57 protein-coding genes, 1 tRNA gene and 1 pseudogene (1 of these 59 only partly in view) are annotated in these 54,690 nt (G+C 67.9%); 24 read left to right on the top strand and 35 right to left on the bottom strand.

The genetic code is table 11. The features are described from left to right. On the bottom strand, positions 1-657 hold the 5' end (the start) of the coding sequence (gene parE / locus FHU13_RS05920; RefSeq protein WP_183434946.1) for a DNA topoisomerase IV subunit B. 1,401 nt of this gene lie to the left of the window's left edge; 657 of the gene's 2,058 nt are visible here — the first part of the coding sequence; it begins with the start codon at positions 655-657; the stop codon falls past the left edge of the window. A gap of 352 nt (positions 658-1,009) precedes the next feature. Between parE and FHU13_RS05915 the strand changes: the two genes are divergently transcribed. Next, positions 1,010-1,201, top strand: a complete 192-nt coding sequence (locus FHU13_RS05915) for a hypothetical protein (RefSeq protein ID WP_183434945.1) — start codon at positions 1,010-1,012, stop codon at positions 1,199-1,201. Positions 1,202-1,225: 24 nt separating this feature from the next. Here FHU13_RS05915 and FHU13_RS05910 read toward each other — a convergent pair whose 3' ends face one another. From FHU13_RS05910 to FHU13_RS05895, 4 genes are all read right to left on the bottom strand, one after another. Beyond that, entirely contained in the window at positions 1,226-2,266 is a 1,041-nt protein-coding gene (locus FHU13_RS05910) for a threonine aldolase family protein (RefSeq protein WP_183434944.1), read from the bottom strand. A 138-nt stretch (positions 2,267-2,404) separates the two neighbouring features. Next, positions 2,405-4,171 (bottom strand): ABC transporter ATP-binding protein, encoded by a 1,767-nt coding sequence (locus FHU13_RS05905; protein WP_183434943.1) that lies wholly within the window; start codon positions 4,169-4,171, stop codon positions 2,405-2,407. A 204-nt stretch (positions 4,172-4,375) separates the two neighbouring features. Continuing rightward, positions 4,376-5,743, bottom strand: coding sequence for an MFS transporter (locus tag FHU13_RS05900; protein ID WP_183434942.1), 1,368 nt, complete (start codon positions 5,741-5,743; stop codon positions 4,376-4,378). Further along, entirely contained in the window at positions 5,740-6,360 is a 621-nt protein-coding gene (locus tag FHU13_RS05895) for a PRC-barrel domain-containing protein (protein WP_183434941.1), read from the bottom strand. Before FHU13_RS05895 ends, FHU13_RS05900 begins: the two co-directional genes overlap by 4 nt. Before the next feature lie 404 nt (positions 6,361-6,764). Here FHU13_RS05895 and FHU13_RS05890 point away from each other — a divergent pair, with 404 nt between their 5' ends. Next, positions 6,765-7,139: a hypothetical protein gene (locus tag FHU13_RS05890; RefSeq protein ID WP_183434940.1), complete on the top strand. Its 375-nt coding sequence runs from the start codon at positions 6,765-6,767 to the stop codon at positions 7,137-7,139. 51 nt (positions 7,140-7,190) lie between these two features. Here the strand turns inward: FHU13_RS05890 and FHU13_RS05885 are convergent, their stop codons facing one another. Next, a complete protein-coding gene (locus FHU13_RS05885; RefSeq protein ID WP_183434939.1) occupies positions 7,191-7,631 on the bottom strand; it encodes a PRC-barrel domain-containing protein in 441 nt (146 codons plus the stop codon). 343 nt (positions 7,632-7,974) lie between these two features. Between FHU13_RS05885 and FHU13_RS05880 the strand changes: the two genes are divergently transcribed. After that, complete coding sequence (locus FHU13_RS05880) at positions 7,975-8,307, top strand: SWIB/MDM2 domain-containing protein (protein ID WP_017486375.1); 333 nt, start codon at positions 7,975-7,977, stop codon at positions 8,305-8,307. Between the two features lie 88 nt (positions 8,308-8,395). Here the strand turns inward: FHU13_RS05880 and FHU13_RS05875 are convergent, their stop codons facing one another. Both FHU13_RS05875 and FHU13_RS05870 read right to left on the bottom strand, forming a co-directional pair. Next, the gene (locus FHU13_RS05875) at positions 8,396-9,187 is read right to left on the bottom strand and encodes an SDR family NAD(P)-dependent oxidoreductase (RefSeq protein WP_183434938.1); all 792 of its coding nucleotides are present in this window, start codon (positions 9,185-9,187) and stop codon (positions 8,396-8,398) included. 82 nt (positions 9,188-9,269) lie between these two features. Next, the gene (locus FHU13_RS05870) at positions 9,270-10,574 is read right to left on the bottom strand and encodes an MFS transporter (RefSeq protein WP_246714524.1); all 1,305 of its coding nucleotides are present in this window, start codon (positions 10,572-10,574) and stop codon (positions 9,270-9,272) included. A 284-nt stretch (positions 10,575-10,858) separates the two neighbouring features. On the opposite strand from FHU13_RS05870, the gene FHU13_RS05865 reads away from it, so the two are divergent. Further along, the gene (locus FHU13_RS05865; RefSeq protein WP_183434936.1) at positions 10,859-11,905 is read left to right on the top strand and encodes an alpha/beta hydrolase; all 1,047 of its coding nucleotides are present in this window, start codon (positions 10,859-10,861) and stop codon (positions 11,903-11,905) included. A 54-nt stretch (positions 11,906-11,959) separates the two neighbouring features. After that, complete coding sequence (locus tag FHU13_RS05860) at positions 11,960-12,826, top strand: NAD(P)-dependent oxidoreductase (protein WP_183434935.1); 867 nt, start codon at positions 11,960-11,962, stop codon at positions 12,824-12,826. 3 nt (positions 12,827-12,829) lie between these two features. Here the strand turns inward: FHU13_RS05860 and FHU13_RS05855 are convergent, their stop codons facing one another. After that, the gene (locus FHU13_RS05855; protein ID WP_183434934.1) at positions 12,830-13,537 is read right to left on the bottom strand and encodes a glutathione S-transferase N-terminal domain-containing protein; all 708 of its coding nucleotides are present in this window, start codon (positions 13,535-13,537) and stop codon (positions 12,830-12,832) included. A gap of 228 nt (positions 13,538-13,765) precedes the next feature. Between FHU13_RS05855 and FHU13_RS05850 the strand changes: the two genes are divergently transcribed. The 3 genes from FHU13_RS05850 (at position 13,766) to FHU13_RS05840 (ending at position 14,415) form a co-directional block, all read left to right on the top strand. Beyond that, a complete protein-coding gene (locus FHU13_RS05850; RefSeq protein WP_246714497.1) occupies positions 13,766-13,936 on the top strand; it encodes a hypothetical protein in 171 nt (56 codons plus the stop codon). A 63-nt stretch (positions 13,937-13,999) separates the two neighbouring features. Continuing rightward, positions 14,000-14,076 (top strand) — tRNA-Pro (locus FHU13_RS05845). Positions 14,077-14,103: 27 nt separating this feature from the next. Further along, positions 14,104-14,415, top strand: coding sequence for an ETC complex I subunit (locus FHU13_RS05840; protein ID WP_183434932.1), 312 nt, complete (start codon positions 14,104-14,106; stop codon positions 14,413-14,415). A 9-nt stretch (positions 14,416-14,424) separates the two neighbouring features. On the opposite strand, the gene FHU13_RS05835 is transcribed toward FHU13_RS05840, so the two are convergent. The 3 genes from FHU13_RS05835 to FHU13_RS05825 form a co-directional block, all read right to left on the bottom strand. After that, positions 14,425-14,886, bottom strand: a complete 462-nt coding sequence (locus FHU13_RS05835; protein WP_183434931.1) for a nucleoside deaminase — start codon at positions 14,884-14,886, stop codon at positions 14,425-14,427. Positions 14,887-14,900: 14 nt separating this feature from the next. Beyond that, entirely contained in the window at positions 14,901-15,965 is a 1,065-nt protein-coding gene (locus FHU13_RS05830) for a spore photoproduct lyase family protein (protein WP_183434930.1), read from the bottom strand. 190 nt (positions 15,966-16,155) lie between these two features. Beyond that, positions 16,156-16,938: an SHOCT domain-containing protein gene (locus FHU13_RS05825; protein WP_183434929.1), complete on the bottom strand. Its 783-nt coding sequence runs from the start codon at positions 16,936-16,938 to the stop codon at positions 16,156-16,158. A 232-nt stretch (positions 16,939-17,170) separates the two neighbouring features. On the opposite strand from FHU13_RS05825, the gene glgX reads away from it, so the two are divergent. From glgX to FHU13_RS05810, 3 genes are all read left to right on the top strand, one after another. After that, positions 17,171-19,441, top strand: coding sequence for a glycogen debranching protein GlgX (gene glgX / locus FHU13_RS05820; RefSeq protein ID WP_183434928.1), 2,271 nt, complete (start codon positions 17,171-17,173; stop codon positions 19,439-19,441). A 204-nt stretch (positions 19,442-19,645) separates the two neighbouring features. Then, positions 19,646-21,241, top strand: a complete 1,596-nt coding sequence (locus tag FHU13_RS05815) for a hybrid sensor histidine kinase/response regulator (RefSeq protein WP_183434927.1) — start codon at positions 19,646-19,648, stop codon at positions 21,239-21,241. 26 nt (positions 21,242-21,267) lie between these two features. Continuing rightward, positions 21,268-21,585 (top strand): plasmid stabilization protein, encoded by a 318-nt coding sequence (locus FHU13_RS05810; protein ID WP_183434926.1) that lies wholly within the window; start codon positions 21,268-21,270, stop codon positions 21,583-21,585. 50 nt (positions 21,586-21,635) lie between these two features. Here FHU13_RS05810 and FHU13_RS05805 read toward each other — a convergent pair whose 3' ends face one another. Continuing rightward, on the bottom strand, positions 21,636-22,850 hold the full coding sequence (locus tag FHU13_RS05805; protein ID WP_183434925.1) for an NADP-dependent isocitrate dehydrogenase: 1,215 nt from the start codon (positions 22,848-22,850) through the stop codon (positions 21,636-21,638). 428 nt (positions 22,851-23,278) lie between these two features. Here FHU13_RS05805 and FHU13_RS05800 point away from each other — a divergent pair, with 428 nt between their 5' ends. Then, entirely contained in the window at positions 23,279-23,827 is a 549-nt protein-coding gene (locus FHU13_RS05800) for a formaldehyde-activating enzyme (RefSeq protein ID WP_012455208.1), read from the top strand. 68 nt (positions 23,828-23,895) lie between these two features. Further along, positions 23,896-24,633 (top strand): RNA methyltransferase, encoded by a 738-nt coding sequence (locus FHU13_RS05795; RefSeq protein ID WP_183434924.1) that lies wholly within the window; start codon positions 23,896-23,898, stop codon positions 24,631-24,633. Positions 24,634-24,636: 3 nt separating this feature from the next. Here FHU13_RS05795 and FHU13_RS05790 read toward each other — a convergent pair whose 3' ends face one another. The 8 genes and pseudogenes from FHU13_RS05790 to FHU13_RS05755 form a co-directional block, all read right to left on the bottom strand. Then, on the bottom strand, positions 24,637-24,975 hold the full coding sequence (locus FHU13_RS05790) for a hypothetical protein (protein ID WP_183434923.1): 339 nt from the start codon (positions 24,973-24,975) through the stop codon (positions 24,637-24,639). A 29-nt stretch (positions 24,976-25,004) separates the two neighbouring features. After that, a complete protein-coding gene (locus FHU13_RS05785) occupies positions 25,005-26,018 on the bottom strand; it encodes an NAD(P)-dependent alcohol dehydrogenase (protein WP_183434922.1) in 1,014 nt (337 codons plus the stop codon). Between the two features lie 228 nt (positions 26,019-26,246). Then, positions 26,247-27,930: pseudogene (locus FHU13_RS05780) on the bottom strand (methyl-accepting chemotaxis protein). 503 nt (positions 27,931-28,433) lie between these two features. Further along, the gene (locus FHU13_RS05775) at positions 28,434-28,982 is read right to left on the bottom strand and encodes a murein L,D-transpeptidase family protein (RefSeq protein WP_183434921.1); all 549 of its coding nucleotides are present in this window, start codon (positions 28,980-28,982) and stop codon (positions 28,434-28,436) included. Positions 28,983-28,989: 7 nt separating this feature from the next. Further along, positions 28,990-30,285, bottom strand: a complete 1,296-nt coding sequence (locus tag FHU13_RS05770) for an O-acetylhomoserine aminocarboxypropyltransferase/cysteine synthase family protein (protein WP_183434920.1) — start codon at positions 30,283-30,285, stop codon at positions 28,990-28,992. 144 nt (positions 30,286-30,429) lie between these two features. Continuing rightward, positions 30,430-30,816, bottom strand: a complete 387-nt coding sequence (locus FHU13_RS05765; RefSeq protein WP_183434919.1) for a response regulator — start codon at positions 30,814-30,816, stop codon at positions 30,430-30,432. 113 nt (positions 30,817-30,929) lie between these two features. Next, a complete protein-coding gene (locus FHU13_RS05760; RefSeq protein WP_183434918.1) occupies positions 30,930-32,327 on the bottom strand; it encodes a heterodisulfide reductase-related iron-sulfur binding cluster in 1,398 nt (465 codons plus the stop codon). A 147-nt stretch (positions 32,328-32,474) separates the two neighbouring features. Then, positions 32,475-32,831 (bottom strand): DUF6460 domain-containing protein, encoded by a 357-nt coding sequence (locus FHU13_RS05755; RefSeq protein ID WP_183434917.1) that lies wholly within the window; start codon positions 32,829-32,831, stop codon positions 32,475-32,477. Positions 32,832-33,047: 216 nt separating this feature from the next. Between FHU13_RS05755 and FHU13_RS05750 the strand changes: the two genes are divergently transcribed. The 5 genes from FHU13_RS05750 (at position 33,048) to pdeM (ending at position 39,160) form a co-directional block, all read left to right on the top strand. Continuing rightward, complete coding sequence (locus FHU13_RS05750) at positions 33,048-33,998, top strand: alpha/beta hydrolase (RefSeq protein WP_183434916.1); 951 nt, start codon at positions 33,048-33,050, stop codon at positions 33,996-33,998. Between the two features lie 122 nt (positions 33,999-34,120). Then, the gene (locus FHU13_RS05745; RefSeq protein ID WP_183434915.1) at positions 34,121-34,993 is read left to right on the top strand and encodes a hypothetical protein; all 873 of its coding nucleotides are present in this window, start codon (positions 34,121-34,123) and stop codon (positions 34,991-34,993) included. Between the two features lie 140 nt (positions 34,994-35,133). Next, positions 35,134-35,763, top strand: a complete 630-nt coding sequence (locus tag FHU13_RS05740; protein WP_183434914.1) for a M15 family metallopeptidase — start codon at positions 35,134-35,136, stop codon at positions 35,761-35,763. 155 nt (positions 35,764-35,918) lie between these two features. Continuing rightward, positions 35,919-38,405 carry a ligase-associated DNA damage response DEXH box helicase gene (locus tag FHU13_RS05735; protein WP_312889552.1) on the top strand — a complete coding sequence of 829 codons (2,487 nt, stop codon included), beginning with the start codon at positions 35,919-35,921 and terminating at the stop codon, positions 38,403-38,405. Positions 38,406-38,446: 41 nt separating this feature from the next. Beyond that, positions 38,447-39,160, top strand: a complete 714-nt coding sequence (gene pdeM / locus FHU13_RS05730; RefSeq protein WP_183434913.1) for a ligase-associated DNA damage response endonuclease PdeM — start codon at positions 38,447-38,449, stop codon at positions 39,158-39,160. 18 nt (positions 39,161-39,178) lie between these two features. Here the strand turns inward: pdeM and FHU13_RS05725 are convergent, their stop codons facing one another. Beyond that, positions 39,179-39,616 carry a DUF3429 domain-containing protein gene (locus FHU13_RS05725; protein ID WP_183434912.1) on the bottom strand — a complete coding sequence of 146 codons (438 nt, stop codon included), beginning with the start codon at positions 39,614-39,616 and terminating at the stop codon, positions 39,179-39,181. Positions 39,617-39,884: 268 nt separating this feature from the next. On the opposite strand from FHU13_RS05725, the gene FHU13_RS05720 reads away from it, so the two are divergent. From FHU13_RS05720 to FHU13_RS05710, 3 genes are all read left to right on the top strand, one after another. Continuing rightward, the gene (locus tag FHU13_RS05720; RefSeq protein ID WP_183434911.1) at positions 39,885-41,210 is read left to right on the top strand and encodes a chloride channel protein; all 1,326 of its coding nucleotides are present in this window, start codon (positions 39,885-39,887) and stop codon (positions 41,208-41,210) included. Positions 41,211-41,285: 75 nt separating this feature from the next. After that, complete coding sequence (locus FHU13_RS05715; protein ID WP_017486406.1) at positions 41,286-41,465, top strand: DUF1328 domain-containing protein; 180 nt, start codon at positions 41,286-41,288, stop codon at positions 41,463-41,465. A 16-nt stretch (positions 41,466-41,481) separates the two neighbouring features. Continuing rightward, positions 41,482-42,342, top strand: a complete 861-nt coding sequence (locus FHU13_RS05710; RefSeq protein ID WP_183434910.1) for an SDR family oxidoreductase — start codon at positions 41,482-41,484, stop codon at positions 42,340-42,342. A gap of 27 nt (positions 42,343-42,369) precedes the next feature. On the opposite strand, the gene thiL is transcribed toward FHU13_RS05710, so the two are convergent. Genes thiL through ribH form a run of 3 tightly spaced genes read right to left on the bottom strand, consistent with a single transcriptional unit; the run spans position 42,370 to position 44,380 of the window. Next, entirely contained in the window at positions 42,370-43,347 is a 978-nt protein-coding gene (gene thiL, locus FHU13_RS05705; protein WP_183434909.1) for a thiamine-phosphate kinase, read from the bottom strand. Positions 43,348-43,352: 5 nt separating this feature from the next. Then, positions 43,353-43,874: a transcription antitermination factor NusB gene (gene nusB, locus FHU13_RS05700; RefSeq protein ID WP_183434908.1), complete on the bottom strand. Its 522-nt coding sequence runs from the start codon at positions 43,872-43,874 to the stop codon at positions 43,353-43,355. Then, positions 43,871-44,380: a 6,7-dimethyl-8-ribityllumazine synthase gene (ribH, locus tag FHU13_RS05695; RefSeq protein WP_183434907.1), complete on the bottom strand. Its 510-nt coding sequence runs from the start codon at positions 44,378-44,380 to the stop codon at positions 43,871-43,873. Before ribH ends, nusB begins: the two co-directional genes overlap by 4 nt. A 332-nt stretch (positions 44,381-44,712) precedes the next feature. On the opposite strand from ribH, the gene FHU13_RS05690 reads away from it, so the two are divergent. Beyond that, positions 44,713-46,239, top strand: a complete 1,527-nt coding sequence (locus tag FHU13_RS05690) for a UbiA family prenyltransferase (protein ID WP_183434906.1) — start codon at positions 44,713-44,715, stop codon at positions 46,237-46,239. Then, positions 46,236-46,664 carry a GtrA family protein gene (locus FHU13_RS05685; RefSeq protein WP_312889551.1) on the top strand — a complete coding sequence of 143 codons (429 nt, stop codon included), beginning with the start codon at positions 46,236-46,238 and terminating at the stop codon, positions 46,662-46,664. Before FHU13_RS05690 ends, FHU13_RS05685 begins: the two co-directional genes overlap by 4 nt. Here the strand turns inward: FHU13_RS05685 and FHU13_RS27555 are convergent, their stop codons facing one another. Together FHU13_RS27555 and FHU13_RS27550 are read right to left on the bottom strand one after the other, a co-directional pair. Further along, complete coding sequence (locus FHU13_RS27555) at positions 46,665-47,048, bottom strand: hypothetical protein (RefSeq protein ID WP_246714496.1); 384 nt, start codon at positions 47,046-47,048, stop codon at positions 46,665-46,667. Between the two features lie 60 nt (positions 47,049-47,108). Next, on the bottom strand, positions 47,109-47,516 hold the full coding sequence (locus FHU13_RS27550; protein WP_246714495.1) for a hypothetical protein: 408 nt from the start codon (positions 47,514-47,516) through the stop codon (positions 47,109-47,111). Between the two features lie 312 nt (positions 47,517-47,828). On the opposite strand from FHU13_RS27550, the gene FHU13_RS05675 reads away from it, so the two are divergent. Next, complete coding sequence (locus tag FHU13_RS05675) at positions 47,829-48,350, top strand: hypothetical protein (protein WP_183434905.1); 522 nt, start codon at positions 47,829-47,831, stop codon at positions 48,348-48,350. Positions 48,351-48,369: 19 nt separating this feature from the next. Here FHU13_RS05675 and FHU13_RS05670 read toward each other — a convergent pair whose 3' ends face one another. The 8 genes from FHU13_RS05670 to FHU13_RS05635 all read right to left on the bottom strand — a co-directional run bounded on the left by FHU13_RS05670 (position 48,370) and on the right by FHU13_RS05635 (position 54,664). Next, positions 48,370-49,008: a riboflavin synthase gene (locus FHU13_RS05670; RefSeq protein ID WP_183434904.1), complete on the bottom strand. Its 639-nt coding sequence runs from the start codon at positions 49,006-49,008 to the stop codon at positions 48,370-48,372. Position 49,009: 1 nt separating this feature from the next. Beyond that, complete coding sequence (gene ribD, locus FHU13_RS05665; protein ID WP_183435107.1) at positions 49,010-50,086, bottom strand: bifunctional diaminohydroxyphosphoribosylaminopyrimidine deaminase/5-amino-6-(5-phosphoribosylamino)uracil reductase RibD; 1,077 nt, start codon at positions 50,084-50,086, stop codon at positions 49,010-49,012. Between the two features lie 50 nt (positions 50,087-50,136). Beyond that, entirely contained in the window at positions 50,137-50,694 is a 558-nt protein-coding gene (gene nrdR, locus FHU13_RS05660) for a transcriptional regulator NrdR (protein ID WP_183434903.1), read from the bottom strand. A 63-nt stretch (positions 50,695-50,757) separates the two neighbouring features. Beyond that, entirely contained in the window at positions 50,758-51,252 is a 495-nt protein-coding gene (locus tag FHU13_RS05655; RefSeq protein ID WP_183435106.1) for an RrF2 family transcriptional regulator, read from the bottom strand. A 210-nt stretch (positions 51,253-51,462) separates the two neighbouring features. Next, positions 51,463-52,767 (bottom strand): serine hydroxymethyltransferase, encoded by a 1,305-nt coding sequence (gene glyA / locus FHU13_RS05650; RefSeq protein ID WP_183434902.1) that lies wholly within the window; start codon positions 52,765-52,767, stop codon positions 51,463-51,465. 367 nt (positions 52,768-53,134) lie between these two features. After that, a complete protein-coding gene (locus FHU13_RS05645; RefSeq protein ID WP_183435105.1) occupies positions 53,135-53,620 on the bottom strand; it encodes an ATP F0F1 synthase subunit B in 486 nt (161 codons plus the stop codon). A gap of 98 nt (positions 53,621-53,718) precedes the next feature. Then, positions 53,719-54,324 (bottom strand): F0F1 ATP synthase subunit B', encoded by a 606-nt coding sequence (locus FHU13_RS05640; RefSeq protein WP_210287464.1) that lies wholly within the window; start codon positions 54,322-54,324, stop codon positions 53,719-53,721. Positions 54,325-54,436: 112 nt separating this feature from the next. Then, the gene (locus FHU13_RS05635; RefSeq protein WP_012455237.1) at positions 54,437-54,664 is read right to left on the bottom strand and encodes a F0F1 ATP synthase subunit C; all 228 of its coding nucleotides are present in this window, start codon (positions 54,662-54,664) and stop codon (positions 54,437-54,439) included. Between the last annotated feature and the right edge of the window lie 26 nt (positions 54,665-54,690).

Here is a 54,690-nt window from a genome sequence, read left to right as displayed (position 1 = left end):
CAGCGAGCCAAAGATCTGCGCGTCGGGGTGGAAACGCACGCGCGTGCCGCGGCGGTTCTGCACCCGGCCGACCGTCTCCAGGCTTCCCTGCGCGTGACCGCGGGAAAACGTCTGGCGGTAGAGGGTCTGGTTGCGGGCGACCTCGACCTCCAGCACGTCCGAGAGCGCGTTGACGACGGAGATGCCGACGCCGTGCAGGCCGCCGGAGGTCTCGTAGACCTTCGAGTCGAACTTGCCGCCCGCGTGCAGCGTGGTCATGATGACCTCGAGCGCGGACTTGCCCGGGAATTTCGGGTGCGGATCGACGGGAATTCCGCGGCCATTGTCGGTGACGACGAGGGCGCCCGATTCTTCCAGCTCCACCTCGATGAAGCTCGCGTGGCCCGCGACTGCCTCGTCCATGGAATTGTCGATCACCTCGGCGAAGAGGTGGTGCAGCGCCCGCTCGTCGGTGCCGCCGATATACATGCCCGGCCGGCGCCGCACCGGCTCGAGCCCCTCCAGCACCTCGATGGTCGAGGCGTCGTAGCCGGCCTCCGCCGCTTCCGGAGCGGGTGCAGGCTGCGGTGCCACGGGGGTGAGACGTCGCCGCCGCTCGACTTCCGCAGCGGGCGGCTTGCTTCCCGGCCCGAACAGGTCGCGTGCCGGATCACTCACGCGACGGCTCCTCGAATCGGGTCGGAGACGGGCTGCATGGCTCTTCATACCCTCGTTGTAGCGGAACAAACAGGAAACAAAAAGTCTTCTGTTCGCTTCCGCCGGTCGCAGTATCACGACGACCCGTCACGTTCGAAGTCCGACCGTCCCAGGGCGGCCAGCGCGATGTCATCTCAGTGATGCGGGCGGATGGTTAAGAGTGCCTCACGACACCTGCGGTGGGCCGCAATCCTGCGGCCGAAGCGAGGCGGCGAAGCGTTAAGGGGCGCGGCGCAGAATGGCGGTGGGAACAGGAGATGGTTTCCGGACGTTAACTCAACAAGGTCAGCTTGACCGTAAGGGAGCCATGCCGATGACCCCCGCTGCAGCCCAAGCGCGTCACATCTCCCTCATGCGGCTCGAGCAGGCTGCCGGCCACGCCTTCGGCTACGCCGACGAGCCGGAGCCGGTCATTCCGCGTTCCTCGATGCTGCTCTCGTCATCAGGTTTCGCCATTGCGACCGTGGCGACAGCACTGGCTGCCACCATCACCTATCTCGTCTGATCCGTTGCTCCTGCAGAACCGCTTTCAAGCGGCCGCGGGCAGGGCGCAGAGGCGAATGTCGCGCGCCAGCGCATCCACTCGTGCGGGATCGGAATCCCAGGCGAACATGAAGCGGGACGCCCCGCCAATGAAGCCGTAGAACTGCCAGCCGCGGGCACGTAGCGCCTCTTGGACCGGTGCCGGCAGGTTCAGGAACACGCCGTTGGCCTCCACCGGAGCCGCGAGCGAGATGCCCGGCACATCGGCAATTTCCCGCACAAGGCGCTGGGCGCAGGCGTTGGCGTGGCGGGCATTGTCGAGCCACGCACCGCTCTCCAGCATGCCGACCCAGGGCGCCGAGAGGTAGCGCATCTTCGAGGCGAGCTGGCCCGCCTGCTTGCAGCGATAATCGAAATCTGCGGCGAGCCGCGGGTCGAAGAAGATCACCGCTTCGCCCACCGCCATGCCGTTTTTGGTGCCCCCGAAGCAGAGCACATCGACCCCGGCCTTCCAAGTCAGCGCGGCCGGCGACGCATCGAGCGAGGCGCAGGCATTGGCGAAGCGGGCGCCGTCCATGTGCAGGCGCAGGCTTGAAGCACGGCAGACCTCAGCGATCGCCGCGACCTCATCGAGAGCATAGACGCGCCCCGTCTCGGTCGATTGGGTCAGCGTCACCGCCCGCGGTTTCGGAAAATGGATGTCGCTGCGCTTGCCCGCGATCGTCCGCACGATCTCGGGAGTGAGCTTCCCGTCCTCGGTCGCGGCGGTGAGCAGCTTCGAGCCGTTGGAGAAGAACTCCGGCGCACCACACTCGTCAGTCTCGATATGCGCCGAGTCGGCGCAGATGACGCTGTGATAGGATTGGCACAGCGAGGCCAGGGCCAGCGAGTTGGCCGCCGTGCCGTTGAAGACGAAGAACACCTCGCAATCGGTCTCGAACAGGCGCCGGAAGCCGTCGGCGGCGGCCTGTGTCCAGGGATCGGCGCCGTAGGCAGGGGCATGGCCCGCATTAGCCGCTTGCATCGCCTCGAACGCCTCGGGGCAGATCCCGGCATAGTTGTCGCTGGCGAATTGCTGTTCGGCCACGGCGCGCTCCGGCTCTGTCTCATGAAAAGAGAAAGGCCGGGCGGTGGAAGAACCGTCCGGCCTCACGAAGGGATTGTCTCTCCGCCTCTCGATTTTTGCACCCCGTCCGCCGATCCGGCAGTCAGGACGCTCCATATGTCAGGCCGCGGCCAGCGACATCGACATCGATTCCTTCTTCATCAGCTCGCGATAGAACCCATCGAGATGGGTGAGCTTCTCCGGCGAGCCGTCCTGGATGATCTTGCCGCCCTCCAGCACGACGATCCGGTCGAAGTCCTTCAGCGTCGAGAGCCGGTGCGCGATGGCGATCACCGTGCGGCCCTTCATCAGGTTTGCGAGCGCGGCGCGGATCGCCTCCTCCGACTCGGCGTCGAGGGCCGAGGTCGCCTCGTCGAGCAGGAGGATCGGCGAGTCTTTCAGGATCGCGCGGGCAATGGCGATGCGCTGACGCTGGCCGCCCGAGAGCTTGACGCCGCGGTCGCCGACGATGGTGTCGAAGCCCTCCGGCAGGGCCTGGATGAAGTCGGTGCAGTGGGCGGCCTCGGCCGCCTTCCAGACCTCTTCGTCCGTCGCGTCGGGACGGCCGTAGCGGATGTTCTCGCGAAGCGACCGGTGGAACATCGAGACATCCTGCGGCACCACCGTGATCGCCTCGCGTAGCGACTCCTGCGTGACCCGGTTGATGTCCTGCCCGTTGATGAGGATGCGCCCGCCCTGCACCTCGTAGAAGCGCTGGATCAGCGAGAACAGGGTCGACTTGCCGCCGCCCGACTTGCCGACGAGCCCAACGGTCTGACCCGGCGGAATCAGCAGGTCGAAATCGGAGAACACGGTGCGCCCGTCGGGATAGCTGAAGGCCACGTGGTCGAAATGCATCTCCGCACCGGTCTGGCCGACGAGTTGCTCCGCCTCCGGGTGATCGACGAGTTCGTGCGGCTGCAGCAGGGTGTGCAGCGCCTCCGAGAGCCGGGCGGTGTGCTGGGTCGCGTCCACGAGCGCCACGGCAAGGTCGCGGGTCGCGGCGAGGATGCGAATGCCGAGCGTGCAGACCAGCACGACCTGACCGGTCGTGGCCTGACCGGCCTCCCACATCTTGATCGACCAGTAGAGGAGGCCGAGGATCGAGAGCACAGTGAGGATGGCGTGGGTGATGCGCAGCTTCTCGAGGTAGAGGAGCGAGGAGCGGCGTGCCCGCATCTCGGTGCCGATGGTGCCGTCGAAGCGCACGAATTCACGGTTGAACGCGGAGAAGGCACGCACCAGCGGCATGTTGCCGACAAGGTCGACCATCTCGCCGTCGACACTCGCGGCCTTCGCGGCGAAGTCGTGGTGCAGCGGCTTTCCGGCGGACGCCATCTTGAACATCAGCAGCACGACCGCGGCGAAGATGCCGGCGAGCACGAGCGCCATCGTCATGTTCACGGTGCCGATGTAGATGATCGACAGCGTGGCCGCCACGCAGGGCGGCATCACGTTGAACGTGAACATGTTCTCGACGGTGAAGATCGCGTTCGAGGTCGCGGTGATGCGCGAGGCCAGCGTGCCCGGTTGCCGGTCGGCGAAGAACGAGGGCGCGTGACCCGTCATGTGCCGGAAGAGGTCGCGGCGGATGTCGCCGGTCACCCCAACGAAGGTGAAGGCGCCCACCAAAGCCGCCACACGCCAGAGCATGTTGTCGGCGGCGATGAAAGCGATCAGCAGGGCAAGCGCCGACCAGACCTGACCGGTGCTCGGACCCTTGCCGAGGGCATCGACCACCCCCTTCAGCGCGTAATCGGTCGAAACCGAGAAGGTCACGGCACCGAGCACGGAGAACATGATCACGAGGTGCGGGATGATCCGGCGCTTGAGGTAGCGCCCGACAAAGGCCCCCGGTCTGTTGGCGTATTGGCAGAGATCTTCCATCGCGATCGTCAGTCCCGATTCGATCAGACCCGCTGGGCGCCGATTGTGGCTGGAGGGCGCACGAACCGCCCTTAAACCGCAACGCGAAGCGTCGCCTTATGTTTCAAGCGCGCGCAGCTTTCCGCCGGATAGCGGAGCGAAGATGAACCGAGCTTGAGCGGATGCGCGACGCACGACGACTCCAACCGCGTCGGCCCGCGCAGGTCAAGACGGTGCGCGTCCCTCGTCCCCGTCCCTCCGCCGCGTCTCAGGCATGATCAGCAGAACGAGAACGAGTCCTGCAGCACCGACGATGGCAAGACCTAAGAACGCCGGCCGGCTGCCGAGTTCATCGGCCATGAAGCCGGCCAGTGCTGTCGAGAGGGCAGCGCCGATGCCCATGCCGGTACCGACGGCGCCCAGCGCGGTGTTGAACCGGCCGGTGCCGCGGGTGACGTCGGAGACGATCAGCGGAACCATGACGCCGAGGACGGAGGCGGAGATGCCGTCGAAGATCTGGATCGCCACCATCCAGTAAGGGTCGGTCACGAAGGCGAAGAGCAGGCCGCGGACGGGAAGCGCCGCGAAGCCGATCACGAGGAGTGGCTTGCGTCCCCAACTCTGGGCCAGACGCCCGACGAGGGGGGCGGTGAGAGCGAGAACCGCCTGCGGGACCATGATGCAGGCGGCGACAAGTGCCGTGGCGGTCTCGCTGGCACGCAGCGTCATGACGCTGCCGACAAGCGGCAGCATCGCGGCATTGGCCAGGAAGAACAGCACCATGCAGGCGGCAAAGCACAGAAGCGCTCGGTTCTTCAGGAGCGCCGCGACGCCGCCCGCCTCCCGCGGCTCCGGTTCCTGGACCGCCATCCGGGGTTTGGCCGCTTCGATAGCGCGGCCGGAAGGAATGAACGAGAGCGAGACCAGCGCTGGAATCACGAGGATGCCGGCGAGATAGAACACCGCATTGTTCGACAGGTAGTAGCCGATCGCGCCCATGCCGGCGGCGCCGAGGGCATTGCCGACGGCCGAAAAGCTCGCGTTGCGCCCCAACCGCTCGCCGGCCCGGGCATGCCCGACGAGGCCGATGGAGATCGCGGCGATCGCCGGGGTCAGCACGCAGCTCGCCGCTGAGTGGATCGCCATGGCGAGCATGACGACGAGGTAGGTGGGAAATGCGGCGAGCATCACCGCGCTCGCTCCGACCCAGAAGGCCGAGAATCCGGCGGCGAAGCGCTTCGAGCGGGAGGCATCGACGAAGGCGCCACCGGGCATCTGCCCGAGCAGGCTCACGAGGCTACCGACCGTCAGCGCGAGGCCGATATCCGACTGCGTCCACTTTTGCTGTGTGAAGTAGACCGCGAGGAACGGCCCGAACCCGGTCTGCAGATTGGCGATGAAGAACGTGAACGCGTCGAGGCCGTAGGTGGCGCGTCGCGAAGGCTCGGTGGGGCTGGTCGCGGTCGCGGGCTCGCTCGGGCGACCCGCGCGGCGCGCCGGGCGAGCACCGGCCCGCTCGCGGAGGTCGGACCGATGCGTGTCGCGCTCGCGCGCCGGATATGCGCGCCGTTCCGTCACCGGGATTGCCGTCATTTGTCCGGCGTCTTCTCCTGCGGCCGGTCGGGGGCCTTCTCGGACGGGACGGCGGTTTTTTCGGCCGCGGCGGAGGCATCGCCTTCGGCCGGCTGAACGACCGCGCCCGGACTGGTGGCGCCGAGCACGACGATGGGCTCGCCGGCCTTGTACTCGGGCGAGACCCGGACTTGGTTGCGGTTGAGCTGGAGCGTGAGGCGGCCGACCTTGCCCTCGGTGGTGAACTTCAGGACGCGCCAATCCACCGCGATCTTGCGCGAGCCGACGCCGAGAAAGCCGCCGAAATCGATCACCGCAGCGCGGGGGCGGCCGTCGCGATCGATGATGACGTCGATGATCCGGCCAAGATCGTCGCCGTTCATGGCGCGCACGCTCTTGCCGAGCAGGCTCTCGTAATCTTGGGTATCGAGCACGACCGCCGGGGTGCCGCCGCCCTGGGACGGTGAGACTGCACCGTTGGCGGGAGCGGCCGGTACAGCCGGCGCCGCAGCGGGAGGCGAGACGGATGCGGGCGGCGGCGCCTCGCCCGAGGCGCTCGGCGAGCCGTCCGCGGCCATAGCCGCCGTGGCGAGAAGGACGATCGTCGGTGTCACGATCGGCCGGATCAGTCTGAGCACCCCTACACCTCTCGACAGTCTGGAAAGTCCGCATGCCGGCCGCGACAAGCCAACCGCTCACCGGACGGTATGGGGCGAGCGGACGCATCGTCCATGCCCGCCAACCGCGGCGAAGTTATGGATGGGCACGAAAAGTCGATCCAGCCGCCAGGCTGGCAACGGAACGGCCCGTCCTAGGCCGGTCATCCGCCGCTCCGCGACGTCGTTGCTCGTCCACCGCAAGCGGGTCGGCATGGGCAACCGCCATCTGGTTTTCGCCCAAACCCTGCCTTAGACGGATGCAGGGATCTTAACGTTGCCGACCCTTGGCCGTGCTTTTGGCTACGCTCCTGGCCGGGCTCCTGTTTGAGCCTGTGCCTTTCGAGTCCGTGTCCGGGGACGGCTGCTACGAGGACAAGACATCCATGTTTCACCCGTCGAGACTTTGCGCCGCGGCGCTTCTTGCGGCGAGCCTCGGCGGCTGCCAGGCCCTCGGCGGCGGCGGCGGTGTCATGCCGGAAACCGATCTCGGCCCCCCGCCCTCCGCCCGCGGCACCCTGCCCGGCCGCCCTCTGCGCAGCGCCCAGACCGACGATGAGGGCCGTCCTCTCGCGGCCGCGCCGACGCGCCCCCTGGAACTGCCGAAGAACATCCGCGGCCAGACCCGCACCGCCGACGAAGGCCCACGCCGGATCCGCCGGGAGGAGATCGACGGCGAGCCGACGACGCGGACCAGTTCCGGTGGTCTCGCGCCTCAGATGGGGTCGGGCGGCAGCGTCGGCCTCGGCGGCAAGTTCTAAGGCGCTCCGCTCTCAGATCAGGTATCGTGAACCACATCCGGCACCGACGGTTCAGACCGTCGGTGCCCTTCGGCCACCCCAGTGGTCGTCGAGTCGTCCGCCGAAACGCGGATCGGAGAACGGGTCGTCACCGGGCCCCTGCGTCGGTGCGCCCTCGAGATCGGCGGGGTCGATGTCGACCACGTATCCGCCGAGTTCGACCGAGTAGGTCAGCGCGTTCCACGGCAGCGGATGGTAGGCCTCGCCGAAGCCGAGAAAGCCGCCGAAGGACAGCACCGCGTAGGCGACCTGTCCCGACACCTTGTCGACCATGAAGTTGTGAACGCTGCCGAGGTGACGACCGGTGGCGTCGTAGACCGGCGTTCCCTCGACCTTGTCGGAGGCGATCAGCCGGGGGGTCTCGTCGGTCGCCACGCCCTCGCCGGAAGCGGGGTCCAGTTCGAGCGTTCCCGGCTTTCGATAGGCCCGCTCTTCGGGCAGATCCGTCGGCATTCACGTCTCCAGCATGTCTCTGACCGTCCCGACAGGCTCGCGGGCAAGCTCACGATCTGGGGTCCTGCTTGAATGCGATGCGTCGAGCGCGGTTCCCATCCGGAGCGGAGACAGGCGGCGGGATCACCCGAGACCCGCCTGAGCGGGACGAAAAACCCCTCAGGCGGTGGATTAGGCCACGGAAAGGTCCGCTGATCTGTGGATGGACACCGCAGCGGTGCCGTTCTCCACTTGGAACGGGCGCGGCACCGCTTAGTTGTTGCTCCTCAGTGCCCCGTGCCCTTGGGGATGCCCCTCGGGCTCGTGGCACGGAATCTGCCGGTCCGCAGGACGGAGGGAAACCATGGCTACCAAGACGACGGAGAAGAAGGCGGCTGCGCCCAAGAGTGCCCCGAAAAAGGAGACCGCCACCAAGGCTGCCTCCGGCACCAAGCCCAACGCGCTTCAGCAGCCCCTGAAGCCGTCTCCCGAACTCGCCGCCATCGTCGGCGACAAGCCCCTGCCGCGCGGCGAGGTCGTCAGCAAGGTGTGGGAGCACATCAAGAAGCACAACCTCCAGAACCCGGAGAACAAGCGCGAGATCGTCGCCGACGACAAGCTCAAGAAGATCTTCGGCAAGGACAAGTGCTCGATGTTCGAGATGAACAAGCATCTCGCCGCACACCTGAAGTCCTGAGCTGAGAGAGCCGTTCGCGGACCGTCCCTCGGAGTACGGAACCGGTCAGACCGGTCCGTACGTCCGGCGGGCCCGGGAGCGGTGGATCTCAGGCGATGCTGCGCAGCACACCGCCATCAACCCGCAGGGCCGCCCCCGTGGTGGCGCTGGCGGCGGGCGTGCAGAGATAGGCCACCATATTGGCCACTTCCTCCGGCCGCGCGAGGCGCTTCAGGAGCGAGGTCGGCCGGTTTTCGGCGATGAAGGCTCGGCCCTTGGTCTCGAGGTCACCTTCGCCCCCGCCCATCGATTCCAGAAAATCCGCCACGCCCTCGGTCATGGTGGGGCCGGGCAGGACGCTGTTGACGGTGACGCCGCTGCCGCCAACCGTCTCGGCGAGGCCGCGGGAGACGGCGAGCTGCGCCGTCTTCGTCATGCCGTAATGGACCATCTCCGGCGGGATGTTCACACCCGACTCGCTGGCGATGAAGACAATCCGGCCCCAGCCGCGCTCGACCATGCCGGGGCCGTAGGCTCTCGCGAGTCGGATGCCGCTCATCACGTTCACCTCGAAGAAGCGGCGCCACTCGGCATCCGCGATCTCGAAGAACGGCTTCGGCTCGAAGATGCCGGCATTGTTGACGAGGATGTCGACCTTCGGAAGGGCGGCGACGAGCTCGGCCGCACCGTCCTCGGTGCCGACATCGCCGATGCCGGCGATGAACTCACCTCCGGTGACCTCGTTACGCAGGCGCACGATGGCCGCGTCCACCCGTTCAGCGGTACGGCCGTTGACGGCGACGTAGGCTCCGAGCCGGCCGAGTTCGCGGGCGACCGCGTAGCCGATGCCGCCGGTGGAGCCGGTGACGAGGGCGCTCCGTCCCTTCAGGTCGATGTCCATCATCCGCCTCCGCTCGCCGCGATCATCCCTGTCGAAGCGACAACGCGTGAGCGCGGGCTTGGTGCTGATCAGCGGTGCACGGTCACGGACCCGTCCTCCGCAAGCCGCTCGCCACCGCACCGATCAGCGCCAGGGCGACGGCGCACCAGAGGGTGAGGGCGAAGGCGCCCACAGGACCGCCGGAGATCAGGCCGAACAGCACGGCGACCAGCGCTGCCCCCACCGATTGGCCGACGAGTCGGGCGCTCGCCTGCATGCCGCTGGCGCCACCGCTGCGCTCCCGCGGGGCGCTCGTGATGATGACCTTGTTGTTGGGCGACTGGAACAGCCCGAAGCCGACCCCTGAAAGCGTCAGCCGCCAGACCACGTCGAGGGTCGTGGGTGCCTCCGGCAGGACGGCGAGGGACGCCATGCCGGCCGCGAGAAGGACGAGCCCGAGGCTGCCGAGCAGTCCCGGCGGAAAGCGGTCGGCGAGCCGGCCTGCGAAGGGCGACATCGCCGCGATGGCGAGCGGCCAGGGGGTCATCAGGAAACCGGTACGGGTCTCCGAGAAGCCCAGTCCGTCATGGAAGTAGAAGGGCAGGGCGACGTAGGCGATCATCTGCGCTGCGAAGGAGCAGACCGAGGCCACCATCGACAGGGCGAAGGCCGGAATCCGCAGGAGGTCGACGGGCAGGAGCGGCGCTGCTAGCCGGACCTGGCTGCGCACGAAGACGATTCCGACCGCAACCGACGCGATGATCGTCGCCAGGGCGAGCCAGCGCGTGCCAGGATCGGCGAGGCCGTCGAGGCCGACGATCAGCAGGCCGATGGTGAGGGCGTTGAGGCCGGCGCTTCGCAGGTCGAAGCGGCGGGCGGAGCGGGGTGTGTGCGGCAGGGTGCGGGCTCCGACCGCCAGCGCCACGAGCCCGACCGGCACATTGACGAGGAACAGCCAGGGCCAGGCCGCGACGGAGAGGATCGCGGCGGCGACCGTCGGCCCGGCGGCGGCGGCTACCGCGACGATGAGCGCGACGTTGCCTACCCCGCGCCCGATCAGTCGATGCGGATAGATGAAGCGCACGAGCGCGATGTTGACGCTCATGATCCCGGCCGCGCCGAAACCCTGGGCGACCCGCGCGGCCGTGAGGCTCGCGAGGTTCGGCGAGACCGCGCAGGCGAGCGAGGCGGCCGTGAAGACGGCAAGCCCGGCGAGATAGATCCGGCGATAGCCCCAGATCTCGCCGAGCGTCGCGAAGGGCAGCAGGGCGGCGGTGACCGCGATCTGGTAGGCGCTGACGACGAAGATCGCGTCCGAGGCCGGAACCTCGAGGTCGCGGGCGATCACCGGAAGGGCGACGTTGACGATCGCTCCATCGAGTACCGCCATGGCGATGGCGAGCGCCATGGCGGAGAGCGCCAGCAGCCGGTCCCGCAATGGCAACCCGTCGCCGCCGGCCTCTCCCGATTTCCGTGCCGTCACCGTCCACCGTCCGGAGCTTGCAGGCTGTCGATCCGCCCTATCTGTCCCTCACCGGGCGACGCGCTTAACCTCAACACCGGCGCGCCGTCGGGGCGGAGCCCGGCCCGATTACGCACCCTCCTCCGGCAATCCGAGCCTGGGACGGCGCGCTCACGTTTTGTGTCTGTATCGTCTTTTTCTGACAGCCGGCCACCGGAGACGAAGTGTCCATGCGTGCCCACTCGATCCTTGCGCGTCGCCTTGCGCATCGCCTCGCGCCTTGCCTCGCGCTCTTCCTCGCGTCGCTGCTGACACTGACACCGGCTGCCGTCCGTGCCGAGGAGCAGCAGCCGCTCGGCATCGGCCTCGAAGGCTTCGCCTATCCCTTTCCGGTGCGCTTCCTGCCCCTGACGCGCGACGGTGAAGCCCAGCGCCTCGCCTACATGGACGTGCCGGCCGCCGACAACGCCAACGGACGCACGGTGCTGCTGCTGCACGGGCGCAACTTCCCTTCGAGCTATTGGGAGCCGGTGATTCGCGCCCTCTCGAACGCGGGCTACCGGGTGGTGGTCCCCGACCAGCTCGGCTTTGGCAAGTCCTCGAAACCGGTCGGTGCCTTCACCTTCGACCGGATGGCCGCCGACACGATCGCGCTCGCCGACAGCCTGAAAATCCAGCGGTTCGACGTGGTGGCCCATTCCATGGGCGGCATGCTCGCGGTGCGTCTCGCGCGGAGCTACCCGCAGCGGGTGAATAGCCTGGTGCTGGAGGCGCCGATCGGGCTGGAGGATTACCGGTTCACCGTCCCACCGGTCTCTGACGAGACGCTGCTCGCCCGCGAGGGCGATCTTAGCGCCGACGCCTACCGCAAGCAGTTGATGACGAGCTACGCGCTCTCGATCCCCGCTGCGGCGATCGAGCCGTTCGTGTCGATCCGCGAGCGAGTGAAGGGCTCGGGCGAGTATCCGCGCTGGCTCAAATCCTTCGTGAACTCCTACCAGATGATCTGGGGCCAGCCGGTCGTCCACGAGATCCCGCTCGTGAAGGCGCCGACCCTGTTCATCATGGGGGCCAACGACCACAATGCCCCCGGCAAGGGCTTCGCGCCGGCGGAGATGCGCTCCGGCATGGGCGACAACACCGGCCATGCCCGCTCGCTCGCCGGCCGGATGCCGAACGGCAAGGCGGAGGTCATCAACAATGTCGGCCACCTCGTCCACATGGAGGCGACCGAGATGTTCAACACGCTGACGCTGGAATTCCTCAACACCCACTGAGCGCCCAGGCGTTCCCGCCGCGACGGGGACGAGGCAGCAATCCGGAGTTGACACATGGATGTCGGTTTCATTGGGCTCGGCCGCATGGGCCGGGCCATGGCGGCGCGGCTCGTCGCGGCGGGGCACCGGGTGCGGGTGTGGAATCGCTCGCCCGAGGCGGCTGAGGCGGTTCAGGGTGCGGAGCCTGTGGGGAGCGCGGCCGAGGCCTTTTCCGGTGATGCCGCGATCACCATGCTGGCTGACGATGCAGCCCTGCGTTCGGTCATCGTCGAGGGCGGCCTGCTCGACACCGGGCAGCGTCCGGCCGTGCATATCGGCATGTCCACGATCTCGGTGGCACTCGCCAAGGAACTGGCGGCGGTGCACGGGCGCGCCGGTGTGGCCTACATCTCCGCCCCGGTCTTCGGCCGGCCGGACGCAGCGGAAAAGGGCGCGCTCAACATCATCGCCGCGGGAGATGACGGGGCGCTTGCGCGGGTGCAGCCATTGTTCGACGCCATGGGCAGCAAGACCTGGCGCTTCGGCGCGGAGCCGGAGCGGGCCAACGCCGTCAAGCTCGCGGGCAACTTCATGCTGGTTTCGGCCATCGAGGCGATGGGAGAGGCGGCCGCCTTCGCGGAGGGGCACGGCATCGCCGGGGCCGACGTGCTGGAGATGCTCACCAGCACCCTGTTCGCCTCGCCGGTCTACAAGAATTACGGCGCGATGATCATGGAAGGCCGCTACGAGCCGCCGGGCTTCACCATCCGGCTCGGACTCAAGGATGTCCGCCTTGCGCTCGCCGCGGGTGAGGCGGTCAACGTGCCGATGCCTTTCGCCAGCGTGCTGCGCGACAACCTCCTCGACGCCATCGCCCACGGCGACGGCGACAATGATTTTGCGGGCCTCGCCACGGTGGCCGCCCGGCGCAGCGGGCGGTAGGCCTCAGCGCTTGGTGTTCGTCGCGGTTTGGCCGAACATCACCCGCTTGGCGTCCTCGCTCATCGGCCGGCCGTAGTTCGGGTTGACCTCGGCCGCCCGCGCATAGGCTGCCTTGGTGGCGGAGCGCTCGGCGATCGCCTCGAACCAGCGCTTCAGGTTGGGATGATCGTCGAGCCGCTGGCCCTGCTTCTCCCACGGCACGATCCAGGGATAGGCGGCCATGTCGGCGATGGTGTAGTCGGCGCCCGCGACGAAAGCGCGGTCGGCGAGCCGCCGGTCGAGCACGCCGTAGAGTCGGTTCGTCTCCTTCACGTAACGATCGATGGCGTAGGGGATCTTCTCCGGCGCATATTGCGAGAAATGGTGGTTCTGGCCGAGCATCGGCCCGAGACCGCCCATCTGCCAGAACAGCCATTGCAGGGTCTCGGCCCGGCCGCGCAGGTCGGCGGGGAGGAAACGCCCCGTCTTCTCGGCGAGGTAGAGCAGGATCGCGCCCGACTCGAACAGCGAAACCGGCTGTCCCCCGTCGGCAGGGGCCTGATCGACGATGGCGGGCATGCGATTGTTCGGCGCGATTTTCAGGAAAGACGGCTCGAACTGCGCGCCCTTGCCGATATCGACAGGGTGGATGGTGTAGGGGAGACCGGCCTCCTCCAGGAACATCGTCACCTTGTGGCCGTTCGGGGTCGGCCAATAGTACAGATCGATCATCGCTACGCCTTGTCTCCGGGCCCGCGAGGGCAAGTCTGCCGGCCTGCGGCGAGGTGGGATCGCCGAGTGAGTGAATCAAGCGATCCGATCAAGCCGCGGCCGGCCCAGCGCATTGCGCCAATCCGCTGAGGACGTCTTTTACCTTTCCCGTGCTGAGTTGCCGGAACGCAGCGAGGACGGTTCATGGTCTCGGCAGTCTCCACGAGTTCGGCAGGCCTGAGTGCCGCCATGCAGCGCTTCGACGGAGCGGCGTCCCGCGCCGCCTCGCCGCAATCCGCCGCCGAGCCGGTCACGGCCGACGCCGACCTGGCTTCGGCCTCGTTCGGCGTCTCCGTGAACACCGCCGTGCTCAAATCCACGATCGAATCTGAGAAGCGCGTCCTCGATATCCTCGTCTGACCGTCCATGTGACGAGCAGCGCCTTGCCGGCCGAGAGCCGAGGCGGTATCTCCGTCACAGCGTCGGGGTGTAGCGCAGTCTGGTAGCGCATCTGCTTTGGGAGCAGAGGGTCGTAGGTTCGAATCCTATCGCCCCGACCATACCTCTCCGGAGACGTCAGCCGTCCGATGCCGAGCGCCCGCATCTACCGTCCCGCCAAGGATCCCGCGCAGTCCGGGCTCGCCCGCACCAAGCAGTGGGTGCTGGAGTTCGACCAGACTGAACCGCGCGAGACCGACCCGCTGATGGGCTGGACCGGCTCGTCGGACATGCTGCAGCAGGTGCGGCTCGAATTCGACACCTCGGAGGAGGCGGTGGCCTACGCCAAGTCGGCGGGCATCGCCTACCGTGTCGAGGAGACGCCGCCGCCGATCGCGCGCAAGGGCCTGTCCTACTCCGACAATTTCAAGTTCAACCGTACGGCGCCCTGGACGCACTGAACCGGGTACTCAGCGGCGCTTCCGCTCCGCCCAGGCGCGGTAGGGGCTCTGCTCATCCGGAAGCGGGTGGTGGCGCACCTGCATCGGCTGCTCTTCGAGCGGCCGGCACAGCTCGGCATAGATCCCGGCGCTGATCAGCCCCTCCGCTTCCGCCTCCTCGGCGGTGAAGGCGAAGTAGCCCTGTTTCACCCCGGCGAGCCGCATCGCCGCATGGCACATCGGGCAGGGTCGCCCGCTGGCGTAGACGATGCAATCGTCGAGTTTGGGCCGGCCGAGCCGCTGGCTCGCCGCGCGCAGTGCCACCATCTCCGCATGGTCGCTCGGATCGTTGGTGCGGTGAATGCGGTTGGCCGCCCGCGCCACGACCTCTCCTTCCCTCACGATCACCGCACCGTAAGGGCTGCCACCCTCGGCGACGTTGGCAAGCGCCAGTTCGGTCGCCTCGCGCAGGTAGGTCTCGTGATCCGGCATCCCGTCTCCTCCCGTCAGAACGCGTAGCGCACCCGGCAATAGGGCATCCGCTCGGCGAGCAGCGCCTTGAATCGGGCGAGCCATTTCCCCTTCCAGCCGGCGCGGTAGCGCAGGTTGTCGCCGCCACCCTCCGAGCGCTTGGTCTCCTGGATGTCCGGCCGCCAGAGCAGGTCCTCGGCCTTCGGGTGCCAGCCCAGATTGACCTCGTGCAGCCCGGCATTGTGAGTCAGCATGATGATCTCGCAGGCCAGCTGACCCTTGGCCGCGTCCGAGATCGTCCCGTCGATCGCGTCGAACAGCGCTGCCCAATCCGCCTCCCAGCCCTCGTAGAGGATCACGGGCGAGAAATTGACGTGGACCTCGTAGCCAGCCCGTACGAAGTCGTCGATCGCGGCGATCCGCTCGGGGATCGGTGCGGTTCGGACATCCACCGCCCGCGCGATCCGCGCCGGCATCAGAGAGAAGCGGATGCGGGTGCGTCCTTGCGGGTCGTAGGCGAGGAGATCCCGGTTGACGGCCTTGGTCGCGAACGAGCCCTTGGCGTTGGGCAGCCCGCGAAACAGCGCGACGAGATCGCGGACGTTGCCGCAGATCATCGCATCGACCGAGAGGTCGCCGTTCTCACCGAGATCGTAGACCCAAGCCTCCGGGTCGATCTGGTCGGGCTCAGGCAGCGGACCCTGCTTCTCCGCGTGGCGCGCGATCGCCGCACAGACCGCCTCGACGTTGACGAACAGCGAGATCGGGTTCGAGAAGCCCTTGCGGCGCGGCACGTAGCAATAGGCACAAGACATCGCGCAGCCATTCGAGGTGGAGGGCGCGATGAAGTGGGCCGAGCGGCCGTTGGGCCGCAGGGCGAGCCCCTTCTTCACGCCGAGCACCAGCGTCGAGCGTTTGATCCGCACCCAATCCTCGACCGAGCCGGCATTGCCGTGCAGCTCCGGAATGTTCCAGTGCGACGGGACCTCGATCCGCTCGGCATTCGGGTAGCGTGCCAGGATCTCGCGACCGCGGTGGAAGTCGGCGACCGCGGGTTCGTGGAAGATGCGGTCTATGTCGATGAGGTCGCGCAGGGCCATGGCCCGGATCTAGGGCGTTCGCGGCGATACGACGGGGCCTGCGGCGACAGGCCGTCGTGTCATGGGCGGACGTTCGCCCCAGCCGATCCGTCAGCGCGAGAGGATGCGGAGCGATCCGATGTCATGCCTGCTCCGGTTCGAGTCGAGCCCTGGATGGCTTCGGCTTCGCCCCGCCATGGCGGCGTAGGGATCAGAGCCGCGCCAGCAACTCCGCCTTCTTGGCCGAGAACTCCGTATCGGTCAGCACGCCCTTCTTGTGCAGTTCGGCCAGTCGTTCGAGGATCGAGAGAACATCGGCGGAGCCTGCGCTCGATGCGGCCGGGCCCTGCGGAGGGGCGGCGGGCTCACGCGAGACCGGATGGGCCGAGAACGCCGCCGATTCCCCCGTTGAAGACGTGAACGACGTTGCGCCCGTCGGTGCCGACGGTGTGGCCGCGGCATCCCACTCGACCGGCGTCAGATCCTCCAGCGAAAAACTCCCCTGCGGTCCGCTGAAGCGCAGCGACGACGTCCCGCCCTGCTGCTGGCTCGCGCCGGTGACGATGCGCTCGGCGGTGTCGTAGAGGGCGAGCCGTCCATTCGATTCGACGGCGAGCCGCCGCTTCTCGGGGAAGAAGGCGTAGCGCGTCCCGTTCTGCGCCCCCGCGCTCGACGGCAGGCCGAGATTGTCCGGCCACCAATTGCCCGAGGCTGCCTCCTCGCGGAAGCCGGAGAGCGGCAGGGCCGCGGCGAGTTCGGTGCAGAGGGCATCGACTCGGGCCTTCAGCGCGTGATCGTTCATCGATCCGACCATCACCATGCCGCCGCGCGACCACTGGCCGAAGCCGCCGAGATCGGGATGATCGAACTGGGCCATGTTGCCCTGGCCCGACTGAAGCGCCCGCAACAGGTGACGCACCGCGTCCAGGCTCACGCCATGCCGCTCGGCCAGTGCCTGGAGACCGGCGGGCCGGTGTTCGGGGTCTTCGATCATCGGCGGTTGTCCCCCACGACGTTGTCCATGCGATCGATGGAGCGCGTTGCAACGCCAGCCCCCACCGCGAGTTTCGTCCAAGGCCTACCACATCCGCCCACATCCGCGAGGGCGCAGCGGATCGGGAAAAATTTGCTGCGCCGCGTCAGCCGGAACGGAGCTTCGCGGTTCCGTGAACGTTCAGAGTCCGGCCGGACCCGCGGGGGCCGCCACAAGACAGAATGGGACGACGATGGCCGACACCGAGAGGACTGGGATGCCCAAGCCGCGCACGTCGCGCACGCGGATCCGCGAAGGCTCGCCGCATCCCCGCGGTGCGACCTGGGATGGCCGTGGCGTCAACTTCGCACTGTTCTCGGCCCATGCCACCAAGGTCGAGCTGTGCCTGTTCGACGACGAGGGCAAGAACGAGATCGAGCGCATCGAGCTGCCCGAGTACACCGACGAAGTCTGGCATGGCTACCTGCCGGACGCGCGCCCGGGCACGATCTACGGCTATCGCGTCCACGGCCCCTATGAGCCGGAGGCGGGCCACCGCTTCAACCCGAACAAGCTCCTGATCGACCCCTACGCCAAGGGCCTCGTCGGCACCATCGAGTGGAACCCGGCCCTGTTCGGCTACAAGATGGAGACCGGTGACGACCTCACCTTCGACGAGCGCGACTCCGCCCCCTATACCCGCCGCTCCCGGGTGATCGACCCGGCCTTCACCTGGGGCCGCGATGCCAAGCCCCGCGTGCCGTGGGAGCGCACCATCGTCTACGAGACCCACGTCAAGGGCTTCACCAAGCTGCACCCGGCGGTGCCGGAGAAGCACCGCGGCACCTATGCCGGCATGGGTCACCCGGCGGTGCTCGAGTACATCAAGAGCCTCGGCGTCACCTCGGTCGAGCTTCTGCCGGTGCATTCCTTCGTCCAGGACGATTACCTGCAGCAGAAGGGCTTGATCAACTACTGGGGCTACAACACGATCTCGTTCTTCACGCCCGCCCGGCGCTACGCCGCGGTGCCGGATTTCGCCTTCTCCGAGTTCAAGGAGATGGTGGCGCGCATGCATGGCGCCGGCCTCGAGGTGATCCTCGACGTGGTCTACAACCACACGGCCGAGGGCAACGAGAAGGGTCCGACGCTCTCCTTCAAGGGGGTCGACAACGCTTCCTATTACCGGCTGCTGCCGAACCAGCCGCGCTACTACATCAACGACACCGGCACGGGAAACACCTTCAACCTGTCGCATCCCCGCGTGCTGCAGCTCGTCACCGACTCGCTCCGCTACTGGGCGACCGAAATGCGGGTCGACGGCTTCCGCTTCGACCTCGCCACCATTCTGGGCCGCGAGCCCTACGGCTTCGACGAGGGCGGCGGCTTCCTCGACACCTGCCGTCAGGATCCGGTCCTCAACGACGTGAAGCTCATCGCCGAGCCCTGGGATTGCGGCCCCGGCGGCTATCAGGTCGGCGGCTTCCCGCCAGGCTGGGCCGAGTGGAACGACCGCTTCCGCGATGACGTGCGCGGCTATTGGAAGGGCGATGCCGGCCTCTTGCCGGGGCTCGCCTCACGCATCACGGCGTCGGCCGACAAGTTCAACAAGCGTGGGCGCCGGCCATGGGCCTCGGTGAACTTCATCACCGCTCACGATGGCTTCACGCTCAACGATACGGTTTCGTACAACGAGAAGCACAACGAGGCGAATGGCGAGGGCAACCGCGACGGGCACGGCCACAACCTCTCCTACAATTACGGCGTCGAGGGCCCGACCGACGATCCCGAGATCCGCTCGGTGCGGCTGCGCCAGATGCGCAACCTGCTCGCGACCTTGTTCCTGTCGAAGGGCACGCCGATGCTCTTGGCCGGTGACGAGTTCGCCCGCACGCAACAGGGCAACAACAACGCCTATTGTCAGGACAATGAGGTGTCCTGGGTCGATTGGGGGGCCATCGGCGAGGAAGAGCGGGATCTCGCCGAGTTCACGCAGCGCCTGATCCTGCTGCGCAATGCCCTGCCGATGCTCTCGCGCGGCCGCTTCGTGACCGGCGCCTACGACGAGGAGTTCGGCGTCAAGGACGTGACTTGGCTCACGCCCGCCGGCACCGAAATGTCGCCGGAGAACTGGAACGACGGCAATTCTCGCACGCTGGCCGTGCTGCTCGACGGGCGCGCCCAGGCGAGCGGCATCCACCGGCGCGGCGGCGATGCCACCCTTCTGCTGTTCTACAACGCCTATCACGACGTCGTGGACTTCACCCTGCCCGAGGCGGCCGGCGGCACGGCCTGGACACGGCTGCTCGACACCAACTTGCCCGACAGCCAGGAGATCGCAAGTTTCGCGGTCGGCGAAAGCTACTCGGTCACCGGCCGCTCGATGCTGATGTTCGTCCTCAAGCCAGTAGAGAGCGAGGACGAGGAGCACAGCGACATGGAACGTTCCTACCAGTACGTGATGCAGGCGTTCGAACGGGCGAATGTCGAGAGCGTGAGCTTCGGCATCGACGAGGAGGGCTGACGCCGCGGGGAGGGCCGCCTTTGGGGGTGGTCCCTCCCGCTGCCACGGTTCGGAGGCCGAGATCCTACCGTAGCCTCGCCCTACACTTTGCAACGTCTTTCTGCCGAAGCCGGGGCCCCTTTTTTCCCGACGACGCCCTCATCTTTGAATCGAGGAAGCGGCAACGCCGGTGGCCTCGACCGTCACGCCACGCCGTGGGTTCGCATGACCGACATTCCCGAAAAACGACCCCACGGCGTCCATGCGAGCGTCGAGACCGGTGCGGCCGGCCACGAGTTCGACGCCGGCAGCGACATCTTCTTCGCGGCCGTCACCATGACGCGCATGCCGATGGCGGTGGTCGATCCGAACCGTGACGACCATCCGATCGTCTTCGTGAACCAAGCCTTCCTTGAAATGACGGGCTATGCGCGGGAGGAGGTGATCGGCCGCAACTGCCGCTTTCTCCAAGGCCCTGAGACCGATCCGGCGACGCGGACGCAAGTGCGCGAGGCCGTCGCGGCGCGGCGCGACATCGCCACCGAAATCCTCAACTATCGCAAGGACGGCTCGCCCTTCTGGAACGCGCTGTTCGTGAGCCCGGTCTACAACGCGGCCGGCGACCTCGTGTACTTCTTCGGCTCGCAGCTCGACATCACCCGCCGCCGCCTCGCCGAGGAGTCGCTGCATCAGTCGCAGAAGATGGAGGCGATCGGGCAGCTCACCGGTGGGATCGCCCACGACTTCAACAATCTGCTCCAGGTCATCCTGGGCTACGCCGACTCGCTGGCGACCAATCTCGAGCGGCCGGATGCCGATCCGGGACGCATGGGCCGCGCCGTCGCCAACATCCGCGAGGCGGCGGAGCGGGCCTCGACGCTGACGCAGCAATTGCTCGCCTTCGCCCGCAAGCAGCGCCTCGTCGGCCGCACCCTCAACCTCAACGACCTCGTCTCCGAGACCAAGGAACTGGCAGCGCGCACGCTGGGCGACGCGGTGACGATCGAGACCGACCTTGCCCCCGATCTCCTCGCCTGCCGGATCGACCGGACTCAGGCCGAGGTCGCCCTGCTCAACGTGCTCATCAACGCCCGCGATGCGATGCCGGAGGGAGGGCGCGTCACCATCACGACCCGCAACGAGGAAGCCGGTCGCCCCGACGGCACGGGCCGCCTCGTCAGCGTTGCGGTGACGGATACGGGTTCCGGCATCCCCTCGGACATGCTCGCACGGGTGATGGACCCGTTCTTCACTACGAAGGAGGAGGGCAAGGGCACCGGGCTCGGCCTGTCCATGGTCTACGGCTTCGCCAAGCAGTCCGGCGGCTTCGCGCAGATCGAGTCGGCGGTGGGGGAGGGGACGACCGTGCGCCTGTCCTTCCCGGCCACCGAGGAGGAGGGTGAGCCGAGGCCGGAGCCTCCTTCGACGGAGGAGCGACCGGGCACGGAGACGATCCTGATCGTGGACGACCGCGCCGACGTCGCCGAACTCGCCCGGGCGATCCTGCGCGATTACGGCTACGGCACCCTGATGGCTCGTCACGGCCGCGAGGCCCTGGAGATCTTGAGCGACCACCCGGAGATCGACCTGCTCTTCTCCGACCTGATCATGCCCGGCGGTATGGACGGCCTGTCGCTCGCCCGCGAGGCGCGCCGCCGCCACCCTGCTCTCAGAATTTTGCTCACCACCGGCTACGCCGAGGCCAGCCTGGAGCGAACCGGAATCGAGCGTCCGGAGTTCGATATCCTGAACAAGCCGTACCGCCGCGCCGAGTTGATCCGGCGGGTGCGGACGACCCTCGACGCGCCGATCCGAACCTGACCGGCGCGGCAGATCGGGAGAGCATCATGGCTCAGGGCGACAAGTCGAAATACACGGACAAGCAGATCCGTAAGGCGGAGCACATCGCCGAATCCTACGAGTCCCGCGGGGTGCCTGAGAAGGAAGCGGAATCCCGCGCCTGGGCGACCGTCAACAAGGACGACGGCGGCGGCAAGAAGCCCGGCGGCTCGGGCCGCGGCCAGGCGACGGGCCACCCGGCCGCGCACAAGGGCGGTCGTACAGGCGGCTCGGCGTCGGCCTCACGCACGAAGGAGGAGCGCTCGGCCTCGGCCAAGAAGGCGGCCGAGACGCGCAAGCGGAATGCGGCGAAGAAGGCGGGCTGACGGTCGCGTCACCCTCTCCCTCTGCGGGAGAGGGTGGTCGTACCGCCCCCTCAGACAGCCATCGCCGCCTTCAGGTTCTCATCGACCTTGTCGAGGAAGCCGTTGGTGGTGAGCCACTTCTGGTCCGGACCGACGAGGAGGGCGAGATCCTTCGTCATGTGGCCGGCCTCGACGGTGTCGACGCAGACCTTCTCCAGCGTCGAGGCGAACTTCGCGAGATCGGCGTTGCCGTCGAGCTTGGCCCGATGGGCGAGGCCACGGGTCCAGGCGAAGATCGAGGCGATCGAGTTGGTTGAGGTCGCCTTACCCTTCTGGTGCTCGCGGTAGTGACGGGTCACGGTGCCGTGGGCGGCCTCGGCCTCCACCGTCTGGCCGTCCGGCGTCATCAGCACCGAGGTCATCAGGCCGAGCGAGCCGAAGCCCTGCGCGGCCGTGTCCGACTGCACGTCGCCATCGTAGTTCTTGCAGGCCCAGACATAGCCGCCCGACCACTTGAGGCACGAGGCCACCATGTCGTCGATCAGGCGGTGCTCGTAGGTGAGGCCGAGCGACTGGAACTTCGACTTGAACTCCTCGTCGAACACCTTCTGGAACAGGTCCTTGAACCGGCCGTCATAGGTCTTCAGAATGGTGTTCTTGGTGCTCAGATAGACCGGGTACTTGCGGGCGAGGCCGTAGTTGAACGAGGCCCGCGCAAAATCGATGATCGACTGGTCGATGTTATACATCGACATGGCGACACCGGCATCGGGGAACTTGAACACTTCTTTCTCGATCACGGTGCCGTCGTCACCCTCGAACTTGATGGTGAGGCGGCCCTTGCCCGGAACCTTGAAGTCCGTGGCACGATACTGGTCGCCATAGGCGTGGCGGCCGATGACGAAAGGCTGGGTCCAGCCCGGCACGAGGCGCGGCACGTTCGAGCAGATGATCGGCTCGCGGAAAATCACGCCGCCGAGGATGTTGCGGATCGTACCGTTGGGCGAGCGCCACATCTCCTTGAGCTTGAACTCCTCGACGCGGGCCTCGTCCGGCGTGATCGTGGCGCATTTCACGCCGACGCCGTGGCGCTTGATCGCCTCGGCCGCATCGATCGTCACCTGATCGTTGGTCGCGTCACGATGCTCGACGCCGAGGTCGTAATAGTCGAGGTCGAGATCCAGGTAGGGGTGGATGAGCTTGTTCTTGATCTCCGCCCAGATGATCCGGGTCATCTCGTCGCCGTCGAGCTCGACGACCGGATTGGCCACCTTGATCTTCGCCATGTCGGTCCCTCAGTTACCCGGTGCCGGGCGCCCGGCCGATTGCCCGTCGCACGTCTTCCCCGGAACCCTGTCGCCGCCCCTATAACGCAGCGCAGCAAGGCGACAAAGCGGGGCTCGAAGTGCCGGTTTCGGAAGCGTGAAACTGTCACCGACCCTGAGTGTCTCCGGCCCTGAGTGTAGGCCCGGCGCCGGTCCGGTCGGAGCGCCACGATGTAGCGCGTCCTGTCGCTCACGGTTCCCCCATGGAGACGGGCGAAGGCGAGGCGGTGAGCCGCGGTCGCCCGGCTCGGGCGTCGCTCAGCCAAAGCGGATGTCGGTCCCGCGCAAGAGCGCGTGTCAGCGTAGCGCTAAGCAGCCTGGACAAACACGGCCGGCGCTGCGACGACCCGCGCGTCATACAAACGGCCGATCACGAGGAAGGACACACCATGAGCGACCGCATCATCCTGCGCGCCGGCGAGGCCCTCGTCGCGGGCGGCCCGCCCAACACCGCGTCCGAGCCCGAGGTCATCATCGGCGAGCTCGACGGTCCCGTCGGCACCGCGCTCGCCACGCTCACCGGCGATCAGGTCGTCGGCCACAGCCGCGTCTTCGCGCTCCTGAACACGGACATCATGGTCCGCCCGGTGACGCTGTGCGTCTCCAAGGTGAGCGTGACGGAGAACAAGTACACCTCGATCCTGATGGGCACGGTGCAGTACGCCATCGCGAACGGCGTGCTCGACGCGGTGCGGGCCGGCTACATCCCCAAAGAGAAGGCCAACGATCTCGGCATCATCTGCTCGGTCTGGCTCAGCCCCGGCGTGATCCAGGCCGAGAATGTCGATCACAAGGCGCTGTTCGAGATCCAGCGCAAGGGCATGACCGAGGCGATCCGTAAGGCCATGACCAACGAGCCCTCGATCGATTGGCTGCTCGAGAACCAGGACAAGATCGTCCACAAGTACTACCAGATGGGCCTCGACGGTAAGATCTGAGGTCCCTCCGGATCTTGCGCCGCCGGCTCTGCCGGCGGCGCCCTCCGATGCGTTTGAGTGCTGGGACAATGAGCGCGCCCGTCGTCATCCTGGTCGAGCCGCAACTTGCCGAGAACATCGGCATGACCGCCCGCGCCATGGCGAATTTCGGCCTGTCCGAGTTGCGCCTCGTGGCGCCGAAGAACGGCTGGCCGAAGAAGGGCGTGCGGGAGGCGGCCTCCGGCGCGACGCACGTGCTCGATTGCGCGAAGGTCTACACCACCCTTTCCGAGGCCATCGCCGACCTGCACCACGTGCTCGCCACCACCGCCCGCGAGCGCGGGCAGATGAAGCGGGTCTTCGCTCCCGAGGAAGCCATGACGGCCACCGCCGAGCGGATCGGGCGCGGTGAGCGGATCGGGCTGATGTTCGGGCGTGAGCGGGTGGGCTTGAGCAACGACGAGGTGTCGCTCGCCGACGCCATCGTCACCTTCCCGGTGACGGATGAATTCCCCTCGCTCAACCTCGCCCAGGCCGTGCTGCTGATGGGCTACGAGTGGCGCCGTGCGGCCGGGCTCGCGACCCTGCGCTTCTCCGGGGAACTGCTCTCGCCGCCCGCGACCCGGGAGGCGCTGCTGTCGCTGTTCGCCAGCCTGGAGGAGACGCTGGCGAGCGCCGGCTTCTACCCGCCGGAAAAGCGCGAGATCATCGCCCGCAACATGCGCGACATGCTCCACCGCATGGCGCTGACCGATCAGGACGTGCGCACCTTCCGCGGGGCGCTGCGGGCACTGAACCGACGCGAATCGAAAGGCGACGAGGCGTAGAGGCTATCGCTGCACCAAGCCGAACCGTGTCAGGCAGACATGCTTGCCGAGCGAGGCGGGAGCGATCGGCACTGCCGGCGTCGTCCCATACGGGTTGCCGGTGGCATTGTCCTCGGATGCCCGGAAGGCACCGGCGACGTACGTGGTCTCGCACTGGTCGAATTTATTGCAGACCGCGAGCTTGGTGCAGATCGTTCGGCCCGCCCGCTCGTAGATGTAGTAGGTCGCACCGGAATAGGGTGGCCGGGGAAAGGTCTCGGTCCGCACCGTCGTGACGTCCTGTGCGCTGGCTGCCGTTGGCAGAAGCAGTGCCGAGAAGAGCCCCCACCACGCCGCACGCATCGCCGGTCCCTTTCTCCAATGGACGGCCGTCAACCGATCCGGATCACGATCTTGCCGACATGCGCGGCCTCGGCCAAGGCCGCCAGGGCGGCGGGTGCCTCCTCGAAGCCGTAGACCCGATCGATCACCGGTTTGATCCGGTGCAGGGCGATCGAGCGGTTCATGTCCTCGAACATTTCCCGCGAGCCGACGGCGACGCCGCGCACGATGCAACTCGCGCCGAGGATCGCCAGCGGGTCGATCGCCTCGCCCTCGGCAAGCAGGCCGATCAGGCCGACATGTCCGCCGGGCCGGGTCGAAGCGATGGAGCGCGGCAGGGTGCCGGTGCCGCCGACCTCCACCACGTGATCGACGCCCACGCCACCGGTCAGCCGGCGGACCTCCCGCTCCCAATCCGGATGGGCGCGATAGTTGATGGTCTCGTTCGCGCCGAGGGCACGGGCCCTCTCCAGTTTGGCATCGCTCGACGAGGTCGCGATGACGCGCGCGCCCGCCGCATGCGCGAGCTGGATCGCGAAGATCGAGACGCCGCCGGTGCCGAGCGTCAGCACCGTCTCGCCGGTCCTGAGGGGCTTGAGGCCGTAGAGCGCGTTCCAGGCGGTCACGGCCGCGCAGGGCAGCGTCGCGCCTTCCTCGAAGCTGAGGTGGGCGGGAAGCGTGACGAGCCCGTCCTCGTCGAACACCTGATACTCGGTCAGCACCCCGTCGATGGCGCCGCCGAGCGCGGTCTGCCACATATCGGCCACCTGTGCCCCGCCGAGCCAGCTCTGCGAAAAGATGCCGGCGACCCGCTCGCCGCCCTTGAAGCGGCGCACGCCCTCACCGAGCGCAACGATCTCGCCCGCTCCGTCCGAGACCGGGATCAGCCGATCGAGGTTGATCGCGAAGGGGTAGCGGCCCTCGCAGATCAGCAGGTCGCGGTAGTTGAGGGAGGCGGCGCGCATCCGCACCAGAACCTGCCCGCGCCCCGGCTCGGGCGTCGGACGCTCGGCGCTCTTCCAGCTCTCGGGGCCTGCGGCGGCGGACATCTCGTAAGCGCGCATGGCGGTCTCCCGTGGCGTTTCGATTCTCGGATCGACGCAGGCCCATATGGGAAGAGGCCGCCCGAAGGCGACCTCTTCTTCACAATTCCGAAGGCTGGCCCGAAGACGGCGTTCTGCTCCCCCGCTCGGAGCTACGCCTTGTCGCCGCGACGGACGCCCTGGTCACGGTCTTCCTTCAGGCGGCCGTCACCGAATATTGAACCGCAGGCGCGCAGAACCATCAGATGCTCACGCGGCGCGCACTGTCGTGAGGAAGCGGCTCACTTCCGCCGAGAGCCGCTCGGACTGGCGAGACAGCTCGGAGGCCGCGCCGAGCACTTGGTTCGCCGCCGCACCGGTTTCTTCCGAAGCGCGGGCCACACCGGCCATGTTGCTCGTGACCTCGGCCGTGCCGGTCGAGGCTTGGGCGACATTACGCACGATCTCCTGCGTCGCGGCACCCTGCTGCTCGACCGCCGCTGCAATGCCGGCCGCGACGCCGTTGATCTCGCGGATGCGGCCGGAGATTCCGCCTATGGCCGAGACCGCCTGATCGGTCGCACCCTGGATCGTGCCGATCTGCTGCGCGATCTCGCTGGTCGCCCGCGCGGTCTGGTTGGCGAGTTCCTTCACTTCCGCCGCGACCACCGCGAATCCACGCCCGGCTTCGCCGGCGCGCCGCCTCGATCGTGGCATTGAGCGCAAGCAGGTTGGTCTGCCCGGCGATCGTCGAGATCATCGAAACCACGTCGCCGATCTTGGCGGCCGCGCTCGACAGATTCTGGACCAGTCCGGCGGTCTGATCGGCTTCGCCGACCGCGGCCTGGGCGAGTTCGGACGAATTGGCCACCTGCCGGCCGATCTCGTGGACGGAGGTGCCGAGTTCCTCGGCCGCGGCCGCGACGGTCCCGACATTGGCCGCCGCCTCCTCGGCCGCGGACGCTACGGTGACGGATTGCGAGGCCGTCTCGGCGGCGGTCCCGGACATGCTCTGGGCCGTAGCCTGCAATTGGGTCGCTGCCGCGGTCACGGTGCCGATGATCCCGCCGACCGCCGCCTCAAAACTGTCGGCCATCGCCCGCATCGCGGCCTTCCGCTGTTCCTCGGCCGAAGCGCGGGCGAGCGCCGTCTCGGCTTCCAGAGCACGGGTGCGGATCAGGTTGTCCTTGAACACCTGGACCGCGCCGGCCATCGCGCCGATCTCGTCCCGGCGCTGACGGTAAGGCACGGGTGTCTCGACGTCGCCCGCAGCGAGGGCCCCCATCATGCCGGTGATGCCGGTGATCGGCCGCGAGATCCGCAGGAAGCTGAACGTCATCGCACCGAGGGCAAGGATCACGGCGATCGCCATTGCGACGCTCGCAGCGAGCGACGCCTTCTCGACATTGTCGACCGCGGCGGATGCGTCGCGAACGGAGCCGTCGCGATTGACGGCGATCGCGCGGGCGAGCACGTCGCTCGATTGCGTGTACACGGAGAGGAGGCTGGGCCCGACCAGCTCCGCCATGGCTTCTCGCTGCTGGCCCCGCTCCATCATCGCGATGATCCGCTGGCTGGCCTCATCGTAGCGGCTCCACAGCTCGGAGAACTGAGCGTAGAGGACGCGCTCTTCCGGAGCCAAGATCACGGGCTCGTAGCGCTTGCGCGCCGCCGCCATGTCGGCCACCGCGCGGTCGTAGAGGTTGCGGTTCGCCACCAACGTGTCGTGATCGGTGGACGTCGTGACGATCCGATACTGCCGCAGGCGTATCTGGCTCGCGGCGGCACCCATCTCGTTGATGGTGATGACCGATGGAAGCCAGTTGGAGGCGACCTCGTTGACGCCTCGGCGGATCGACGAGAGCTCCGTCAGAGAGATGACACCCTGGCCGATCGTGACGAGCGTGACCCCGCCGAACAGGGCGACGAGAGCAACTTTGAGAGACATACGCATCGGACAGTGAGGCGCGTAAAATGCCGAAGTGTCCGCCGCGCACGGATCACCCAGGTCTGGTGACGAAGACGTGATACATGAGATATGTTAACGAGAAGACCAAGATGTTCTCGCATTTTATTTTGAACATCGCCGATCAATTCAATAGAATATAATATTTTGTTTGTAGATATATTTGAATATAGAATCTAAGCCTCGCAGTCGACTCGCAAAAATCGCAGCAAATCAGTTGATGAAGGCATTTATTCCATGAATATAAATTAAAACAATCCAACGTGATTACATAATAATCCAACCACAATTGGCCAACAGGAAGAATTCTACGACGTTCGGTCACCTCACGATGCCGTCTCCTGAAGGCATCGACATCGCCGATACGGTCCGGGCCGAGTACATCCGAGGGCCGGCATCAGCCCGGATGAGCCGGCCCGGCGGGTATGACCCTGCGCCGAGCGCAAAACTCTCACGTCGATCCGTCATGCCAGCCGGGGAAGCGACGGCGTTCAGGGCCTAATCTCAATCGGCGTGCCGACTTCGACACGGGCATAGATCGCACGCATCTCGGCGTTGGTGACACCGACACAGCCCTGGGTCCAGTCCATCAGCCGATGCAGGCGGCCGAGCCACGAGAAGCCGTTCATCAGCCCGTGGATCATGATGTCCCCGCCGGGCGCGTAGCCGCTGGCCCGCGCCGCCGCTTCGTCGGCGGGGGAGGGGTAGGACACCTTGAGCGAGAGATGCGCGACGCTGCGCGGGTTGCGGAAGGCGACGGCGTAGACGCCCTCGGGTGTGCGCCCATCACCTTCGCGCGCCTTGTGCCCTTCCGGCGCGAAGCCGAGGGAGACGGGATAGATCGCGAGCGCACGCCCCTCGCGCAGCAGGGTCAGCCGCCGCGCGGCCTTCTCGACGAGAACGCGGTCGGCACGCTCCGGCTCGGCCGCCAGAGGAGGTTCGGTGCGGCCGAATTGGAGGACGTCGGCGAGGACGATGGCGCCCGCGGCGAGGATGGCGAGGCCGCCGATCATCGCCGCGATGCGCCCCCGCCTTGCCATGGCGGCCTCAGCCGATCTTCGCCAGCGCCTGCTCGATATCGGCGATCAGATCCTCCGGATCCTCCAGGCCGATCGAGAGGCGCACGGTCTCGGGGCCGACACAGGCCGCGGCGCGCTCCTCGGGGCGGAGCTGGCGATGGGTCGTCGTCGCCGGGTGGATCGCCAGCGACTTGATCTCGCCGATGTTCACGAGGTGGGAGATCAGCTCCAGGCCCGCGATGAACTGGAGCGCAGCCGGCTCGCCGCCCTTGAGCGCGAAGGTGAAGATCGAGCCCGGCCCCTGCGGCACGTAGCGGTTGGCCAGGGCCTCGCCCTTCTGGCCCGGCAGGGCCGGGTAGCTCACCCATTCCACCGCCGGATGGTCCCTGAGGTAGGCGGCGACCGTCTTGGCATTGGCGCAGTGGCGCTCCATCCGCAGCGGCAGGGTCTCGATGCCGGTGAGCGTCAGGAAGGCGTTCATCGGCGAGAGGCCGGGGCCGAGGTCGCGCAGGCCGAACAGCCGGCAGGCGACCGCGAAGCTGATCTCGGGGAAGCGTTCGCTGACGATCAGGCCGTCATAGTCCGGCCAAGGGTCGTTGATGAGGTTGTAGCGCGAGCCCTGAGCCTTCCAGTCGAAGGTGCCGGCATCGCAGATCATGCCGCCGATCACCTGTCCCGAGCCGCTCAGAAACTTCGAGGTGGAGTGGACGACGATGTCGGCACCGTACTCGATCGGACGGATGAGGGCAGGCGAGGCCAGGGTATTATCGATGACGAGCGGCAGACCGTGCCGCTTGGCGACGGCGGAGATGCCTTCCAGGTCCATCACGGTGGCACAGGGATTGACGATCGACTCGCAGATGATCGCCTTGGTCTGCGGGGTGATCGCCGCCTCGAAGGCCTCCGGCGTCAAGTCGGCGGCGAAGTGCGGCGTCAGGTCGTAGCGCCCTTCGAGGCGGCGCATCAGACCGAGCGAGCCGCCGAACAGGCGCGGCGACGCGACGTAGGCGTCGCCCGTCTGCATCAGCGTCATCATCACGAGCAACACCGCAGACTGCCCGGAGGACACGGCCACTGCCGCCTTGGCCCCCTCCAGCGCGGCGATCCGGCGCTCCAGCGCGGCGACCGTCGGGTTCGAGCCGCGCGAGTATGAGAAGCCGGTCCTGCGCATCGCGAAGATGTCGGCGGCCTGCTCGGTGGAGTCGAAGACGAAGCCGTTGGTGAAGTAGATCGGCTGCGCCCGCGCGCCGGTGGCGGGGTCGGGCGCGGCGCCCGCATGGACCGCCTGCGTGGCGAGACGGAGGGTTTTTGGCTGGGCGGTCATGGCAGGACCTGAACTGATCGGTCTGTCGGCGCGCGGGAGCGGCGCACCGGTCTCACGTGCCTTCTGCCGCGAAACGGTCCGCGGCGAAACCCGCGATTGGTCCTCGCGCGCATCGGCCATGCGCGAAATGTCTGGGAGCGGCCGTCAGGCGGCGCGCTTGAGGCAGGCCTTGAGAGTCCGCACCAGCATGGTCGGCGCGTAGGGCTTCGGGATGAAGCGGGCACCCTCCGGCATGTCGCCGGGGCCGGGCGTGCCCATGCCGGAAACGACCAGCACCGGAATTTCCGGCCAGCGGTGAGCGACGAGGCGGGCCAGGGCAAAGCCGTCCATCGAGCCCATCGGCATGTCGACGTCGGTCATCAGGATCTCGACGTCGGGACGATCCTGAAGCACGTCGAGGGCCTTGTCGGCATGATGCGCTTCGAGGACGTTGAACCCCGCCTCCGCCAACGTATCGGACGCTTCCATCAGCAGCAGGCCGTCATCTTCGACGAGGAGGACGACGGGCAACTCTGTCGGGTTCTCTGTCATAAGGCTGCAAACGATCTAGGGCCGACGCTGGTTGCGGGCCTAATTCGCACCTGCAGCAAGGTCAAGGAAGGGCCGACCTGCAATTGTGCAGAGCGGAGAAATCAATCTTGACCTTAAGCCGGCACCCGGGCCGCCGACGGCCGGGAGGGCAGATTCGCCAGCGCCTCCGGCCGCGGACCGCCGGTCGCCCAATCCAGCAGCTCGACCGTGTGCAGGATCGGGATCTCGGTGCCTTTCCCGATCTGAGTGGCGCAGCCGATATTGCCGGTGGCGATGATGTCGGGCCGGACGCGCTCGATATTGGCGACCTTTCGGTCGCGCAGCCGGGCGGCGATCTCCGGCTGGAGGATGTTGTAGGTGCCAGCCGAGCCGCAGCAGATATGGCCCTCCGGCACGTCCTTCACCGTGAAGCCCGCCTTCTTGAGGAGGGACTTCGGCTCGGTGCGGATAGCCTGCCCGTGCTGCATCGAGCAGGCGGAATGGTAGGCGACCACGAGGTCGGTATCCTCCACCGGCGGCAGCAGGCCGATCTCGGCCATGTACTCCGTCACGTCCTTGGCGATGCTTGAGACCCGCGCCGCCTTCTCGGCATAGGCCGGGTCGTCGCGGAACATGAAGCCGTAATCCTTGATCGTCGTGCCGCAGCCGGACGCCGTGACAACGATGGCATCGAGGCCGGATCCGTCCATCTCGGCGATCCAGGCGTCGATGGTGCGCTTGGCGTGGCCGTGGGCGGAGTCTTCGCGACCCATGTGGTGGGTCAGCGCGCCGCAGCAGCCTTCGCCCTTGGGCAGGACCACCTCGACCCCATGGCGGTTGAGCAGGCGGATCGCCGCCTCGTTGAAGGCCGGCCGCAACACGCTCTGGGCGCAGCCGCGCAAGAGCGCGACCCGGCCGCGGCGCTTGGCCGGACCCTTGTCCTCGCCGGTCTGGAACAGGGCGCTGATCTCCTGCGCCGCGGTGTCAGCGGGAAAGGTGCCGGGGCGGTCGGTGCGGTTGCGGTTCGGCAGTTGCGCGGGCGCGAGGTCGAGCATCGCCGCGAGCCGGTTGCCGACCCGTGGCAGCCGGGCGACGAGCGGACGGAACGGCACACCGATCTTCGCCGCGAGCAGCGCCAGCCGGAACCGGTTCGGGTAGGGCAGAACGAGGGTCAGCACCGTGCGCAAGAGCCGGTCGGAGAACGGACGCCGGTAGGTCTTCTCGATATGCGTGCGGGCGTGATCGACGAGGTGCATGTAATGCACCCCAGACGGGCAGGTCGTCATGCAGGACAGGCAGGAGAGGCAGCGGTCGACATGCTTGACGACCTCACGGCTCGCCGGTTTGCCACCCTCCAGCATGTCCTTGATCAGGTAGATGCGGCCGCGCGGTGAGTCGAGTTCATCGCCGAGCAGAAGGTAGGTCGGGCAAGTCGCGGTGCAGAACCCGCAATGGACACAGGTGCGAAGAATCTTCTCCGAGGCCGCCATGGCGGGGTCGGCGAGCTGCTCGGGAGCGAAACTGGTCTGCACGACGCGCCTCGATGCGGTTTCTTGCTTCTCCCTCGTCTCTTAGAACCGTTCGCGAGGGCGAGGCAATCGGAACGATTCTAAGCTGTTGTTGTGTCGCACGGGCTCGCGTCGCGGCGACGCTTCCGACGCCGCTCCGGCAAAAGCGCTTCAGCGTTCGCGCGACACGGTCAGCAGACGGGCGATGAACCAGATCGGCACCACCACCACCGCACCCGCGAGGATCCAGCGACCGAAATCGTGGAAGGTGTCGAGCCCGAGATCGATCAGCGAGCGCGCGAGATCGTAGAGCTGCCAGAACAGCAGACCGGGCGTGAGGCCGAACATCGCCATCACCGCGCCGACGAGCACGGACAGGAACAGCAGCTTCACGAAGACCACAGCGGGCGAACCGCCGAGGAAGCGGTTGAGCCCGGAGCGGCGGCGCGGCGCGCTGGTGCGCGGATCGGCCGGGTAGGCGCCCGAATCGAGCGGGGGACGGCGCCGCGTGTCATGATCGCCGATCATTCGGTCGTGTCCTCGCCCAATCCTCAAGACTTGGTGGCACCCCCGCAACGGCGTTGCTTCGCCGCCACACTCATGCGAAACCGCGGGCCGATCGTCTCATTCGACGCATTCGGGGTAGCAGCCAGATGGCATCCTCGAACGTTCCGCTCAAGATGGCAGGCTGAATCTCGCCCTGCCGGCCCTGACACTTCCACCCCACGCGACCCCACGAAGGCCATGATCGACCACGCTCTGTTCGACCCGGCGACCATCGATGCCGAGACGAAGGCGCTCAACGCTGAGATCGTGGCCGCCCATGCTGCGCAGGCTGATCCGTGGTCCCTGCCGATCGAGGAGGTGAGGGCGCGGCGCCGGGCGGGGACGCAGGCCTCCCCCGCGATGCCGCGCAGCCCACGCGCCGAGATCCTGACCATCGAGGGTCCGGGCGGTCCGCTGGCCCTTCGCGTCATCCGTCCGCAGGGCAAGGCGCGCGGCGCCTACCTTCATATCCACCGCGGCGGCTGGGTCTGGGGGGCGGCCGACGAACAGGACCCCTGGCTCGAGCGCATCGCCGACACCTGCGGCTTCGTCTGCCTCTCGGTGGAGTACCGGCTGGCGCCGGAGCATCCCTATCCGGCCGCCCTGGAAGATTGCGAGGCCGCGGCCCTCTGGCTCGCCGGCCCCGGCAGGGCGGAACTCGGCGTGCATGCGCTGACCATCGGCGGCGAATCCGTCGGCGCGCATCTCGCGGTGATGACGCTCCTGCGCCTGCGCGACCGGCACGGCCTGCCCCGCGCTTTCCGCGGCGCCAATCTCAATGCCGGCTTCTACGATCTCGGCCTGACCCCGAGCGTGCGGCTGTGGGGCGACGAGCGGCTCGTCATCAACACCACCGACCTCAAGCGCTTCGCCGACGGCTACGTGCGCGAGGGCATCGACCGGCGCCGTCCCGACGTGTCGCCGCTCTACGCCGACCTGAAGGGCCTGCCGCCCGCCCTGTTCACCGTCGGCACCGCCGACCCGTTGCTGGACGACACGCTCTACATGTCGGCCCGCTGGGCGGCCGCCAACAACGGCGGCCACACCGCGGTCTATGCCGGCGGCTGCCACATCTTCGTGCGCTATCCCGGCGCGTTGACGGAGCGGGCCTTGGAGCTGATCGACCGCTTCCTGATGGCGCTGGCCTAATCAACGCCAGTACTCGCCACCGCGAATATTGACGTCGCCGCACAGCCGATCAATGATGATCGCAGGCACTGCGCGCGAATCGAGAGCCTCTGGTTGGCGCGACGCCCAATCGCGAGTCTATCATGGCTATTCTCTTCACGATTTTGAGAGATGGCAACCAATTCTTCGCATCCGCCGATGGTGGACCAAGATTCTACGTTGGACGGCGCGTTCCTTACGAAGGCAATATCGGACTCTACAACATCTTTGCCGGGACCAAAATCGAACGCCTCAACTACTCGGCCGCCGATTACACGAATGCTTTCGGCTTCTGGGCCCGCTTCGTCGAACCAACGGCGGCTTGTGAGGGGCGGAATTTTCTGACGCTGAACACCTACGACTCCGCGTTCTTCACCTTCGGCTTCGGGCAGTTCGCTGCCCATGTTCCCGAGGGTGATTTCGTCATTTATTTCCGGACCATCCTGGGCCTCCCTGAAGCGGCGGATTACTTTCCGAACCTCACGCTGAGCGGCGGACATATCTGTAACGCCGACTCCCGTTCGGCTCCCGTCCCGCTCGAAGACAAGGACTCGACGGCCCGACTGATGAAGTACCTCAACCCGGATCTCTCGGAGGTTCAGGATGCCGAGGTGATCAATGCCGCCAAGCTCATTCACCTGACGAGCAAGGTTCCTGCCGCACGCGACGCCCAAGTGCGCATCATGACGGACGCGTACCGGGAATTCATGCGCCGGGGTGACGCGCGGGTCGGCCTCGACGGACGCACGGCCGCGGAATGCTGCGTCGTCGCCGACCTTCTGCACCATGGTCGCGGTGGCAGGATGCTGTGGCCGCTCGTCGACGCCGCCTTGAAAAGCCGGAATCCTTTCGAGTCGCTGATTGATATCGGCGCGCCACGCTGGAAAAGCCGGAAAGACAAGCTGAAGGCAGAGATTCGAGCAAGACCCGACTTTGCGACCCTGCGCTGGAACAGGGCAGGCGGCAGCTTCGTCTAAAGCCGCCTTCAGGCAGGGCGAAACCATACGATCGCGGACAGTTTCGAAAAGCAGTTTGCGCCGACCAATTAGACCAGAATACGAAATCGACCAGCAAGCTTCATCGCGCGATCACACCAAAGACCTGTCGGGAGTTTGATATGAGTCTTCAGCTCTTCAAATCGGACGTTCTGTTCACACAACGCATCCTCGCTGTCTCCGGGTACTACAAAGGTCCCCTGAACGCGAAATGGACGGCGGCCGTCGATCAGGCCGAGTTCGCCTTCGATGCGGACAGCGACAAACTCGCCACCGAACTCGGAACCTTCGATAAACGCAGCGAGCGCAATATCGAAACGCTGTTGCCGGCCGCACAACGGCTCGCGCGTCAATTCTTGAACGCAGCGAGCACCTTTCCGTACTCCGTGCGGATCATATCAGGGACCAGGACCTACCTCGAACAGGATGCACTCTTCGCCATCGGCAGAACTACTCAGTTGAACAAGAAACCTGTCACCAAAGCGAAGGGTGGGCAGAGCAATCACAATTTCAGCATCGCTTGGGATGTCGGAATTTTTGATACGACCGGGAAATACTTTACTGGGGCAACGAAGAAGGAAGAGAAGGCCTATTCGGACCTTGCCGGGCATATTGCGAAAGCGGTCGATGGGCTCGAGTGGGGTGGCAATTGGTCCGGCTTTCCCGACATGCCTCATTATCAAGTTGCGACGGACAAATCTCTGAAGAAGATCCGCACCTTATTCGAAGAGGGAAAGCCTTTCCTGCCGTGACGGCCTGGGGGCAAGCCGGTGGCGTCGGACAGTTGCGGTTGGCCGGGTTTTCTAAGATACATCGGGAACCGAAGCGCGACGGGCAACCAAGCCTTTCGCGCGGGTGATGCGTTCAGGACAGGCCATCGAGGACTGTCGCGGTCTGTCGGCTCCTGGTGTCCAACGATCTCCCGCCGCGTTTCTCCGCTTGGTTCGCCGCCCGCGGCTGGGCGCCCCGCCCGCATCAGCTCGAACTGCTCGCGACCGTTCGGGCTGGGCGCTCGGCGCTGCTCGTCGCGCCGACCGGCGCGGGCAAGACGCTGGCCGGCTTCCTGCCGAGTCTGGTCGAGCTGAGCGAGCGGACGGGAAAAGCGCGCGGCCTCCACACCCTCTACGTCTCGCCGCTCAAGGCGCTCGCGGTCGACATCGCCCGCAACCTTGAGGCGCCGATCGCCGGCATGGACCTGGCTGTCACGGTCGAGACCCGCACCGGCGACACGCCGGCGCACAAGCGCGCCCGCCAGATTCAGCGCCCGCCCGACATCCTGCTCACCACCCCCGAGCAGCTCTCGCTGCTGCTCGCCCACCGCGAGGCGGAAAGCTTCTTCGCCGGGCTGAAGACGGTCGTGCTCGACGAGCTGCACGCCCTCGTCACCTCGAAGCGCGGCGATCTCCTCTCCCTGGCGCTCGCCCGGGTGCGGCGGCTGGCGCCGGATTCTCGCACCATCGGTCTCTCGGCCACGGTGCGCGAGCCCGACGAGCTGAGAAAGTACCTTGTCGGTCAGGTGCCGGGCGAGGACCGCAAGGCCGACCTCGTCGTGGTGAAGGGCGGCGCCAAACCCGACCTGCACATGCTCGATGTCGGGCGCACGCTCCCGCTCGCCGGCCACACGGCCTGGCACTCGATGCCGGCGATCTACGACCTGATCCGCGCGCACCGCACGGTGCTCGTCTTCGTCAACACGCGCCTCCAGGCGGAATACACCTTCCAGGAGCTGTGGCGGCTCAACGACGACACGCTGCCGATCGCTCTGCATCACGGCTCGCTCGACGCGACCCAGCGCCGCCGGGTCGAGGCGGCGATGGCGGCGGGGCAACTCCGCGCCATCGTCTGCACCGCGACCCTCGATCTCGGCATCGACTGGGGCGACGTCGATCTCGTGGTCAATCTCGGTGCGCCGAAAGGCGCGAGCCGGATCATGCAGCGGATCGGCCGGGCCAACCACCGCATGGACGAGCCCTCGAAAGCCTATCTGGTGCCCGGCAACCGCTTCGAGATGCTGGAGTGCCGCGCCGCCCTCGACGCGGTGGAGGAGGCCGCCCAGGACACGCCCGATGCGCGGCTCGGCGCCCCCGACGTGCTGGCCCAGCACGTCCTCGGCATGGCCTGCGCCGATGCCTTCGATCCGCTCGAACTCTACGAGGAGGTGATCTCGGCCGCACCCTACGCGACCCTGTCCTGGGAGGATTTCGAGGCGGTGGTCGACTATGTCGCCACCGGTGGCTACGCGCTGCGCGCCTACGAGCGCTTCGCCAAGATCCTGCGCGGGCCGGACGGCAAATGGCGGGTGCGCGACGCGCGGGTGGCACAGCAGTACCGCATGAACATCGGCACCATCATCGAGGCGACCCACATCAAGGTGCGCATGGCCCGCAGCCTGCGCTCCAAGCCCGGCACCGTTCTGCCGAAGGGGGGGCGGACGCTCGGCGAGATCGAGGAGGATTTCGCCGAGACGCTGACGGTCGGCGACACCTTCCTGTTCGCGGGCGAGGTCTTGCGCTTCGAGGGGCTCGCCGAGGACGAGTGCCTCGTGACGCGGGCCGGCCCCGGCACCGATCCGGCGATCCCGTCCTATGCCGGCACGAAATTCCCGCTCTCGACCTTCCTCGCCGCGCGGGTACGGGCGATCATCGCCGACCCGTTCGAATGGGACCGGCTGCCGCGCCAGCTCTCGGACTACCTCGCCCAGCAGCGCCGGCACTCGGCCCTGCCGGGCGAGCGCGACCTCCTGGTCGAGACGTTCGCACGCGCAGGGCGGCACTACCTCACCGCGTTCCCGTTCGAGGGACGGCTCGCGCACCAGACGCTGGGGATGCTGCTGACCCGGCGCCTGGAACGCGCCCGGCTGCGCCCGCTCGGATTCGCCGCCAACGATTACGGCATCGCGATCTGGTGCACGCGGGACCTGAGCGAGTGTGCCGCGCTGTCGCCGGGCTTCATGGAGGCCCTGTTCGACGAGGACATGCTCGGCGACGACCTCGAAGCGTGGCTCGACGAATCGGCGATGATGAAGCGCACCTTCCGCCAATGCGCGGTCATCGCCGGGCTGATCGAACGCCGCTTTCCGGGGCAGAAGAAGACCGGCCGGCAGGTCACGATCTCGACCGACCTGATCTACGACGTGCTGCGCCGGCACCAGCCCGACCACCTGCTCCTGCGCGCCGCGCGGCAGGATGCGGCAACCGGACTCCTCGACGTGACCCGCCTCGGCATGATGCTGAGGCGTATCCGGGGGCGAATCACCCACAGGGCGCTCGACCGGGTCTCGCCGCTCTCCGTGTCCGTCATGCTCGAAATCGGGCGCGAGCGGGTCTACGGCGAGGGGGCCGACGAGATCCTGGCCGAGGCCGAAGCCGAGCTTCTACAAGAGGCGCTCGGCTGAAGCGGCGTGCCGCCTCCTCCGCGATATTGGGGACGATCACGTTGGCACTCGGCCAGAGACTCGAGAAGACCGTGAAGGGCACCGACCTCGCGCTCGCCGGAGAGGCGCTGAGCCTCGACCGCACCGGAGCGCTGTGGCTGCCCGAGCACCGCACGCTGGTGGTGTCAGACCTCCACCTGGAGAAGGGCTCGTCGTTCGCGGCCCGCTCGGGCCAGTTCCTGCCGCCCTACGACACCCGCGAAACGCTGGCCTGCCTGCATGAGGTGATCCAGCGGCTCGACCCGGCCTGCCTCGTCGCGCTCGGCGATTCCTTCCACGATGCCCGCGGCCCCGAGCGGCTAGAGCCCGGTGACCGGGCGATGATCGCCGCCCTGCAGGAGGGTCGCGATTGGGTCTGGATCGCCGGCAACCACGACGCGGCGGTCAGCGAGGGGGTCGGCGGGCGCTACTGCGAGACGCTCGCACTCGGCGGCCTGACGCTGCGCCATGAGCCGCTGTCCGGAGCGGGAGAGGGTGAGATCGCCGGGCATCTCCACCCCTGCGGCAAGGTCACCATGCGCGGCCGCTCCGTGCGCCGCCGCTGCTTCGTGAGCGACGGACACCGCCTCGTCATGCCGGCCTTCGGCGCCTATACCGGCGGCCTCAACGTGCGCGACGCTGCCTTCGAGACGCTCTTCCCGAAGGGGTTCACGGCCTACCTGCTCGGCGACGGACGCGTCTTCGCCATCGGCCGGACCATGCTCGGGCGGGACTGAGCTACGATCGAGCCGGGCTCACGCCGCCACCAGGAGCGCCGCCCCGGCGACCACCGACAGCGCCAGCCGCAGCGGGCCCATCCAGTTCGGGACCATGCCGCGGCGGGCGAGGTCCTGATCGACCAGCCCCCAGAGCAGCACCAGGGCGCCGAGGATGCGCAGATCCCATGGTGCCGGGGCGGCCAGCGCTGCCCAGGCAAGGAGCGAGGGCACGATGGCAAGGCTGTAGTCGCGCCAGCCGGCCCCGCGCGCCGCCGCGACGCCCCAGCGAATACCGCCGAGGAACGAGGCGATCACCGCCCCGTAGGCCGAAAGGATGATGCGCGGCGACAGGCCGATCGTGCCGAGTCCGACATCCGTGCCGCTCACCGAGAGGGCCGCGAAGCCCACGAATGGGATCAGCCCCGCGATGCCGAGAAGGACCGCGCTCGCGGGAACCGTGTTCAGCCGCCCCATGCCGTCTCCTCGGCTGTTTACTCTCGCTTCGATCCGCGCCGGATCGATGCTCGACTCGTTCGAACGCCCGCAGCCGGCGACCCGTGATCGGGGGCCGACGTCCGGGATCTCACGAGAAATCCCAAACGCGCAGATCCGCTCCCGTCCCGCAACCGGGACCATTTGTTGCAGTGCAGGGTCCGGCCCATCGTCCGTAAGCGGCAATCGTTGCTGGAAAGCGGTGGCGCGGGCATGGCCCCGCCGCGCCCGAACCGCTTACTCTGTCGCGATGCCGCTGCCTCCCTCCGACCTGAGCATCGCCCTGCGCCGGCTGCGCGGTTCCTCCAGCGATGTCTGGACGATCTGGCGCAGGCGCATCCTGTTCCTGGCCGGCGGCATCTGTGTCGGCCTGGCGGCGGTGCTGATGGCAAAGGCGGCCGACGCGGCGCAAGCGGTGTTTCGCCAAGCCCTCCATCTCTCGCCGGCCCTGGCGCTGCTTCTCTGCCCGGCCGGCTTCGCGCTGGCCGCATGGCTGGCCCGGACCGTGTTCCCGAACTCTCAAGGGTCCGGCATCCCGCAGGTGATCGCCGCCCGCGCCCTCGATGACGGGCCGGCGCGCCATGCTCTGATCTCGCTGAGGGTTGCCGCGGGAAAGAACGTCGTGATGTGCCTCGGCCTGCTGTGCGGCGCCTCGATCGGGCGCGAGGGGCCGACGGTGCAGGTCGGGGCGGCGATCATGGCTACCCTCGGCCGCCTGAGCCCGGAGCGGATGCGCGGCCTGCTGCTCGCGGGCGGCGCGGCCGGCGTCGCCGCCGCCTTCAACACGCCGCTCGCCGGAATCGTGTTCGGCATCGAGGAGCTCGGCCGGGCCTATGACAGGCGCGGCAGCGCCCTCATCGTCGCCGCCATCGTCGCCGCGGGCCTGACCTCGCTGGCGATCCTCGGCGACTACACCTATTTCGGCACATCCGATGCGCAGCTCTCCCTGACCGCCGGATGGCTCGCCATACCGGTGCTCGGCATGGCGGGCGGGCTTGCGGGCGGGCTGTTCAGCCGCATCGTGATCGGGTTCGGCCGCGGCCTTCCGGGCTGGGCCGGCGCCTGGATCGCGCGCCGTCCCATCCTGTTCGCGATGCTCTGCGGGCTTGGTGTCGCCCTGTGCGGACTGGCGTCCGGCGGAGCCGTCTACGGTACCGGCTACGAGGAGGCGCGAGGGATCCTGCACGGCGAAAGCGAGCCGCGCTGGGCGTTCGCGCCGCTGAAGTTCCTCGCGACCGTACTGTCCTCGATCAGCGGTATTCCCGGCGGCCTGTTCGCCCCTTCGCTTGCCGTCGGCGCCGGGCTCGGCGCTCATGCGAGCCTCCTCCTCACGGATGTCTCCGTGGGTGCACTCGTGCTGATCGGCATGACCGCCTACCTGACCGGCGTGCTTCAGGCGCCCATCACGTCCTTCGTCATCGTCACCGAGATGACCCAGAACCACTCCCTGATGATTCCGCTGATGCTCGCGGCGCTGATCGCCGACGCGGTGTCGAGGTCCGTCTGCCGGGGCGGCCTCTATCACACGCTGGCGGAGGAGCTGGTCCGGCGCGCGGCGGATGAACGAAAGGCGTAAAGCGGGGGGGCCGCGACGGAACGCCGCCGGTGCGTTGGAAGTTACTGCTCCGCTTTCGTTTCGGAGTGAACTGCCATGACGCTTCTCAAGTGGGCCGCCATCGCCTTCGTCATCTCGCTCGTCGCGGGCGCCCTCGGCTTCACCGGTATCGCCTCCGGCGCGAGTTCGATCGCCCGCATCCTGTTCGGCCTGTTCCTCGTGCTCGCCATCGTCATCGTGGTGATCGCGCTGGCGATCGGTCAGGCGGTGTTCTGAGCCTCCGGCTCAGACCGTGCGCCTCGACGGACGCACCGCCCTCGTCACCGGCGCCTCCTCCGGGAGCGGCGCCGAGACGGCCCTGGGGCTCGCCCGCCTCGGGGCGCGGGTCGGCCTAATCGGGCGCGACCGCGACCGCACGGAACGCGCCGCCGCGCATCTGCGCCGGGAGACCGGCGGCGCGGCGGACGTCTTTCTCGCCGACCTGTCGAGCCAAGACGAGATCCGCCGCCTCGCGGGCGAGGTGAGGGCGCGCTACCCCGCCCTCGACATCCTCGTGAACAATGCCGGCGCGATCTTCTCGGAGCGCCACGTCACCGCGGACGGGATCGAGCGGACCTGGGCCCTCGACCACCTCGCCTACGTGCTGCTGACACACGAACTGCGCGCTCCGCTCGAAGCCGCGCCCTGCGCCCGCATCGTCAACCTCGCCTCCGCCGCCCATACCCGCGGGCGGATCGATTTCGACGATCTCGGCGGCGAGCGCCGCTACGCGGCGATGAAGGCCTATGCCCAGGCCAAGCTCGGCAACGTGCTGTTCACCTATGCGCTTGCCCGGCGTCTGGCCGGCACCGGCATCACCGTCAATGCGGTGCATCCGGGCGTGGTGGCGAGCGATTTCGCCAAGAACACGCACGGCGTGCTCGGCTTCGCCTGGGGCCTGATCCGCCCGTTCCTGATCTCGACCGAGGCGGGCGCCCGAACTTCCCTCTCCGTCGCCACCGCGCCCGAACTCGACGGCGTGAGCGGGCGCTACTTCGCCAAAAGCCGCGAGACGACCTCGTCCGCCCTGAGCCGCGATGAGGCGTTGCAGGAGCGGGTCTGGTCGCTGAGCCGACAGCAGGTCGGGATCGGAGTGCCCGGCGCCGCACGGTGACGGTGCGGCCACCGTCGGGCGGCCCTCTCAGAAATGGCTGAACGAGGTGCAGGCGAAGTCCAGCGCCTCACCTTTGCCGTCCAGGAAGATCGGCGGACCATCCCCCGCCTCGACGGTGCCGATCGCGGCGACCGGAATGCCCGCCACCCGCGCCTCGGCGAGAAAGGCGGACAGGTTGTCCGGCGCCACGGCGCAGAGGATCTCGTAGTCGTCGCCGCCGGTGAGCGCCGTGGCGAGGCGGCTCTGATTGCGGGCGATGGCCGCCTCTGCGGCGGGCGAGAGCGGCACGGCCGGCACGTCGATCTGCGCCGTCAGACCAGTGCCCGCGAGCATCTTCGCGAGATCGCCCGCGAGCCCATCCGACACATCCATGGCCGCGCGGGCGTGACGGCGAAGCGCCGGAACGAGGGAGAGACGCGGACGGGGGTGAAGGTAGCGGTCGAGCAGGACGTCGCGGTCGGACGCCTCCAACGCAGGATCGGGCGCGAGCCGCAGGGCGAGGCCCAAAGCCGCGTCGCCGATGCTGCCGCTGACGCAGAGCCGGTCGCCGGCCCGCGCCGCCTGCCGCCGCAGCATCGCGCCCGCCGGCACCTCACCGAAGGCGGTCACGCCGATCAGGGCCGGGCCGCCGGAGCGCACGGTGTCGCCGCCCAGCAGCGGGCAGCCATGGGCGCGGCTCGCCTCCCCAAGTCCCTCGGCGAAGGCCGCGAGCCAGGCCTCCGTCCAGTCGTCCGGCAGGGCGAGGGTCAGGAGGAAGCCGCGGGGCACCGCGCCCTTCGCGGCCAGATCCGAGAGGTTCACGCCGAGTGCCTTCACGGCAATGGAGCCGGGCGGGTCATCGGGGAAGTAATGCACGCCCGCCACGATGGCGTCGGCCGTCACCACGAGGTCGTGGCCGGGCGTCGGGCCTAAGCTGGCGGCGTCGTCGCGCAGGCCCTCGGCGCCGGGGCCGCTGAGCGGCGCGAAGTAGCGCGCGATCAGCGCCTCCTCGCCCGCACGCGCCATTCCGCTCAGCCCTTCTTCGCCGTCGCCGAACCGGGAGCGGCCGGAATGCCGAACTCGGTGGAGCGCACCTCGCGGCCGACTCGGTCGAGCACGGCGTTGACCATGCCCGGCTCATCGCCGCCGTAGAAGCTGTGGGCGACATCGACATATTGCGAGATCGCCGCCCGGGCCGGCACGTCGCGGCGGAACATCAGCTCGTAGGCGCCCGCCCGCAGGATCGCGCGCAGCACGGCTTCGAGCCGACGGAGCGGCCAGCCCTTGGCGAGCGCCGCGTCGAGCTTCGGGTCGATGGCGCGCTGCTCCTCCACGGCACCGCGCAGCACATCGCGGAAGAAGGCGGTCTCGGCCGGGGGATGGGCGACGCCGTCGATCTCCTGGCCGATCCAGAAGGCCTCGAACTCGGCGAGGGCGTCGATCACGCCCTTGTCCGAGATCTCCATCTCGTAGAGGGCTTGCACGACGGCGAGGCGCGCTCCGGCGCGGGGGTTCGGTTTCGCCTGGTCCGGCGTCGCGGCGGGTTCGGTCATCGGGCGGGTTCCAGATTGGCGGCGCGCTTGATGGCGAGAAGGCTCAAAGCCGCCTCCGCCGCGCCGCCGCCCTTGTTCATGTCGGAGACCCGGGCACGGACGAGCGCCTGCTCCATGGTCTCCACGGTGAGGATGCCGTTGCCGAGCGGCAGGTGCTCGGACACGGAGAGGTCCATCAATGCGCGGGCACTCTCGCCCGCGACGATGTCGTAATGCCCCGTCTCGCCGCGGATAACGCAGCCGAGCGCCACCACCGCGTCGTAGGGGCCACCGGCCTTGCGGCCGGCCTCCATCAGGATCGCGATGGCGGCGGGAATTTCGAGAGCGCCCGGCACCGTGAAGACCCGCGCCTCGGCGCCGACCGCCTCGATGGCCGCCCGGGCGCCTGCCAGAAGCTCGTCGGCGATGTCGTCATAGTAGCGCGCTTCGACGATCAGCACACGGGTGCCGGCGAGGCTTTCGAGGATGCTTTTGGGCGCGTCCGCGTCCCGGTGTTGGGAGACCATGGGTGTGACGTTCCGGGGCGAGTTCGCGCAAGTTCGGGGCGGGCCGGAGGGTTAGCCCAAGTGCCGCGCGCTCTACAAGCGGCACGGGAGGCTGCCGACGCGCGGCCCAGGTGCAGCACAGGCGTGCGATGCGTGCGTCCGGTGCCGTCAACTCCTCGCTTTTCAGTTGAACCGGAGAGTTTCGATCAATCAAGTCGAGCGGAAATGCTGCCGCCACAACCTGCGATGACAGCTATTAACCCGGCCGAAGTCGGTATCGGCGATAATCTGCTGAACGCAGGTGAGCGGGCCCTCGAGCAAAGGTCCCGCACTGGAAACGGGGGTTATCCAGCATGGCGACCGCGCAGGTGCGAAGGGCTGAGACGGCCGCGATCCTGATCGAGGAACCGGCCGCAGCCCCGCGGGCGGTGCCGCTGGTGATCGATCTCGACGGCACGCTGCTGCGCACGGATCTGCTTCTGGAGGGCATCATCACGCTGCTTCGGCGTAACCCGCTGATGCTGTTGGCGATGTTGCTGTGGTTGCCGCGGGGCCGGGCCTTCTTCAAGCGCCGCATCGCGGAAGGCGCCGGGCTCGACGTCGCAACGCTGCCGGCCAACGAGGCGCTGCTCGCCCATATCGAAGCGCGGAAGGCAGCGGGCCAGGAGATCGTGCTCGCCACCGCCGCCAATGAGCTGATGGCGCTGCGCGCGCTGCGGCGATTCCCCGTCTTCGACCGGGTGGTGGCGAGCGACGGGGTACGGAACCTGAAAGGGGCGGCCAAGGCAGCCCAGCTCCGGGCGCTCTATCCTCAGGGCTTCGACTACGCGGGCGACGCCGCGGCGGACCTTCCCGTCTGGGCGGCGGCACGCCGGGTGATCGTGGTGGGAGCATCCCCTGCCGTGCTTCGAGCGGCCCACCGGCTCGGCAAGCCGGTCGAGGAGTTTCCCGCCGCTTCGCGTCCCCACGCGCTGCTCAAGGCCCTGCGCCCACACCAGTGGATCAAGAACGCCCTGGTCTTCCTGCCGCTCGTGCTCGGCGGCCGGGCAGGGGAGGCGCAGGCGTGGGGCAGCGCGCTCATGGCCTTTCTCTCCCTCGGCCTCGTCGCCTCGGCGAGCTATCTGCTGAACGACCTGCTCGATCTCTCCCACGACCGGGCACACTGGTCGAAGCGCGAGCGTCCCCTGGCGAGCGGCCGACTTTCCATCGCCACCGGTCTGGCGGCGCTCGTCCTCGGACTCGTGGGCGGGCTCGCAGTCGCAGCCTGTGCCGGGGCGGCGGTTCTCACCGGCGTGCTCGCCTATCTCGCCGTGACGCTGGCTTACTCAGCTTGGCTCAAGCGGGTGCCGATGCTCGACGCGCTGACGCTCGGGAGCTTGTTTACCCTGCGCATCGGGGTCGGCGTCGCGGCGGTCGCGGTGGCTTGGTCGCCCTGGCTTCTCACCTTCTCGATGTTCCTGTTCACCTCGCTGTCCTTCGCCAAGCGCCACACGGAGCTGCGCGGCGCCGCGCGGCGCGGGCAGGCCGGCACCATCGCCGGGCGCGGCTACCAGCCGGCGGACGAGGCGGTGGTGCTCGCCTTCGGCGTTGCGTCCGGTCTCTCCAGCGTCGTCATCTTCATCCTCTATCTCGCCAACGAGGCCTTCCACCACGCCGCGCTCGCCGCGCCGCTGGCGCTGTGGAGCTTCCCCCTGATCCTCGTCCTGTTCATGGGGCGGGTCTGGCTGCTGGCGGGGCGGGACGCGCTGCACGACGACCCGGTCGCTTTCGCGATCAAGGATCATTCGAGCCTCGCGCTCGGGGCCATTGCCGGCCTCGCCTTCGCCGCGGCGGCCTTCGGCCTGCCACCTGGCCTCATCCCGCAGGGGCTCGGGCAGTGATCAGCCACGAGGTCGTCCGCTTCCTCATCGCTGGCGGCTCGGCGACGGCGATCAACTGGCTTACGCGGATCCCGCTCTCGCTCGTCCTGCCTTTCGAGGCGGCCCTGCTCGCCGCCTATGGACTCAGCATGGTGGCGTCGTTCTGGCTCTACCGGGCCTTCGTGTTCCGGGCGACGTCACGGGGATCGCTGCGCGGGCAGGTCGGCCTGTTCCTCGCGGTCAACGCTGTCGGCGCGGGTGTGGTGCTCGCGGTCAGTACGGCCATGCTCGACGGCCTGACCCACCTGCTGCCGGATCTGAGGCTGTCGGTTGCCGAGGCGCTCGCCCACGGTGTCGGCATCGCCGTCGGCGCCGTGGCGAACTATCTCGGCCACCGGCTCATCACCTTCGCCTCGGGCTCGCGGTCCGCGCCCCAGAGCGTGTAGTCAGAGCCTGTAGACGGAGAGCAGCGTTACCACGGCGAGATTCGCGACCACGCCCCAGGTGACGAGAAGCGGCCGACCGGCGAAGACCGGCGGGCGTTCACCGCGCACCATCAGCACCATCAGGATCGGCAGCCAATCGAGGACGTAGCGCTGCGTCGCGATCTGGTCGGCGCCGTTCGAGTAGTAGAACAGGGTGATCCCGGCGATGACCGCGATGGTCGCCGCCCGGCCACGAACACGCGGTCGAGCCGGGCATTGAAGGCCAGGAGCAGCCAGGGGCTCGCCACGAGGATCGCCGTGCCGGCACAGGAAGGCGAGACCGACGAACAAGCCGGCGAGCGGCAGCGAACTTCGGCAGATCACGGCCCAGAGGCTCAGGCTCATCGTCAGGAAGGCGACGGTCTGAGAGAAGAACCAGACGCCGTCCGAGCGCAGGGTGATCTGCTAGAGCGGGCTGGCGAAGGCTAGCGCCGCGAGGAGCCACAGCGCCTGCCAGCGCTCGACCGTGGTGAGCGCACGAAAGATCCGGCTCCCGGCGAGCAGGCTCAGGGCCGACAGACCCAGGCCCAGCAGCACGAAACCCTTGAAGCCGGGAAAGCCGAACAGGGCGACGAAGGGCGTCAGCAGCAGCGCCGGCAGCGGCGGGAAGATGACGTAGGTGCGGCCCTCGAACAGGGCGCAATCGATTTCGGGACATTGCTCGACCCGGAGCCGACGGTGCAGGAACGCGTCGGCCAGCGCTCCGTGCGAGTTGAAGCTGGCGTCGCGCAGGGCGCCACGCCCGGGCAGGAAGGCGAGGAGGAGCCCCCGATCAGCGCCGTGAGCACCGCCAGCACCCTGTCGCGGCGCCACTCGACCCATCCCATCATGACGGCCGCCGGCCTTCTGCAAGACAACCCCGAATCGCGGCGCCGGACTCAGAGAAAACGGTGAAATGCCGCTTGTGTGAACACTGGCCTTATCTTGAGGCAAGACCGGTCGTCAGCTCCGTCCGGGGCGACGTTGCCGCAGGTGAGGCCTCGAAAAGCAGTCAATGGTGAACCCCTCGCGCGTCATCCGACGAACGCAAAAGTCGTAGCCGCCTTCTCGATTGCGCCGAGCGCCGAGAAACAGCAAAGCTTTCGCCGGACCACCGTATAAAAATTCGCCTGACGGTGACTCACCATGATCACGGGACGCTCGAAATTCCTGGCAGGGGCGGCTCTCGCCCTATTGCTTCTGGGCAGCCAAGCCGCTTCGGCCAAACGCCTCACGGTCGTGCCGGGAGATCGGCCGATCACCGTCGACGTGCCGAACGCGTGGAAGGTCGCCGTCGTCGAGCGCGGCATCCAAATTCGGACCGCCGACGAGGAGGTCTATCTGTGGTTCGAGAGCTACCGGCCGGCCCAGTTTCAGACGCTGCTCAACGAGCACAACGCCTACTTCAAGAATCAGGGCGTCAGGGTCGTCGGAGCGGAGACGGCAAAGCAGGTCGACTTCCCGACTTACCTGCTCAAGGTCACCGAATATCCGGCGACCTACGAGGGCAAGCCGACGGTGCTGCGCTACATCTCCGTTGCGCCGAAGGCCGAGGGCGAGCGCCTTCTGCTGGTCAGCTACTGGGCTTCGCCCGCAGGCGACAAGAAATACGACGCCGAAACCCAGGGCATCCTCAACAGCCTCGCCGCCTCCTACGACGGCAAGTGAACGGGATCGGCCCCCGGCCTCACGCCTGCAACAAGCCGCGCGTCTCGGCCAGCCGCGCGGCGTAGCGGGCCAACAGATCGACCTCGAGATTGATCCGGTCCCCCGCGCGGCGCTCCTCCCAGGTCGTGACAGAGAGGCTGTGCGGGATCAGCAGCACCGAGAAATCGGCTCCTGAGACCGCGTTGACGGTGAGTGAGGTGCCATCGAGGCAGATCGAGCCCTTCTCGGCGATAAAGCCGGCGAGCGTCGGCGGTGCCCGCAGGGTGAAGCGCTCACTCGCGCCCCAGGGGTTGTCCTCGCCGGTCACCGTCTCGCGGGCGAGGATCTCGGCGATGCCGTCGACATGGCCGGTGACGAGATGGCCGCCGAGTTCGTCGCCGAGCTTGAGCGAGCGTTCGAGGTTGACCCGCGTGCCCTCGCGCCAGGCTCCAACTGTGGTGCGGGCCAGGGTCTCGGCGGCGGCATCGACCGCGAAGCGGCAACCCGCCCCGTATGGCTCCACCGCGACGGCGGTGAGGCAGGGGCCGGAGCAGGCGATCGAGGCGCCCAGTGCGATGCCCGCGGGATCGTAGGCGCTCTCGATGACGATCCGGCGCAGGCGCTCCGAGCCCTCCACCGAGACGACTCGGCCGACATCGCTGACGAGCCCGGTGAACATGTCAGATCCTCTCGTAGGTGACCGCCGAGTCGGGACCGAAGTCGCAGGTCTCGACCACGCTCAGGGAGCCGTCGGCGAGGCGGCGGGCGAGATTCGGCCCGAGTGCCGGCAGACCGCCGGCCTCGCCCAGCATGATGGGACCGGTGATGAGCGTGCAGGCATCGATGAGATCGTGTGCCGCGAGCGCGTCGGCAAGCGCCGGCCCGCCCTCGCTGCAGATCCGCGTCAGGCCCCGCTCCGCCAGGGCCGCCAGCGCGGCGGGCAGATCGATGCGGCCCTGCGCGTCCGTGGGAACGAAGGCGAGTTCGACGCCGAAGGAGGCGAGCATCCGCCGGGCATGGGCCGGGGCGCCGCGACCGGTCAGAACCAGCGTCGGCAGGTCGCGGGCCCCGCGCACGAGATGGCTCGCGGGGTTGAGGCGGAGGGTCGAGTCGAGGACGACCCGCAGCGGCGAGCGCCCGGTGAGCCCCGGCAGCCGAACGGTCAGCGACGGGTCGTCGGCCCGCGCCGTGCCGATCCCGACCATGATCGCGTCGGCATGCGCGCGCCACAGATGCACCGCTCCGTCGGCGATCGGGCCGGTGATCTTCAGCCGCTCGCCGGTCGAGGGGGCGGCGAAGCCGTCGCGGGTCCGGGCGAGTTTGAGGTGCAGGCTCGGCCGCCCGCGCGTGACGCGGGAGACGTGGCCGCGATGATCGCGGGCGGCCTCCTCCCGCAGCAGACCGGTCTCGACCGTGATCCCGGCCGCGCGCAGCCCCGCATGGCCGCGCCCGGCCACGCGCGGATCGGGATCCTCGATCGCGGTGACCACGCGGGCGATTCCTGCGGCGATCGTCGCGTCGGTGCAGGGGGGCGTGCGGCCGTGATGCGAGCAGGGCTCGAGGGTGACGTAGAGCGTGGCGCCGCGGGCGGCCTCGCCGGCCATGGCGAGCGCCAGCGGCTCCGCGTGAGGGCGGCCACCGGGGGCGGTCATTGCCTGCCCGACGATGCGCCCGTCGGCGACCACGACGGCGCCGACGCTCGGATTGGGCCAGGTCCGGCCAAGATTGCGCCGCCCCAGTGCCAGGGCGAGACGCATGGCGCGCCGATCGAGGGCTTTCTGCTGGGACGCGTCCACGGCTCGCCCCGTTACGCCCGCTTCCGGGCCGGACGCCGAGGACGGGAGGCCGCGGCTTCCTCGTCGGGCTGGGCCGGCCCGGCCTGTTCCTCTTCGGGAAGCAGCGCCTCACCCTCCAGCCGACCGCCGAGGGTGCCGAGCAGATCCTGAAAGTCCTGCGCTTCGCGAAAATTCTTGTAGACCGACGCGAAGCGGACATAGGCAACGTCATCGAGCCCTTTCAGGCCCTCCATCACAGCCTCGCCGATGGCCTCGCTGGTGACCTCGCCCTCGCCGCCGCTCTCCAGGCGCCGGGTGATGCCGCTGACGAGGCGTTCTACCCGCTCGGGGTCGACCGTCCGCTTGCGAAGCGCCACATCGATCGAGCGCTGGAGCTTGTCGCGGTCGAACGGCACGCGCTTGCCCGAGCGCTTGAGCACGACGAGTTCGCGCAGTTGCACCCGCTCGAAGGTGGTGAAGCGTCCGCCGCAATCCGGGCAGACGCGGCGGCGGCGGATCGCCGAGGAATCCTCGCTCGGCCGCGAATCCTTCACCTGCGTGTCGGGACCTCCGCAGAACGGACACCGCATCGCGCGCTCACCACCTCGTCCCGGACGCTCTCAAAAGCTGCCCCTCTCTGCCCCACTCGCCGCTCAATTGCCAGAAGTGGGATCGGTCGGAACGGGGGCAGCAGGAGCGTTGCCCCTGTCTCCGGGCTCGGTGCGGAAGAGGGCGCGGAGCGCCACCGCCGTCGGACCGGCCGCCACGTCGGCCAGGGTGAGACGGTCGAGTTCGAGGAAGAACGCCTGCTCCGCCGCGTCGAAGGCCCATTTCAGGCGGCAGCGGCCGATGAGCGGACACGGATCACGTCGGCAATCGACCGCCGTGCCGACACCCTCCAGATCCGCGACGAGCCGCCCGAGCCGGATCTCCCGCGGGTCACGTGCGAGGCGCACGCCGCCCGAACGGCCCTGCCGCGCTTCGACGGCGCCGGCCCGAACCAGCGTCTGGGCGATCTTCTGGAGGTGATGCACGGAGATGCCGAAGCGCTGCGCGACGGTCGGAGTCGCGATCCAGACTCCCGGCTCGGCCAACGTCAGGTGCATCAGGAGACGAAGACCGTAATCCGTGTGAAGCGAGAGATGCAGAGTCGCCCTCCCGAGCGGTGTCGCGCATCCTTCCGACGAAGGATGGCTCGGCCCGCATCATCCCAAGGATGGATTGATGTGTACACTCCTCGGAACAACAAACCTTGCTTAGATTAACTTTGACGTTGCCCCATAACGGCAGCGACCGCGGATCAGGAGATCCGCGGTCGCATTGGCCGGCCTCGCGAGCCGGACGAGCCTCAATCAGGCTTAGCTGTAGATCGGGAAGCGATCGGTCAGGGCGTGGACCTTCTCCTTCACCGCCGCCTCGACCACCGCATCGCCGCCCTCGCCCTTCTCGGCGAGACCGTCGAGCACTTCGACGATGAGCGAGCCGACCTGCTTGAACTCGGCAACGCCGAAGCCGCGGGTCGTGCTGGCCGGGGTGCCGAGGCGGATGCCGGAGGTGATCGTCGGCTTCTGCGGGTCGAACGGCACGCCGTTCTTGTTGCAGGTGATGTCGGCCCGCGACAGGGCGGCTTCGGCGGCCTTGCCGGTCAGGCCCTTCTTCTGAAGATCGACCAGCATCAGGTGGTTGTCGGTGCCGCCCGAGGTGATGTCGTAGCCACCCGAGATAATGGTGTCGGCCAGCGCCCGCGCGTTATCGATCACCTGACGGGCATAGATCTTGAACTCGGGCTTCAGCGCCTCGCCGAAGGCCACCGCCTTGGCGGCGATGACGTGCATCAGCGGCCCGCCCTGGAGGCCGGGGAAGATCGCCGAGTTGAACTTCTTGGCGAGCGCCTCGTCGTTCGTCAGGATCATGCCGCCGCGCGGACCGCGCAGGGTCTTGTGGGTCGTCGTGGTCGCAACGTGGGCATGCGGGAACGGCGACGGATGCAGTCCCGCGGCGACGAGGCCGGCGAAGTGGGCCATGTCGACGAAGAAGTAGGCACCGACGGAATCGGCGATCTCACGGAACTTGGCGAAGTCCCAGTGACGCGGGTAGCCCGAACCGCCGGCGATGATCACCTTGGGCTTGTGCTCCTGTGCGAGGCGCTCGACCTGCTCCATGTCGATGCGCTGGTCCTCGCGGCGCACGGTGTAGGACACCGGCTTGAACCACTTGCCCGAGACGTTCGGGGGGGCGCCGTGGGTGAGGTGACCGCCGGCCGCGAGGTCGAGGCCGAGGAAGGTGTCGCCGGGCTGCATCAGGGCCATGAACACGCCCTGGTTCGCCTGGGAGCCGGAATTCGGCTGCACGTTGGCGAAGCCGCAACCGAACAGGCGCTTGGCCCGGTCGATGGCGAGTTCCTCGGCGATGTCCACGAACTGGCAACCGCCGTAGTAGCGCCGGCCCGGATAGCCCTCGGCGTACTTGTTGGTCAGCACCGAACCCTGCGCTTCGAGCACGGCGCGCGAAACGATGTTCTCGGAGGCGATCAGCTCGATCTCGTGCTGCTGCCGGCCGAGTTCCTGCGAAATGGCCTTAGCGATCTCGGGATCGGTCTCGGCAAGATGAGACGAGAAGAAGGTGTCGAGGACGGTGTTGTCGGTCGCAGTTCCGGCGCTCATGAGCGTAGCCTCTTTTCGTTGTTTACGGGCAAACCCACCCGTTCTCCCGTCGGCGTTCACGGGGGTGTTTTTCAGGCACTATTCGTACACGCCAAGGAACGACAGGCCAAGCACAGGTGATTTTTCGCCTGTCTTCAAAATTTTTCACGGGAGCAGCTGTGCTCTGCGGCACCGCAGCGCATCCCGCCGATCCCACACGCGAAAACACCCGGCAGAGCCGGGTGTCGCAGGACCGATCAAGTCGGTGGACGGCCGGTCCGGCGAGCACGCTGGAGGACCGTAGCGGCTGCGTGCGCGGCGGCTTGCCGATTTGCGCCGTGTCCTTGCCGAAAGCCGGCAGAGGCCCCTTCGAACGGCAGCGCCGGAATCAGGCCTGCAGGCGGCTCTTCACGTCGCCGAGGCTGGCGCGGACGAGGTCCTGCGCCGCGCTGCCCTGGAGACGCTCGCGCAGCAGGGTTTCGGACACCTTCACCGCCGCATCGGCCGCGGCGGCGCGCACCTGGGCGGAGGCCTGAGCCTCAGCCTGGGCGATCTTGGCCTCGGCGGCCTTGGTGCGACGGGCGACGAAATCGTTGAGGCGGGCATGGCCCTCGGCGGCGATACGCTCCGCATCCTCGCGGGCACCGGCAACGATCGCCTCGGCCTCACGCTCGGCCTCGGTGCGGCGGCGCTTGTAATCGGCGAGCACGGCCGCGGCCTCTTCACGCAGGCGGCGAGCCTCGTCGAGCTCCTGGCGCACGCGCTTGGCGCGGCTGTCGAGCCCGTTGGTCATCATCGAGAAGCCGCCGACCCGCCAGACGATGACCAGGAACGCCACGAAGGCGACGGCGACCCAGAATTCCGCGGTCAACAGCATGTCGGTCTCAAACCCTTGGTCGGCCTTCCGCCCGCAAAGACCGGAGCGGGGTCGGCTCGGATGGGGGAGGGGCCGGCACAGCGCCGGCCCTCAGGTCAGTGGACGGCGGGTGCCGCGTCGAGGGCGCGGTTCAGGCTCGCGGGGTCGGGAGCCTGACCGGTCAGCCGCTCGACGATGGCCGAGGCGGTCTCGCCGGCGATCGCGCGGACATTGCCCATGGCTTCCGTCGTGCGCGCACGGATGGTCGCCTCGGAGGCGGCGAGACGCTGGTTCAGCTCGGCCTCGAGCGTCTTGCGCTTGGCGTCGGCCTCGGCCGAGAGGCTGTTGCGGGTTTCCTGGGCGATCGCTTGCGCCTTCGCCTGGGCCTCACGCAGAGACTTCTCGTAGGCGGCGCCGGCGGCGTCGGCCTCGGTCTTCATGCGCTGGGCCTCGCCCAGATCGGCCGAGAGCCGGCCGGCGCGGTCACCGAGGATCGCCTCGATGCGCGGCAGCGCGACCTTCGACATCAGGTAGTAGAGCAGGCCGAACGCGAGCGCGAGCCAGATCAGCTGCGAGAGGAAGGTGTGGCTCTCGAAGGGCGGAAAGGCACCGCCATGGCCGCCGGAGGGCTGCTCGGAATGGGTATGGGGGCTCCCGGGCGGGACGATCGTCGTGTCCGCATTCGGGGAGGGAGTCGTGAGGGGATTCTTCTGCTCGGCCATGGCCCTGTCCGGTGACGTCGGAAGGCCGGCTCCGCGGGCGGAGCGGCCGGATCAACGAGCGAGGGCGTGCGAGATGGGCCCTGGGCCGGCTCGCACGCCCTCGAAAGGCACGTCAGACGGCGAAGAGCAGCAGCAGCGCGACGAGCAGCGAGAAGATGCCGAGCGCCTCGGTGAGCGCGAAGCCCAGGAGGAGGTTGGTGCGCTGGCTGTCGGCGGCCGACGGGTTACGCAGCGCGCCCGAGTAGAACTGGCCGAACAGGTTGCCGAGGCCGATGCTGGCACCCGCCATGCCGAGGCAGGCGAGGCCGGCGCCGATGTACTTCGCAGCGACGGGATCCATGAAACACTCCTGAAGTTCGAACGGGG

The sequence above is a fragment of the Methylobacterium sp. R2-1 genome (genome assembly GCF_014191355.1).
GTDB lineage: Bacteria > Pseudomonadota > Alphaproteobacteria > Rhizobiales > Beijerinckiaceae > Methylobacterium.
The sequence above is the reverse complement of the archived record's forward strand: the minus strand, read 5'-3'. Positions and strand labels throughout refer to the sequence as shown.

What these genes read in the sequence shown, in the direction of transcription:
- FHU13_RS05915 (WP_183434945.1), top strand. Translation starts at nt 1,010, where the DNA reads ATGACCCCCGCTGCAGCCCAAGCGCGTCACATCTCCCTCATGCGGCTC.
- FHU13_RS05905 (WP_183434943.1), bottom strand. Translation starts at nt 4,171, where the DNA reads ATGGAAGATCTCTGCCAATACGCCAACAGACCGGGGGCCTTTGTCGGG.
- FHU13_RS05900 (WP_183434942.1), bottom strand. Translation starts at nt 5,743, where the DNA reads ATGACGGCAATCCCGGTGACGGAACGGCGCGCATATCCGGCGCGCGAG.
- FHU13_RS05890 (WP_183434940.1), top strand. Translation starts at nt 6,765, where the DNA reads ATGTTTCACCCGTCGAGACTTTGCGCCGCGGCGCTTCTTGCGGCGAGC.
- FHU13_RS05885 (WP_183434939.1), bottom strand. Translation starts at nt 7,631, where the DNA reads ATGCCGACGGATCTGCCCGAAGAGCGGGCCTATCGAAAGCCGGGAACG.
- FHU13_RS05880 (WP_017486375.1), top strand. Translation starts at nt 7,975, where the DNA reads ATGGCTACCAAGACGACGGAGAAGAAGGCGGCTGCGCCCAAGAGTGCC.
- FHU13_RS05875 (WP_183434938.1), bottom strand. Translation starts at nt 9,187, where the DNA reads ATGGACATCGACCTGAAGGGACGGAGCGCCCTCGTCACCGGCTCCACC.
- FHU13_RS05870 (WP_246714524.1), bottom strand. Translation starts at nt 10,574, where the DNA reads ATGGCGCTCGCCATCGCCATGGCGGTACTCGATGGAGCGATCGTCAAC.
- FHU13_RS05865 (WP_183434936.1), top strand. Translation starts at nt 10,859, where the DNA reads ATGCGTGCCCACTCGATCCTTGCGCGTCGCCTTGCGCATCGCCTCGCG.
- FHU13_RS05860 (WP_183434935.1), top strand. Translation starts at nt 11,960, where the DNA reads ATGGATGTCGGTTTCATTGGGCTCGGCCGCATGGGCCGGGCCATGGCG.
- FHU13_RS05855 (WP_183434934.1), bottom strand. Translation starts at nt 13,537, where the DNA reads ATGATCGATCTGTACTATTGGCCGACCCCGAACGGCCACAAGGTGACG.
- FHU13_RS05850 (WP_246714497.1), top strand. Translation starts at nt 13,766, where the DNA reads ATGCAGCGCTTCGACGGAGCGGCGTCCCGCGCCGCCTCGCCGCAATCC.
- FHU13_RS05840 (WP_183434932.1), top strand. Translation starts at nt 14,104, where the DNA reads ATGCCGAGCGCCCGCATCTACCGTCCCGCCAAGGATCCCGCGCAGTCC.
- FHU13_RS05835 (WP_183434931.1), bottom strand. Translation starts at nt 14,886, where the DNA reads ATGCCGGATCACGAGACCTACCTGCGCGAGGCGACCGAACTGGCGCTT.
- FHU13_RS05830 (WP_183434930.1), bottom strand. Translation starts at nt 15,965, where the DNA reads ATGGCCCTGCGCGACCTCATCGACATAGACCGCATCTTCCACGAACCC.
- FHU13_RS05825 (WP_183434929.1), bottom strand. Translation starts at nt 16,938, where the DNA reads ATGATCGAAGACCCCGAACACCGGCCCGCCGGTCTCCAGGCACTGGCC.
- glgX (WP_183434928.1), top strand. Translation starts at nt 17,171, where the DNA reads ATGGCCGACACCGAGAGGACTGGGATGCCCAAGCCGCGCACGTCGCGC.
- FHU13_RS05815 (WP_183434927.1), top strand. Translation starts at nt 19,646, where the DNA reads ATGACCGACATTCCCGAAAAACGACCCCACGGCGTCCATGCGAGCGTC.
- FHU13_RS05810 (WP_183434926.1), top strand. Translation starts at nt 21,268, where the DNA reads ATGGCTCAGGGCGACAAGTCGAAATACACGGACAAGCAGATCCGTAAG.
- FHU13_RS05805 (WP_183434925.1), bottom strand. Translation starts at nt 22,850, where the DNA reads ATGGCGAAGATCAAGGTGGCCAATCCGGTCGTCGAGCTCGACGGCGAC.
- FHU13_RS05800 (WP_012455208.1), top strand. Translation starts at nt 23,279, where the DNA reads ATGAGCGACCGCATCATCCTGCGCGCCGGCGAGGCCCTCGTCGCGGGC.
- FHU13_RS05795 (WP_183434924.1), top strand. Translation starts at nt 23,896, where the DNA reads ATGAGCGCGCCCGTCGTCATCCTGGTCGAGCCGCAACTTGCCGAGAAC.
- FHU13_RS05790 (WP_183434923.1), bottom strand. Translation starts at nt 24,975, where the DNA reads ATGCGTGCGGCGTGGTGGGGGCTCTTCTCGGCACTGCTTCTGCCAACG.
- FHU13_RS05785 (WP_183434922.1), bottom strand. Translation starts at nt 26,018, where the DNA reads ATGCGCGCTTACGAGATGTCCGCCGCCGCAGGCCCCGAGAGCTGGAAG.
- FHU13_RS05775 (WP_183434921.1), bottom strand. Translation starts at nt 28,982, where the DNA reads ATGGCAAGGCGGGGGCGCATCGCGGCGATGATCGGCGGCCTCGCCATC.
- FHU13_RS05770 (WP_183434920.1), bottom strand. Translation starts at nt 30,285, where the DNA reads ATGACCGCCCAGCCAAAAACCCTCCGTCTCGCCACGCAGGCGGTCCAT.
- FHU13_RS05765 (WP_183434919.1), bottom strand. Translation starts at nt 30,816, where the DNA reads ATGACAGAGAACCCGACAGAGTTGCCCGTCGTCCTCCTCGTCGAAGAT.
- FHU13_RS05755 (WP_183434917.1), bottom strand. Translation starts at nt 32,831, where the DNA reads ATGATCGGCGATCATGACACGCGGCGCCGTCCCCCGCTCGATTCGGGC.
- FHU13_RS05750 (WP_183434916.1), top strand. Translation starts at nt 33,048, where the DNA reads ATGATCGACCACGCTCTGTTCGACCCGGCGACCATCGATGCCGAGACG.
- FHU13_RS05745 (WP_183434915.1), top strand. Translation starts at nt 34,121, where the DNA reads ATGGCTATTCTCTTCACGATTTTGAGAGATGGCAACCAATTCTTCGCA.
- FHU13_RS05740 (WP_183434914.1), top strand. Translation starts at nt 35,134, where the DNA reads ATGAGTCTTCAGCTCTTCAAATCGGACGTTCTGTTCACACAACGCATC.
- FHU13_RS05725 (WP_183434912.1), bottom strand. Translation starts at nt 39,616, where the DNA reads ATGGGGCGGCTGAACACGGTTCCCGCGAGCGCGGTCCTTCTCGGCATC.
- FHU13_RS05720 (WP_183434911.1), top strand. Translation starts at nt 39,885, where the DNA reads ATGCCGCTGCCTCCCTCCGACCTGAGCATCGCCCTGCGCCGGCTGCGC.
- FHU13_RS05715 (WP_017486406.1), top strand. Translation starts at nt 41,286, where the DNA reads ATGACGCTTCTCAAGTGGGCCGCCATCGCCTTCGTCATCTCGCTCGTC.
- thiL (WP_183434909.1), bottom strand. Translation starts at nt 43,347, where the DNA reads ATGGCGCGTGCGGGCGAGGAGGCGCTGATCGCGCGCTACTTCGCGCCG.
- nusB (WP_183434908.1), bottom strand. Translation starts at nt 43,874, where the DNA reads ATGACCGAACCCGCCGCGACGCCGGACCAGGCGAAACCGAACCCCCGC.
- ribH (WP_183434907.1), bottom strand. Translation starts at nt 44,380, where the DNA reads ATGGTCTCCCAACACCGGGACGCGGACGCGCCCAAAAGCATCCTCGAA.
- FHU13_RS05690 (WP_183434906.1), top strand. Translation starts at nt 44,713, where the DNA reads ATGGCGACCGCGCAGGTGCGAAGGGCTGAGACGGCCGCGATCCTGATC.
- FHU13_RS27555 (WP_246714496.1), bottom strand. Translation starts at nt 47,048, where the DNA reads ATGAGCCTGAGCCTCTGGGCCGTGATCTGCCGAAGTTCGCTGCCGCTC.
- FHU13_RS05675 (WP_183434905.1), top strand. Translation starts at nt 47,829, where the DNA reads ATGATCACGGGACGCTCGAAATTCCTGGCAGGGGCGGCTCTCGCCCTA.
- FHU13_RS05670 (WP_183434904.1), bottom strand. Translation starts at nt 49,008, where the DNA reads ATGTTCACCGGGCTCGTCAGCGATGTCGGCCGAGTCGTCTCGGTGGAG.
- ribD (WP_183435107.1), bottom strand. Translation starts at nt 50,086, where the DNA reads ATGCGTCTCGCCCTGGCACTGGGGCGGCGCAATCTTGGCCGGACCTGG.
- nrdR (WP_183434903.1), bottom strand. Translation starts at nt 50,694, where the DNA reads ATGCGGTGTCCGTTCTGCGGAGGTCCCGACACGCAGGTGAAGGATTCG.
- glyA (WP_183434902.1), bottom strand. Translation starts at nt 52,767, where the DNA reads ATGAGCGCCGGAACTGCGACCGACAACACCGTCCTCGACACCTTCTTC.
- FHU13_RS05640 (WP_210287464.1), bottom strand. Translation starts at nt 54,324, where the DNA reads ATGGCCGAGCAGAAGAATCCCCTCACGACTCCCTCCCCGAATGCGGAC.
- FHU13_RS05635 (WP_012455237.1), bottom strand. Translation starts at nt 54,664, where the DNA reads ATGGATCCCGTCGCTGCGAAGTACATCGGCGCCGGCCTCGCCTGCCTC.